At 62.8% G+C, this 55,453-nt stretch carries 55 protein-coding genes and 5 tRNA genes (2 of these 60 only partly in view); 43 read left to right on the forward strand and 17 right to left on the reverse strand.

All coding sequences use genetic code 11. The features are described from left to right. The 5 genes from tgt to ACX1DW_RS00285 form a co-directional block, all read left to right on the forward strand. Positions 1–643: the 3' portion of a tRNA guanosine(34) transglycosylase Tgt gene (gene tgt, locus ACX1DW_RS00265; RefSeq protein WP_458993429.1), read on the forward strand. Its footprint begins 473 nt before the window's first position; only the last 643 of its 1,116 coding nucleotides appear in the window; its start codon lies beyond the left edge, outside the window; it ends in the stop codon at positions 641–643. Between the two features lie 42 nt (positions 644–685). Further along, entirely contained in the window at positions 686–1,015 is a 330-nt protein-coding gene (gene yajC / locus ACX1DW_RS00270) for a preprotein translocase subunit YajC (protein WP_014597404.1), read from the forward strand. A 64-nt stretch (positions 1,016–1,079) separates the two neighbouring features. After that, positions 1,080–2,948, forward strand: coding sequence for a protein translocase subunit SecD (gene secD / locus ACX1DW_RS00275; protein WP_458992480.1), 1,869 nt, complete (start codon positions 1,080–1,082; stop codon positions 2,946–2,948). Positions 2,949–2,960: 12 nt separating this feature from the next. Next, complete coding sequence (secF, locus tag ACX1DW_RS00280; RefSeq protein WP_133456399.1) at positions 2,961–3,872, forward strand: protein translocase subunit SecF; 912 nt, start codon at positions 2,961–2,963, stop codon at positions 3,870–3,872. Between the two features lie 77 nt (positions 3,873–3,949). Beyond that, positions 3,950–4,483 (forward strand): glycine zipper 2TM domain-containing protein, encoded by a 534-nt coding sequence (locus ACX1DW_RS00285; RefSeq protein WP_063542726.1) that lies wholly within the window; start codon positions 3,950–3,952, stop codon positions 4,481–4,483. Positions 4,484–4,548: 65 nt separating this feature from the next. Here the strand turns inward: ACX1DW_RS00285 and suhB are convergent, their stop codons facing one another. Further along, a complete protein-coding gene (gene suhB, locus ACX1DW_RS00290) occupies positions 4,549–5,364 on the reverse strand; it encodes a type III secretion system regulator SuhB (protein ID WP_063542433.1) in 816 nt (271 codons plus the stop codon). A 95-nt stretch (positions 5,365–5,459) separates the two neighbouring features. Here suhB and trmJ point away from each other — a divergent pair, with 95 nt between their 5' ends. The 19 genes from trmJ (at position 5,460) to der (ending at position 22,134) form a co-directional block, all read left to right on the forward strand. After that, a complete protein-coding gene (gene trmJ, locus ACX1DW_RS00295; RefSeq protein ID WP_156244690.1) occupies positions 5,460–6,296 on the forward strand; it encodes a tRNA (cytosine(32)/uridine(32)-2'-O)-methyltransferase TrmJ in 837 nt (278 codons plus the stop codon). Then, positions 6,296–7,072 (forward strand): serine O-acetyltransferase, encoded by a 777-nt coding sequence (gene cysE / locus ACX1DW_RS00300; protein WP_063542437.1) that lies wholly within the window; start codon positions 6,296–6,298, stop codon positions 7,070–7,072. The genes trmJ and cysE (ACX1DW_RS00300) overlap by 1 nt, the downstream gene beginning before the upstream one ends. A gap of 161 nt (positions 7,073–7,233) precedes the next feature. Beyond that, complete coding sequence (gene iscR / locus ACX1DW_RS00305; RefSeq protein WP_063542439.1) at positions 7,234–7,725, forward strand: Fe-S cluster assembly transcriptional regulator IscR; 492 nt, start codon at positions 7,234–7,236, stop codon at positions 7,723–7,725. 31 nt (positions 7,726–7,756) lie between these two features. Next, the gene (locus ACX1DW_RS00310; protein WP_063542441.1) at positions 7,757–8,971 is read left to right on the forward strand and encodes an IscS subfamily cysteine desulfurase; all 1,215 of its coding nucleotides are present in this window, start codon (positions 7,757–7,759) and stop codon (positions 8,969–8,971) included. Positions 8,972–9,015: 44 nt separating this feature from the next. Continuing rightward, entirely contained in the window at positions 9,016–9,402 is a 387-nt protein-coding gene (gene iscU / locus ACX1DW_RS00315; protein WP_003284664.1) for a Fe-S cluster assembly scaffold IscU, read from the forward strand. 11 nt (positions 9,403–9,413) lie between these two features. Beyond that, a complete protein-coding gene (gene iscA / locus ACX1DW_RS00320) occupies positions 9,414–9,737 on the forward strand; it encodes an iron-sulfur cluster assembly protein IscA (RefSeq protein ID WP_133456400.1) in 324 nt (107 codons plus the stop codon). 7 nt (positions 9,738–9,744) lie between these two features. Next, positions 9,745–10,266, forward strand: coding sequence for a co-chaperone HscB (gene hscB / locus ACX1DW_RS00325; protein ID WP_063542443.1), 522 nt, complete (start codon positions 9,745–9,747; stop codon positions 10,264–10,266). Between the two features lie 41 nt (positions 10,267–10,307). Next, complete coding sequence (gene hscA / locus ACX1DW_RS00330) at positions 10,308–12,170, forward strand: Fe-S protein assembly chaperone HscA (protein WP_063542445.1); 1,863 nt, start codon at positions 10,308–10,310, stop codon at positions 12,168–12,170. 5 nt (positions 12,171–12,175) lie between these two features. After that, entirely contained in the window at positions 12,176–12,514 is a 339-nt protein-coding gene (gene fdx / locus ACX1DW_RS00335; protein WP_102839838.1) for an ISC system 2Fe-2S type ferredoxin, read from the forward strand. A gap of 11 nt (positions 12,515–12,525) precedes the next feature. Further along, on the forward strand, positions 12,526–12,726 hold the full coding sequence (gene iscX / locus ACX1DW_RS00340) for a Fe-S cluster assembly protein IscX (RefSeq protein ID WP_102839839.1): 201 nt from the start codon (positions 12,526–12,528) through the stop codon (positions 12,724–12,726). Between the two features lie 165 nt (positions 12,727–12,891). After that, on the forward strand, positions 12,892–13,323 hold the full coding sequence (gene ndk, locus ACX1DW_RS00345) for a nucleoside-diphosphate kinase (RefSeq protein ID WP_102839840.1): 432 nt from the start codon (positions 12,892–12,894) through the stop codon (positions 13,321–13,323). 19 nt (positions 13,324–13,342) lie between these two features. Continuing rightward, positions 13,343–14,491, forward strand: a complete 1,149-nt coding sequence (rlmN, locus tag ACX1DW_RS00350; RefSeq protein WP_133456403.1) for a dual-specificity RNA methyltransferase RlmN — start codon at positions 13,343–13,345, stop codon at positions 14,489–14,491. Between the two features lie 11 nt (positions 14,492–14,502). Next, complete coding sequence (gene pilW / locus ACX1DW_RS00355) at positions 14,503–15,261, forward strand: type IV pilus biogenesis/stability protein PilW (protein ID WP_125869118.1); 759 nt, start codon at positions 14,503–14,505, stop codon at positions 15,259–15,261. Further along, positions 15,258–16,289, forward strand: coding sequence for a RodZ domain-containing protein (locus ACX1DW_RS00360; RefSeq protein WP_458992481.1), 1,032 nt, complete (start codon positions 15,258–15,260; stop codon positions 16,287–16,289). The genes pilW and ACX1DW_RS00360 overlap by 4 nt, the downstream gene beginning before the upstream one ends. Positions 16,290–16,291: 2 nt before the next feature. Further along, positions 16,292–17,404, forward strand: coding sequence for a flavodoxin-dependent (E)-4-hydroxy-3-methylbut-2-enyl-diphosphate synthase (ispG, locus tag ACX1DW_RS00365; protein WP_063542457.1), 1,113 nt, complete (start codon positions 16,292–16,294; stop codon positions 17,402–17,404). 16 nt (positions 17,405–17,420) lie between these two features. After that, on the forward strand, positions 17,421–18,710 hold the full coding sequence (gene hisS, locus ACX1DW_RS00370) for a histidine--tRNA ligase (protein ID WP_458992482.1): 1,290 nt from the start codon (positions 17,421–17,423) through the stop codon (positions 18,708–18,710). A 28-nt stretch (positions 18,711–18,738) separates the two neighbouring features. Beyond that, positions 18,739–19,380 carry a YfgM family protein gene (locus ACX1DW_RS00375; protein ID WP_458992483.1) on the forward strand — a complete coding sequence of 214 codons (642 nt, stop codon included), beginning with the start codon at positions 18,739–18,741 and terminating at the stop codon, positions 19,378–19,380. A gap of 3 nt (positions 19,381–19,383) precedes the next feature. Next, the gene (gene bamB / locus ACX1DW_RS00380) at positions 19,384–20,532 is read left to right on the forward strand and encodes an outer membrane protein assembly factor BamB (protein ID WP_133456408.1); all 1,149 of its coding nucleotides are present in this window, start codon (positions 19,384–19,386) and stop codon (positions 20,530–20,532) included. 102 nt (positions 20,533–20,634) lie between these two features. Then, positions 20,635–22,134: a ribosome biogenesis GTPase Der gene (gene der, locus ACX1DW_RS00385; RefSeq protein ID WP_063542465.1), complete on the forward strand. Its 1,500-nt coding sequence runs from the start codon at positions 20,635–20,637 to the stop codon at positions 22,132–22,134. Positions 22,135–22,138: 4 nt separating this feature from the next. Here the strand turns inward: der and cysE (ACX1DW_RS00390) are convergent, their stop codons facing one another. Further along, the gene (gene cysE, locus ACX1DW_RS00390) at positions 22,139–22,933 is read right to left on the reverse strand and encodes a serine O-acetyltransferase (RefSeq protein WP_458992484.1); all 795 of its coding nucleotides are present in this window, start codon (positions 22,931–22,933) and stop codon (positions 22,139–22,141) included. A gap of 156 nt (positions 22,934–23,089) precedes the next feature. On the opposite strand from cysE (ACX1DW_RS00390), the gene ACX1DW_RS00395 reads away from it, so the two are divergent. Together ACX1DW_RS00395 and ACX1DW_RS00400 are read left to right on the forward strand one after the other, a co-directional pair. Further along, positions 23,090–24,238 (forward strand): pyridoxal phosphate-dependent aminotransferase, encoded by a 1,149-nt coding sequence (locus ACX1DW_RS00395; protein ID WP_458992485.1) that lies wholly within the window; start codon positions 23,090–23,092, stop codon positions 24,236–24,238. Then, entirely contained in the window at positions 24,226–25,020 is a 795-nt protein-coding gene (locus ACX1DW_RS00400; RefSeq protein WP_063542471.1) for an amidohydrolase, read from the forward strand. The genes ACX1DW_RS00395 and ACX1DW_RS00400 overlap by 13 nt, the downstream gene beginning before the upstream one ends. Before the next feature lie 13 nt (positions 25,021–25,033). On the opposite strand, the gene ACX1DW_RS00405 is transcribed toward ACX1DW_RS00400, so the two are convergent. From ACX1DW_RS00405 to leuA, 6 genes are all read right to left on the reverse strand, one after another. Beyond that, positions 25,034–25,414 carry a DUF2784 domain-containing protein gene (locus ACX1DW_RS00405; protein WP_156244683.1) on the reverse strand — a complete coding sequence of 127 codons (381 nt, stop codon included), beginning with the start codon at positions 25,412–25,414 and terminating at the stop codon, positions 25,034–25,036. Further along, on the reverse strand, positions 25,411–26,046 hold the full coding sequence (locus tag ACX1DW_RS00410) for a DUF2238 domain-containing protein (RefSeq protein ID WP_208216516.1): 636 nt from the start codon (positions 26,044–26,046) through the stop codon (positions 25,411–25,413). The genes ACX1DW_RS00405 and ACX1DW_RS00410 overlap by 4 nt, the downstream gene beginning before the upstream one ends. Before the next feature lie 77 nt (positions 26,047–26,123). Next, entirely contained in the window at positions 26,124–26,840 is a 717-nt protein-coding gene (locus ACX1DW_RS00415) for an endonuclease (RefSeq protein ID WP_458992486.1), read from the reverse strand. A 102-nt stretch (positions 26,841–26,942) separates the two neighbouring features. Continuing rightward, positions 26,943–27,800: a carboxylate/amino acid/amine transporter gene (locus ACX1DW_RS00420; RefSeq protein WP_049325158.1), complete on the reverse strand. Its 858-nt coding sequence runs from the start codon at positions 27,798–27,800 to the stop codon at positions 26,943–26,945. Between the two features lie 89 nt (positions 27,801–27,889). Next, positions 27,890–28,945, reverse strand: coding sequence for an NAD(P)-dependent alcohol dehydrogenase (locus ACX1DW_RS00425; RefSeq protein ID WP_458992487.1), 1,056 nt, complete (start codon positions 28,943–28,945; stop codon positions 27,890–27,892). Positions 28,946–29,232: 287 nt separating this feature from the next. After that, the gene (leuA, locus tag ACX1DW_RS00430; RefSeq protein WP_458992488.1) at positions 29,233–30,903 is read right to left on the reverse strand and encodes a 2-isopropylmalate synthase; all 1,671 of its coding nucleotides are present in this window, start codon (positions 30,901–30,903) and stop codon (positions 29,233–29,235) included. Positions 30,904–31,220: 317 nt separating this feature from the next. On the opposite strand from leuA, the gene ACX1DW_RS00435 reads away from it, so the two are divergent. Both ACX1DW_RS00435 and ACX1DW_RS00440 read left to right on the forward strand, forming a co-directional pair. Further along, positions 31,221–31,574: a DUF2946 domain-containing protein gene (locus ACX1DW_RS00435; RefSeq protein WP_063542484.1), complete on the forward strand. Its 354-nt coding sequence runs from the start codon at positions 31,221–31,223 to the stop codon at positions 31,572–31,574. A gap of 54 nt (positions 31,575–31,628) precedes the next feature. Continuing rightward, positions 31,629–33,824 (forward strand): TonB-dependent copper receptor, encoded by a 2,196-nt coding sequence (locus tag ACX1DW_RS00440; protein WP_458992489.1) that lies wholly within the window; start codon positions 31,629–31,631, stop codon positions 33,822–33,824. Between the two features lie 165 nt (positions 33,825–33,989). Here ACX1DW_RS00440 and ACX1DW_RS00445 read toward each other — a convergent pair whose 3' ends face one another. From ACX1DW_RS00445 to xseA, 4 genes are all read right to left on the reverse strand, one after another. Beyond that, positions 33,990–35,279, reverse strand: coding sequence for a mechanosensitive ion channel family protein (locus ACX1DW_RS00445; RefSeq protein WP_458992490.1), 1,290 nt, complete (start codon positions 35,277–35,279; stop codon positions 33,990–33,992). 68 nt (positions 35,280–35,347) lie between these two features. Further along, positions 35,348–35,890 carry a hydrolase gene (locus tag ACX1DW_RS00450; protein ID WP_458992491.1) on the reverse strand — a complete coding sequence of 181 codons (543 nt, stop codon included), beginning with the start codon at positions 35,888–35,890 and terminating at the stop codon, positions 35,348–35,350. Positions 35,891–35,909: 19 nt separating this feature from the next. Beyond that, positions 35,910–36,734, reverse strand: coding sequence for a peptidoglycan DD-metalloendopeptidase family protein (locus tag ACX1DW_RS00455; protein ID WP_133456421.1), 825 nt, complete (start codon positions 36,732–36,734; stop codon positions 35,910–35,912). 94 nt (positions 36,735–36,828) lie between these two features. After that, the gene (xseA, locus tag ACX1DW_RS00460) at positions 36,829–38,205 is read right to left on the reverse strand and encodes an exodeoxyribonuclease VII large subunit (RefSeq protein ID WP_458992492.1); all 1,377 of its coding nucleotides are present in this window, start codon (positions 38,203–38,205) and stop codon (positions 36,829–36,831) included. A 130-nt stretch (positions 38,206–38,335) separates the two neighbouring features. Between xseA and ACX1DW_RS00465 the strand changes: the two genes are divergently transcribed. The 5 genes from ACX1DW_RS00465 to tadA all read left to right on the forward strand — a co-directional run bounded on the left by ACX1DW_RS00465 (position 38,336) and on the right by tadA (position 44,175). Beyond that, a complete protein-coding gene (locus ACX1DW_RS00465; protein WP_458993430.1) occupies positions 38,336–38,887 on the forward strand; it encodes a sugar ABC transporter ATPase in 552 nt (183 codons plus the stop codon). A 126-nt stretch (positions 38,888–39,013) separates the two neighbouring features. After that, a complete protein-coding gene (guaB, locus tag ACX1DW_RS00470; protein WP_020307003.1) occupies positions 39,014–40,483 on the forward strand; it encodes an IMP dehydrogenase in 1,470 nt (489 codons plus the stop codon). Positions 40,484–40,600: 117 nt separating this feature from the next. After that, positions 40,601–42,181: a glutamine-hydrolyzing GMP synthase gene (gene guaA / locus ACX1DW_RS00475; protein WP_020307002.1), complete on the forward strand. Its 1,581-nt coding sequence runs from the start codon at positions 40,601–40,603 to the stop codon at positions 42,179–42,181. 109 nt (positions 42,182–42,290) lie between these two features. Next, entirely contained in the window at positions 42,291–43,661 is a 1,371-nt protein-coding gene (locus ACX1DW_RS00480) for a multicopper oxidase family protein (RefSeq protein ID WP_458992493.1), read from the forward strand. A 19-nt stretch (positions 43,662–43,680) separates the two neighbouring features. Beyond that, the gene (tadA, locus tag ACX1DW_RS00485; protein ID WP_208216508.1) at positions 43,681–44,175 is read left to right on the forward strand and encodes a tRNA adenosine(34) deaminase TadA; all 495 of its coding nucleotides are present in this window, start codon (positions 43,681–43,683) and stop codon (positions 44,173–44,175) included. Between the two features lie 43 nt (positions 44,176–44,218). Here the strand turns inward: tadA and ACX1DW_RS00490 are convergent, their stop codons facing one another. Then, on the reverse strand, positions 44,219–45,316 hold the full coding sequence (locus ACX1DW_RS00490; RefSeq protein WP_208216507.1) for an ABC transporter ATP-binding protein: 1,098 nt from the start codon (positions 45,314–45,316) through the stop codon (positions 44,219–44,221). Beyond that, positions 45,313–46,233 (reverse strand): ornithine carbamoyltransferase, encoded by a 921-nt coding sequence (gene argF, locus ACX1DW_RS00495; RefSeq protein ID WP_208216506.1) that lies wholly within the window; start codon positions 46,231–46,233, stop codon positions 45,313–45,315. Before argF ends, ACX1DW_RS00490 begins: the two co-directional genes overlap by 4 nt. Positions 46,234–46,506: 273 nt before the next feature. Here argF and grxD point away from each other — a divergent pair, with 273 nt between their 5' ends. Both grxD and ACX1DW_RS00505 read left to right on the forward strand, forming a co-directional pair. Beyond that, positions 46,507–46,833, forward strand: coding sequence for a Grx4 family monothiol glutaredoxin (gene grxD, locus ACX1DW_RS00500; RefSeq protein ID WP_015276168.1), 327 nt, complete (start codon positions 46,507–46,509; stop codon positions 46,831–46,833). Between the two features lie 190 nt (positions 46,834–47,023). After that, complete coding sequence (locus tag ACX1DW_RS00505) at positions 47,024–47,386, forward strand: VanZ family protein (RefSeq protein WP_133456427.1); 363 nt, start codon at positions 47,024–47,026, stop codon at positions 47,384–47,386. A 147-nt stretch (positions 47,387–47,533) separates the two neighbouring features. Here the strand turns inward: ACX1DW_RS00505 and ACX1DW_RS00510 are convergent. Both ACX1DW_RS00510 and ACX1DW_RS00515 read right to left on the reverse strand, forming a co-directional pair. Continuing rightward, positions 47,534–47,609: transfer RNA gene (locus ACX1DW_RS00510), tRNA-Asn, on the reverse strand. Positions 47,610–47,708: 99 nt separating this feature from the next. Continuing rightward, positions 47,709–48,905, reverse strand: coding sequence for an amino acid aminotransferase (locus ACX1DW_RS00515; RefSeq protein WP_208216505.1), 1,197 nt, complete (start codon positions 48,903–48,905; stop codon positions 47,709–47,711). 295 nt (positions 48,906–49,200) lie between these two features. Between ACX1DW_RS00515 and uvrB the strand changes: the two genes are divergently transcribed. From uvrB to ACX1DW_RS00550, 7 genes are all read left to right on the forward strand, one after another. Then, positions 49,201–51,216: an excinuclease ABC subunit UvrB gene (gene uvrB, locus ACX1DW_RS00520; RefSeq protein ID WP_200599369.1), complete on the forward strand. Its 2,016-nt coding sequence runs from the start codon at positions 49,201–49,203 to the stop codon at positions 51,214–51,216. Positions 51,217–51,348: 132 nt separating this feature from the next. Then, entirely contained in the window at positions 51,349–52,830 is a 1,482-nt protein-coding gene (gltX, locus tag ACX1DW_RS00525; RefSeq protein ID WP_458992494.1) for a glutamate--tRNA ligase, read from the forward strand. A gap of 177 nt (positions 52,831–53,007) precedes the next feature. Next, positions 53,008–53,083 (forward strand) — tRNA-Ala (locus tag ACX1DW_RS00530). Between the two features lie 67 nt (positions 53,084–53,150). Beyond that, positions 53,151–53,226 (forward strand) — tRNA-Glu (locus tag ACX1DW_RS00535). Positions 53,227–53,270: 44 nt separating this feature from the next. Then, a tRNA-Ala gene (locus ACX1DW_RS00540) sits at positions 53,271–53,346 on the forward strand. 42 nt (positions 53,347–53,388) lie between these two features. Then, positions 53,389–53,464: transfer RNA gene (locus tag ACX1DW_RS00545), tRNA-Glu, on the forward strand. Between the two features lie 183 nt (positions 53,465–53,647). Further along, positions 53,648–54,097, forward strand: coding sequence for an acyl-CoA thioesterase (locus tag ACX1DW_RS00550; protein ID WP_208216502.1), 450 nt, complete (start codon positions 53,648–53,650; stop codon positions 54,095–54,097). Between the two features lie 8 nt (positions 54,098–54,105). On the opposite strand, the gene ACX1DW_RS00555 is transcribed toward ACX1DW_RS00550, so the two are convergent. Further along, a complete protein-coding gene (locus ACX1DW_RS00555) occupies positions 54,106–54,357 on the reverse strand; it encodes a hypothetical protein (protein ID WP_102839879.1) in 252 nt (83 codons plus the stop codon). Between the two features lie 94 nt (positions 54,358–54,451). Here ACX1DW_RS00555 and dinB point away from each other — a divergent pair, with 94 nt between their 5' ends. After that, positions 54,452–55,453 carry the 5' portion of a DNA polymerase IV gene (gene dinB, locus ACX1DW_RS00560; RefSeq protein ID WP_125868177.1) on the forward strand. It continues 63 nt past the right edge of the window, so only the first 1,002 of its 1,065 coding nucleotides appear in the window; it begins with the start codon at positions 54,452–54,454; its stop codon lies beyond the right edge, outside the window.

Consider the following 55,453-nt stretch of genomic DNA (forward strand, 5'->3'; position numbering starts at 1 on the left):
GATGGAGCTGTCGCTGCGCTGGGCCAAGCGCTCCAAGATCGCTCATGGCGACAGCCCGTCGGCACTGTTTGGCATCGTCCAGGGCGGCATGCACGAGTCGCTGCGCATGCGTTCGCTGGAAGGGCTTTGCGAGATCGGCTTCGACGGGCTGGCAATTGGCGGCCTCTCGGTGGGCGAACCGAAGGAAGAGATGATCCGTGTGCTGGACTTCCTGCCGCCGCAGATGCCGGCCGACAAGCCGCGCTATTTGATGGGCGTGGGCAAACCGGAGGATCTGGTCGAGGGTGTGCGACGCGGCGTGGACATGTTCGACTGCGTGATGCCGACGCGTAACGCGCGCAACGGCCATCTGTTCACCGACACCGGCGTTATCAAGATTCGCAACGCAGTGCACAGGCACGACGATTCGCCGCTGGATCCGGGCTGCGATTGTTACACCTGCAAACACTTCTCCCGCGCCTATCTGCATCACCTGGATAAATGCGGCGAAATGCTGGGTAGCATGTTGAATACCATCCACAACCTGCGGCATTACCAGCGGGTGATGGCTGGTTTACGCGACGCCATTCAACAGGGTACATTGGCGGCCTTTGTCGACGCCTTTTATGCCAAGCGCGGCCTGCCAACGCCGCCGCTTGCGTGACGTGCCAGAACAACACAATCCTTTCTGCAACAGGAGTGGTACATGAGCTTTCTGATTCCCGCCGCCTATGCTCAGGAGGCTGCCGCAGGTCCTGCCGGCACCGGTTTCGAGTGGGTATTCTTGGTCGGTTTTCTGGTCATCTTCTATCTGATGATCTGGCGTCCCCAGGCCAAGCGTGCGAAGGAGCACAAAAATCTGATCGCCGGGCTGCAGAAAGGCGATGAGGTAGTCACCTCCGGCGGTATCGCTGGAAAGGTCACCAAGGTCGCTGACGATTTCGTGGTGATCGAGGTTTCCGACAACGTTGAGTTGAAGTTCCAGAAGGTGGCGATCGCCGCCACCCTGCCCAAGGGCACTCTGAAAGCCATCTGAGCTGACTTCATTCAATATCGACGGGGCGCGCAAGGCGCCCCTCGTTCATTAAACGGGCTGCGTCATGCTCAATAGATTCCCTCTCTGGAAATACCTGCTGATTCTGGCAGTGCTCGCGATTGCCTTCGTTTACTCGGCACCCAACCTTTATCCGGACGACCCGGCGATCCAAGTCACTGGCGCCAGCACGGCGCAGGAGATCGGTTCGGCAGATCTCGAACGCATCAGCAAGGCGCTCGAAGATGGCGGTATCGCCGTCAAGTCGGCGTCGCTCGATGAACAGGGTCGCGGCGGTCTCGTGCGTCTGGAGCGCCAGGACGACCAGTTGCCTGCAAAGGATATCGTTCGTCGTGCTCTGGGCGACGCTTACGTCGTAGCGCTCAATCTTGCTCCGACCACGCCGGAGTGGCTGCGCAACCTTGGCGCGAGCCCGATGAAGCTTGGTTTGGACCTCTCTGGTGGTGTGCACTTCCTGTTGGAAGTCGACATGGAGAAGGCGATCGAGACGCGCCTGAACGTTTCGGAAGGCGAGGTCAAGAGCTTGCTGCGCAAGGAGCGAGTACGTTACCGCAGTCTGCCGAATCTGAAGAATGCCGTGCAGCTGGGCTTCGCTGACGAGGAGACACTCGCTGCCGCGCAGGCGCTGATTCGCAAGAACTTCACCGATTTCGAGCTTGCGACCAGTGAGCGTAACGGCCAGCAGGTGCTGCGGTTGACGCTGACCGAGGCCAAGCTGGCGGAAATCCGCGAATATTCGATCAAGCAGAACCTGACCACCGTGCGCAATCGGGTCAATGAGCTTGGTGTGGCTGAGCCTCTGGTGCAGCGCCAGGGCGCCAACCGAATCGTGGTCGAGCTGCCGGGTGTGCAGGATACGGCCGAGGCCAAGCGCATCCTTGGCAAGACGGCGAACCTGGAATTCCGTCTCGCCGCTGAGCCTGATGCCTCACGGGCTTCGACCGAGACATTCGAGTTCCGTGAAGAAGGTCGCCCGCCCGTGCAGCTTGAGCGCACTCTGATCATCACCGGTGATCAGGTAACCGATGCTCAGGCCAGCTACGATGAGAACGGTCGTCCGCAGGTGAACATTCGTCTCGACGGCCATGGCGGCGATCTGATGAATCGCGCCACGCGCAGCAATGTCGGGCGCAGCATGGCCGTGATCTTCATCGAGCAGCGGCCGATGACCCGCTACGTGCGGCAAATGGTCGACGGTGTCGAACAGGAAGTTCGGGTTGAAACCTTCCAGGAAGAGAAGAAGATCATCAGCCTGGCGACGATCCAGTCGCCGCTCGGCAGTCAGTTCCGCATTACCGGTCTCGATGGCCAGGGTGAATCGTCCGAGCTCGCCCTGCTGCTGCGTGCCGGCGGTCTGGCCGCGCCGATGTACTTCGCCGAGGAACGTACCATCGGCCCGAGCCTCGGCGCCGAGAACATCAAGCTGGGTGTGCGGGCCGCCATGTGGGGCTTCCTCTTTGTCGCGATTTTCATGGTGCTGATCTACAAGTTCTTCGGTCTGCTTGCCACCATCGCGCTGCTGTTCAACATGGTGGTGCTCACGGCGCTGATGTCGATGCTCAACGCCACGCTGACGCTGCCAGGTATCGCCGGTATCGTGCTGACCATGGGTATGGCGGTTGACGCCAACGTGCTCATCTTCTCGCGTATTCGGGAGGAGATCGCCAATGGCATGTCGATTCAGCGGGCCATTCACGAGGGCTTCGACCGGGCATTCTCGGCGATTCTCGACGGCAACCTGACCACCTTGCTGGTCGGCGGCATTCTGTTCGCCATGGGAACCGGTCCGATCAAGGGCTTTGCGGTGACCCTGTCGATCGGCATCCTGACGTCGATGTTCACTGCAATCATCGTGACGCGCGGCATGGTCAACCTGATCTACGGTGGCCGCGATCTCAAGAAGCTGTGGATTTAAGGGGCTAGCACGATGAAACGCGTAATCAATTTCATGGGCGTCCGCCATCTGGCATTCGCCCTCACCGTGCTGCTGACCATCGCCTCGCTAGGGAGCCTGGTGGTCAAGGGCTTGAATTTCGGTCTGGATTTCACCGGTGGCACGTTGATCGAGCTGGGCTATGAGCGGCCGGTGGGGCTCGAGCAGGTGCGCGGCCAGTTGGTGCAGGCCGGCTTCACCGATGCGGTAGTGCAGAGCTTCGGTGCCACCACCGATGTGCTGGTGCGTATGCCGGGCGACGATCCTCAGTTGGGTGAGCGTATCGCCAGCGCCTTGCGTAACGCCGATGGCGGCAACTCTGTCAGCGTCAAGCGTGTGGAGTTCGTCGGGCCGGCAGTTGGTGAGGAGCTACGCGACCAGGGTGGCCTGGGTATGCTGCTGGCGCTGGGAGGAATCCTGGTTTACGTGGCATTCCGCTTCCAATGGAAGTTCGGCCTGGGTGCGGTCCTCTCGCTGTTCCATGACGTAATCGTGGTGCTGGGCGTATTCTCCTTCTTCCAGATCTCCTTCGACTTGACGGTGCTGGCGGCGGTGCTCGCGGTGATCGGCTACTCGTTGAACGACACCATTGTCATCTTCGATCGGATCCGCGAGAACTTCCGCATGCTGCGCAAGGCCGAGCTGCTGGAGAACATCAACATCTCCACCACCCAGACGCTCCTGCGCACCATGGCCACTTCGGTCTCCACGTTGCTGGCAGTTGGGGCACTGATGGTCTTCGGAGGCGAGAACCTGTGGGGGTTCTCGCTGGCGCTGCTGATCGGCGTCGGCGTTGGTACCTACTCCTCGGTCTACGTTGCGGGTACGCTGCTGGTCTGGCTCAAACTCACGCGTGACGATCTGATTCCGCCAGTGGTGGAAGAAGAAGCTGACGAGCGCCCCTGATCCTCTTTCGAACTTCCGCAGCCTTGCGTGGTCCAAGGCAGCGGAACGGGCGTAGCCCGAAGGAAGAGGATGTCACAGTGAACAAGTCCATGTTGGTCGGTACGGCACTTGGAGTGGTCGTCGCCACGGCTGGTGGAGCTTTCGCTACTTATAGCCTGGTCGATCGCGGTCCGAAGTTCGCCGAGGTGCTGGCGGTCGAACCTATCAAGGAAACCATCCGAACGCCGCGTGAAGTCTGCAAGGACGTCGCGGTGACACGGCAGAAGCCCGTGCAAGATGAGCACCGTATTGCGGGCACCGCGGTCGGCGCCGTTGTCGGTGGGCTGCTGGGCAATCAAATCGGTGGCGGCACCGGCAAGAAGATCGCCACTGTCGCGGGTGCGGTCGGCGGTGGTTACGCCGGCAATCAGGTGCAGGGGCGCATGCAGGCCAACAGCACCTACACCACTACCGAGACCCGCTGCAGCACGGTGACCGATACACACGACAAGATCGTCGGCTATGACGTCAAGTACGATCTGGCTGGCAAGGTTGGCCGCGTACGAATGGATCGTGATCCGGGCAGCCAGATACCGGTGCAGGATGGACAGTTGATGTTGTCTCAGCAATAAGCAAACCAGCAGCATAAAAAAACGCCCCGACGGGGCGTTTTTTTATGCGTGACGCTCAGCTTGGCTCAGCGCTTGAGCGATGGCGTGAGGTGAGGCTGGATGGTGGTCAGTACCGCCTTGAAGCACTTGGTGTTGCCGGCCACGATCTGGCCCTTCTCGAGGAATTCATGGCCGCCGCTGAAATCGCTCACCAAGCCGCCTGCCTCCTGGATAAGGAGTGCGCCGGCTGCCATGTCCCACTCGGAAAGACCGAACTCCCAGAACGCATCGAAACGACCCGCTGCGACGTAGGCCAGGTCGAGGCTCGCCGCGCCGGCGCGGCGCAGCCCTGAGGTCTGGCCGACCAGGCTGCGGAACATGTTCAGGTAGCTGTCCAGGTTGTCCAGCTGGCCGTCCTTGAATGGAAAGCCTGTGCCGAGCAGGGCGCCTTCCAGGCTCTTGCGCGAACTGACGCGCAGGCGGCGCCCATTCAGGGCTGCCCCTCGGCCGCGGCTCGCGGTGAACTCTTCCTGGCGGACCGGATCCAGAACAACAGCGTGTTCAAGGCGACCACGGTACTTGCAGGCGATGCTGACGGCGTAGTGCGGAATGCCGCGAACGAAGTTGGTGGTGCCGTCCAGTGGATCGATGATCCAGAGGTAATCAGCGCCATCGCCGCTGCCTTCGAGCAGTCCGCCTTCCTCGCCGAGGATGCCGTGATTCGGGTAGGCCTTGCGCAGCGCATTGATGATGCATTGCTCGGCGGCCTTGTCGATTTCGGTGACGTAATCCTTCGCCTCTTTCTCGTTGACCGAAATTGCATCCAGGCGATCGGTGGAACGGACAATCAGTTCGCCGGCGCTGCGGGCGGCGCGCAGCGCGATATTCAGCATGGGCTGCATGGATCAATTACCTGGGTCGTTAAAGAAAGCGCGAAATTCTATCAGGAAAGCGTTGCCGCATGTAGCGTGACCGGTGCTGCTGCGGCCTTTGGCGGATGGCGAATGAAGAGCGGCTTCCTGTAAGCTTTCCGCTGGTTTCCAAGCTGAGAAGAATTGTGTCGCTGCAGAACATTCGTGTGGTGCTGGTCAACACCAGTCATGCCGGCAACATCGGTGGCGCAGCTCGGGCCATGAAGAACATGGGCCTGTCGCGGCTGGTGCTGGTCGAGCCGGAAGATTTTCCGAGCTCCGACGCTATCGCCCGGGCGTCCGGGGCGACCGATATTCTCGATGCCGCGCTGGTCGTCGACACGCTGGAGGAGGCGCTGGTTGGTTGTAGCCTTGTGCTTGGTACCAGTGCCCGCGATCGTCGCATTCCGTGGCCTTTGCTCGATCCGCGCGAGTGCGCGGCGGTATCGGTGGAGCAGGCTGCTGCTGGTAGCGACGTGGCGCTGGTGTTCGGTCGTGAGTACGCAGGGCTGACCAATGAAGAGCTGCAGCGGTGCCAGTACCACGTGCATATTCCTTCCGATCCTCAGTTCAGCTCGTTGAACCTTGCTGCGGCCGTGCAGGTGTTGACCTATGAGGTGCGCATGGCCTGGTTGGCTGCTGAGGGCCGGCCAACGAAGGTCGAGAAGCTGGAAACCACCGCAATGCTGGATGCGCAGCCGGTCACGGTCGATGAGTTGGAGAACTACTTCGGTCATCTGGAACAGACGCTGATTGACATCGGCTTCCTCGATCCGGCAAAGCCCCGTCATTTGATGCCGCGCTTGCGCAGGCTCTACGGGCGCAGCGGCATCAGCAAGCTGGAGATGAACATCTTGCGCGGTATTCTCACAGAGACACAGAAGGCCGCCCGTGGCGAGCCCCACAAGCGGAGAAATGACTGATGTTCGAACGCATGCGCGAAGATATCCAGAGCGTGTTCCATCGCGATCCGGCGGCACGCAATGCGTTCGAGGTATTAACCTGTTATCCGGGGCTGCATGCCGTATGGATTCACCGTCTATCTCACTGGCTTTGGGCGCATGAATGGAAATGGCTGGCACGCATGTCGTCGAATCTTGGGCGCTGGCTGACCGGAGTCGAGATACATCCGGGTGCCCGGATCGGTCGTCGTTTCTTCATCGACCATGGGATGGGCATTGTCATTGGTGAGACCGCCGAGATCGGTGATGACGTGACGCTTTATCATGGCGTGACGCTGGGCGGGACCAGTTGGAACAAGGGCAAGCGCCACCCGACGCTCGAGGATGGTGTGATCGTCGGGGCGGGCGCGAAGATTCTCGGCCCCTTCACTGTGGGGGCGGGCGCGAAGATCGGTTCGAATGCGGTCGTGACGCGCGAGGTTCCGCCAGGCGCCACGGCCGTCGGCATACCGGGGCGCATCATCGTGAAGTCCAGCGACGAGCAGGAGGCAAGACGTAAGGCCATCGCCGAGAAGATCGGATTCGATGCTTATGGGGTCAGCGAGGACATGCCCGATCCGGTAGCGCGAGCGATTGGGCAGTTGCTGGATCACGTGCAGGCGGTTGAAGAGCGTCTGGAGGGCATGTGCGGGGCGCTCAAGGCGCTCGGGAGTGACTATTGCGCCAAGGAGTTGCCCGAACTGCGCGAGGAGGATTTCGTGGAGGTGAAATCCGAAGGCGGCGAGCCGCGTGCATGAAGTGCGGGTGCTGGCAGCAGCTGGTATCATGCGGCGGTTTCCGATCGGGTGGTCTTCACCTGCAGGCAAATAAAGCCCGACTAAATCAATAGGTCTTATAGTTGACTTAAATACTCGGGAATAGCATACTTGCGCCAAACCGTAATGCTTGGTGCAGACCGATGCGATTGACCACCAAAGGCCGTTATGCCGTGACCGCCATGCTTGATCTGGCGCTCCATGCCCAGCATGGTCCGGTCTCTTTGGCCGATATTTCCGAACGTCAGGGGATCTCGCTTTCCTATCTTGAGCAGCTGTTTGCCAAGCTCCGCCGCAGCGCTTTGGTGACCAGTGTGCGTGGCCCGGGGGGCGGTTATCAGCTCTCGCGCGACATGGCCGGTATTCAGGTCGCTCAGGTAATCGATGCGGTCAACGAATCCGTCGATGCGACACGTTGTCAAGGCTTAGGAGGCTGTCACTCCGGCGATACCTGCCTGACCCATCACCTGTGGTGCGATCTCAGTGATCGAATCCATGAATTCCTCAGTGGCATCAGTCTGGCCGACCTGGTCAATCGCCAGGACGTGCAGCAGGTCGCTCTGCGCCAGGATATGCGCAAGGCCGGGGGCTCGTTGCCGCAAATGGACAAGATAGAAGCGTCCGCCATCGAATGAGCAGGGCGACCGCCTGATAGGAGATATCTGAATGAAATTGCCGATTTACCTCGACTATTCCGCCACTACCCCGGTGGATCCTCGTGTCGCTGCCAAGATGATCGAATGCCTTACCAATGAAGGCAATTTTGGTAACCCGGCTTCTCGCTCCCACGCCTTCGGCTGGAAAGCCGAAGAGGCGGTGGAAAATGCGCGCCGTCAGGTTGCCGAGCTGGTCAACGCCGACCCGCGGGAGATCGTCTGGACATCCGGTGCGACCGAGTCGGACAACCTGGCCATCAAGGGCGTCGCACATTTCTATGCGTCCAAGGGCAAGCACATCGTCACCACCAAGATCGAGCACAAGGCGGTACTGGATACCACGCGCCAGCTCGAGCGCGAAGGCTTCGAGGTGACCTACATCGAGCCGGGCGAGGATGGCATCGTCACGCCGGCGATGGTTGAAGCTGCGTTGCGCGACGACACGATCCTTGTGTCGGTCATGCACGTGAACAACGAGATCGGCACCATCAATGACATCACCGCCATTGGCGAATTGACGCGCTCTCGCGGCATTCTTTTCCACGTCGATGCGGCGCAGTCGACCGGCAAGGTCGAGATCGATCTGGAGAAGATGAAGGTCGATCTGATGTCCTTTTCTGCTCATAAGACCTACGGCCCCAAGGGGGTCGGTGCGCTCTATGTTCGCCGTAAGCCGCGCGTGCGCCTCGAGGCGCAGATGCATGGCGGTGGCCACGAGCGGGGCATGCGCTCCGGTACCCTGGCTACTCATCAGCTGGTCGGAATGGGCGAGGCCTTTCATCTGGCCAAGCTGGAGATGGCTCAGGAAAACGAGCGTATTCGCGCTCTGCGGGATCGCTTCTACAAGCAGGTCGAGCACCTGGAAGAGCTGTACGTCAATGGCAGCATGACTGCGCGTGTCCCGCACAACCTCAACCTCAGCTTCAATTATGTCGAGGGTGAGTCGCTGATCATGGCCCTCAAGGATCTGGCGGTATCTTCTGGGTCCGCCTGTACATCTGCTTCGTTGGAGCCTTCCTATGTGCTGCGTGCATTGGGGCGCAACGATGAGCTGGCGCACAGCTCCATTCGCTTCAGTTTTGGTCGATTCACCACCGAAGAGGAAATCGACTACGCAGCGCAGAAGGTTTGCGAAGCCGTGACCAAGCTGCGAGAGCTTTCGCCCCTGTGGGACATGTTCAAAGATGGCGTCGACATTTCCAAGGTCGAGTGGCAAGCCCACTGACTGGCGTCTAACGCCGCATCGCCTGATATAGAGAGGATTTCACCATGGCATACAGTGACAAGGTCATCGACCACTACGAAAACCCGCGCAACGTCGGCAAGTTCGACGCTGAAGACCCGAGCATCGGTACCGGCATGGTAGGCGCGCCGGCATGTGGCGACGTGATGCGTTTGCAGATCAAGGTCAACGAGCAGGGTGTCATTGAAGATGCCAAGTTCAAGACCTATGGTTGCGGCTCCGCCATCGCCTCCAGCTCGCTTGCTACCGAGTGGATGAAGGGCAAAACCCTGGAAGAAGCGGAGACAATCAAGAACACGCAGCTGGCCGAAGAGCTGGCGCTGCCGCCGGTCAAGATTCACTGCTCGGTGCTCGCCGAAGACGCGATCAAGGCGGCAGTGCGTGACTACCGTGAAAAGAAAGGTCTGCTTTAAGGAGCGTTGCGATGGCTATCACCATGACGCCCGCTGCCGCGCAGCATGTCCGCCGCTCCCTTGAGGGGCGCGGCAAAGGCGTGGGCGTGAGGCTGGGAGTTCGCACCACCGGCTGCTCTGGTCTGGCTTACGTGCTGGAGTTTGTCGACGAGACCGCCGCCGAGGACTCGGTGTTCGAAAGCTACGGGGTCAAGGTGATCATCGACCCCAAGAGTCTCGTCTATCTCGACGGAACCGAACTCGATTTCGTTCGTGAAGGCCTTAACGAGGGCTTCAAGTTCAACAACCCGAACGTTCGTGGCGAGTGCGGCTGCGGCGAGAGCTTCAATATCTGAGGACGCTGTGGGTACTCCTTGTCATTTCGCATTGTTCGAGCTGAAGCCGGATTTCGATCTGGATCTTGAGCGACTAGCCGATCGTTACCGCGAGCTCGCTCGTCAGACTCATCCCGACCGTTTTGCGGATGCCAGCGAGAGCGAGCAGCGTCAAGCGCTCGAGCGGTCTGCCAATCTCAATGAGGCATACCAGACGCTGCGGATTCCGAGTCGGCGGGCGCGCTATCTGCTAGCCCTCGAAGGGCATGACGTGCCGCTGGAGGCCACGGTTCAGGATCCTGATTTCCTGATGCAGCAGATGCATTGGCGCGAGGAGCTCGAAGAGCTCCATGAACAGGCGGATTTGGACGGCGTCGCTGCCTTCAAGTCGCGGCTCAAGCAGGCCCAGCAAAAGCTGAACGACGACTTTGCGCAGGTCTGGCAACTTCCGGCGCGTCGCGCCGATGCCGAGCGGCTGGTGCGGCGAATGCAGTTTCTCGACAAGCTGACCCAGGAAGTGCGCCAACTCGAAGAGCGCCTCGACGATTAACCCCGCGCAGTGCCAGACGCTGCGCCCGATATCAGACAGACATGGCCTTACTTCAGATTGCCGAGCCAGGACAGAGCCCACAGCCTCATCAACGCCGCCTGGCTGTAGGAATAGACCTGGGCACCACCAATTCCCTCGTGGCTGCGCTGCGCAGTGGTATCACCGCGCCGCTGCCCGACGCCGAAGGACAGGTGATTCTGCCTTCTGTCGTGCGTTATCACCCTGATTATGTTGAGGTGGGTGCGCAAGCCAAGCTTGCCGCGGCGAGCGATCCCTTCAATACCATCAGTTCGATCAAGCGCCTGATGGGGCGTGGGTTAGCCGACGTCAAGCAGCTGGGGGAGCAGTTGCCCTATCGTTTCCGCGAAGGCGAATCGCAAATGCCTTTCATCGAGACGGTGCAGGGGGCCAGGAGTCCGGTTGAGGTGTCCGCTGAGATACTTCGAACGTTGCGTCAGCGGGCAGAGGCCAGTCTGGGGGGCGAGCTTGTCGGTGCAGTAATCACCGTGCCGGCGTATTTCGACGATGCTCAGCGCCAGGCAACCAAGGATGCCGCACGTATTGCCGGGCTCAACGTGCTGCGGCTGCTCAACGAGCCGACCGCTGCGGCTGTGGCCTATGGCCTAGATCGGCAAGCAGAGGGCGTCGTCGCGATCTACGATCTGGGCGGTGGCACGTTCGACATCTCGATTCTGAGGTTGACCAAGGGGGTGTTCGAAGTATTGGCGACCGGCGGCGATACCGCGCTGGGCGGTGATGACTTCGATCATGCCGTGGCTGACTGGATCGTCGTGCAGGCTGGTGTCTCCGGCGACCTGACTCCGGGTAGCCAGCGCGAGTTGCTGAAGCTCGCCTGTGATGCGAAGGAGCGCCTCAGTTCGGCTGATGCGGTCACGATCAATTACGCTGGTTGGTCGGGCGAGCTGCGCCGGGAAACTTTCGATTCCCTGATCGAGCCCTTGGTTGCGCGTAGCCTGAAGTCCTGCCGACGCGCCGTGCGTGATTCCGGCGTGGAGCTTGAAGAAATCACGGCCGTGGTCATGGTGGGCGGCTCGACGCGGGTGCCCAGGGTGCGCTCCGCGGTCGGGCAGCTGTTTGGTCGTGAGCCGCTGACCGATATCGATCCTGATGAAGTCGTGGCGATCGGCGCCGCGATCCAGGCCGAAACGCTGGCTGGCAACAATCGTGATGGCGAAGAGTTGCTGCTGCTCGATGTGATCCCGCTGTCGTTGGGGCTGGAAACCATGGGCGGATTGATGGAGAAGATCATTCCGCGCAACACGACGATACCGGTGGCTCGCGCCCAGGACTTCACTACCTACAAAGATGGCCAGACGGCCATGATGATTCACGTGCTGCAGGGCGAGCGCGAGCTGATCGCTGACTGCCGGTCGTTGGCGCGGTTCGAGCTGCGCGGCATTCCGCCGATGGTTGCCGGTGCTGCCAAGATTCGCGTGACATTCCAGGTCGACGCCGACGGCCTGCTCAGTGTTTCTGCTCGAGAGCTCGCATCAGGGGTCGAGGCCAACATTCAGGTCAAGCCGTCTTATGGGCTGACCGATGGCGAAATAGCCCGAATGTTGGAGGATTCGTTCCGCAAGGCGGACGACGATCGTCATGCGCGCGCCTTGCGTGAGCAGCTGGTTGAGGCTCAGCGTCTGCTGGAGGCCGTCGAGGCAGCATTGGAAGCCGATGGCGAGCGTCTGCTTGCTGCTGAGGAGCGCGCTGCCATCGAAGCGCAGATGGAAGAGTTGCGTACGCTGCTCGACAGTCAGGACGTTTCCGCCATCGAGCGCCAGACCAAACGCCTGAGCCAGATCACCGACGCCTTTGCTGCGCGTCGTCTGGACTCCACCGTCAAGGCCGCGCTGGCCGGGCGGCGGCTCAACGATATCGAGGATTAACCCGAATGCCGCAAATCATTTTCCTGCCTAACGTTGATCATTGCCCCGAAGGGGCTGTCATCGAGGCTCAGGCTGGCGAGACTGTGCTGGACGCCGCGCTGCGCAATGGCATCGATATCGAGCATGCCTGCGAGAAGTCCTGCGCGTGCACGACCTGTCATGTGGTGATTCGCGAGGGTTTCCAGTCGCTCGAGGCGTCAGACGAACTCGAAGATGACATGCTCGACAAGGCCTGGGGGCTGGAGCCGAATTCGCGGCTCTCCTGTCAGGCGGTTGTGGCGGATACCGACTTGGTCGTGGAAATACCCAAGTACACGATCAATCAGGTGTCGGAAGGGCATTGAGGAAGCGGACCATGCAACTGAAGTGGACGGATGTACAAGAGATCGCCATCGAGCTGGCCGAGAGCAAGACCGATGTCGACCCGCGCTTCGTGAATTTTGTCGATCTGCATCGCTGGGTGATGGAGCTGCCGAACTTTACCGATGAGCCAGGGCGAGGCGGCGAGAAGGTGCTCGAAGCGATCCAGTCTGCCTGGATTGAAGAGGCCGAGTAGGTCGTCGCGTTTTTTTCGCTCCTGCCTGGAATGCGGCCGATGCAGCCGTTCGGCGGCCGGTCGGCTCGTCCAGGTACTGCCCTCTACCCTTATGTTTTGCCAGCGACCCGCGTATAATCCGCGGGTTTACTCGTTCGCTTTAACCCATCAGTTTTGGAGTCCTACATGGCCCTGCAACGCACCTTCTCCATCATCAAGCCTGACGCTGTCGCCAAGAACGTGATCGGCGAAATCACCACCCGTTTCGAGAAGGCCGGCCTGCGCGTCGTCGCTTCCAAGATGGTTCAGCTGTCCGAGCGCGAAGCCGCTGGTTTCTACGCCGAGCACAGCGAGCGTGGCTTCTTCAAGGATCTGGTTGCCTTCATGACTTCCGGTCCGGTCATCGTTCAGGTGCTCGAAGGCGAGAACGCCATTGCCAAGAACCGTGAGCTGATGGGCGCTACCAACCCGAAGGAAGCTGCTCCGGGTACCATCCGCGCTGACTTCGCTGTCTCCATCGACGAGAACGCCGTTCACGGTTCCGATTCGGAAGCCTCGGCCGCCCGCGAAATCGCCTACTTCTTCGCTGCCACCGAAGTGTGCGCACGCATTCGCTGAGTGAGCGAAGGTGAATCCAATGATTGCCACGACCGGTAAGGTGAATCTGCTGGGTCTGACCCAGTCGCAACTGGAAAGCTTCTTCGAGTCCATCGGAGAGAAGCGTTTTCGCGCCGGTCAGGTGATGAAATGGATTCACCACTTTGGCGTCGATGATTTCGATGCCATGAGCAATCTCGGCAAGGCCCTGCGCGAAAAGCTCAAGGCCTGTGCCGAGATTCGCGGCCCGGAGATCGTCAGCGAAGACATCTCCAGCGACGGTACCCGTAAATGGGTCGTACGTGTCGCTTCGGGCAGCTGTGTGGAAACGGTTTACATCCCGCAAGGTGGCCGCGGCACGCTGTGCGTTTCCTCCCAGGCCGGCTGCGCGCTGGATTGCAGCTTCTGTTCCACCGGCAAACAAGGTTTCAACAGCAATCTCACGGCGGCCGAGGTGATCGGTCAGGTCTGGATTGCCAACAAATCATTCGGCACCGTCCCGGCGAAGATCGATCGCGCCATCACCAATGTGGTGATGATGGGGATGGGCGAGCCGTTGCTGAATTTCGACAATGTCGTCGCCGCTATGCAGATCATGATGGATGATCTCGGCTACGGCATATCCAAGCGCAAGGTGACTCTATCAACCTCCGGCGTCGTGCCGATGATCGATGAGCTGGCGAAGGTCATCGATGTATCGCTGGCGCTGTCGCTGCATGCTCCGAACGATGCGCTGCGTGATCAGCTGGTGCCGATCAACAAGAAGTATCCGCTGGATGTCCTGCTCGAGGCGTGCAAGCGTTATGTCTCGAGGCTTGGCGAGAAGCGTGTGCTGACCGTTGAGTACACCTTGCTCAAAGGTGTCAACGATCAGCCCGAGCACGCCGAGCAGATGATCGCCTTGCTGGCGGATATCCCGTGCAAGATCAATCTGATTCCATTCAATCCGTTCCCTCATTCCGGATATGAGCGGCCGAGCAACAATGCCATCCGCCGTTTTCAGGACATCCTGCACAAAGGCGGGCACAATGTGACGGTGCGTACCACCCGCGGCGAAGACATCGACGCGGCCTGCGGTCAGCTGGTCGGCCAGGTTCTGGACCGGACGCGTCGAAGCGAGCGTTACATCGCTGTGCGCGAGCTGCAGAGCGAGCCGGGTGCGGCGCACATGGCTTCGAACCGATCCTGAGGGGGATGCTGATGACTCTGCGCGCTGCGCTGCTGCTTGTACTGACCGGCCTGTTGGCCGGTTGTGTGTCTTCTGGCACCGTTGATCCGCTGAAGACCGACCAGGGGCGGCGTGAGGCGCGTGACGCCTACATCCAGCTGGGTATCGGCTATCTGCAGCAAGGCGCTGCCGGCCGCGCCAAGACCCCTTTACGCAAGGCGCTGGAGATCGACCCACGCAGCGCCGACGCCCATGCCGCGCTGGCGCTGGTGTTCCAGACCGAAATGGAGAACGATCTGGCCGACAAGCACTACCGCGAGGCGCTCTCCGCTCGCAAGGACGCGCGTATCCTCAACAACTACGGCAGCTTTCTGTTCGAGCAGAAACGGTATGCCGAAGCGATGGAGCGTTTCAGCCAGGCCGCCGAGGACAACCTGTATCCGGAGCGTGCGCGGGTCTTTCAGAACCTCGGTATGACTGCGCTGCAGATGGGGCAGCGGGACGAGGCCGAACGATATTTCACCCGCTCTCTGCGTCTCGACGGCCGGCAACCGCGAGCCCTGCTTGAGCTCGCGCTCATGGCCTATGAAGACAAGCAGTACGTTCCTGCGAAACGTTATTACGACAGCTTCAGCCAGTTGGCCGAGCAGAATGCGCGTAGCCTGTTGCTTGGCATTCGCCTGGCCAACATCCATCAGGACCGCGACACGGCTGCGAGCCTCGGACTGCAGTTGAGAAGGTTGTATCCCGGCACGGATGAGTACAAGCAATATCTTTCGGAGCAACGATGACCGCGCCGCACCAAGAATCCGCTGTACCAATGGGCAACAACCCGGGCGAGACGCTGCGATCTGCGCGTGAAGAAAAGGGCTGGACCCTCGCGGCGGTAGCGCAGCAACTGAATCTCACCGAGCGGGCGCTGGCCCGTATCGAAGCCGGCGACTTCAGCCAGTTGCCGGGACACACCTTTGCCCGTGGTTATGTGCGGGCTTATGCCAAGCTGCTCGGGCTTGATCAGACCCGTCTTGTGCAGGAGTTCGATCTGCACACGGGTACCAATGCTTCTGGCAGTAACGTCAACAGTCTCGGTCGTATCGAGGAGCCGGGCCGGCTGTCGCGTAGTTTCATGCGCCTGTTCGGCTTCGTGCTGCTCCTCGTTCTTGCTGCGGCAGCCTGGTATTGGTGGCAGGAGCGCTCAACCCGTGAGGCCCTGACTCCGACAGTTTCCGCCCTGGAGCGGATCGAAGTGGAGGGTGCGGACGGGACGACCGAAATCCATCTTCTCGATCGGGCGGATGAGGATACCGCGGTCGAGCTGGCGGAGCCGACGGAACAAGGAACAGCCTTGTCGCCTGGGGAAATGTCTACGCCTGTCGAGAGCTCGCAGGCCCCGACCGATGCCGATGCCGATGCCGATTCCGGCGAGGCGGGCGTAGAGTCGGCTCAATCGCTGCCCTTGAGCGAGTCTGAGTCCGGCGCCGCGTCCTCGCCGGCAGAATCTACGCCGGTCGAGCTGCCTTCTGACAATGCAGCCGCGCCAGTGGAGACCTCGGAAAGCGCCAGCGCGACGGCACCCGGTGAGGCGGTTCTCGAACTGCGTTTCACTGCTGACTGCTGGACGCGGGTAGCGGATGCGGAAGGACGTGTGCTCTACAGCGCGCTGGCCAAGGCCGGAACTAGCCGGACGGTCAGCGGCAAGGCGCCGCTGGATGTGCATCTGGGATATGCCCGTGGTGCTCAGCTCAGTTACAACGGTGAGGCCGTGAGCCTCGCCTCTCATATGCGCGGCGAGACAGCGCGCCTCAAGCTCGGACAGTGATCATGCATTCCGAATCTCCTATCAAGCGTCGCCAATCCCGCAAGATCTGGGTGGGTGGCGTTGCGGTCGGTGGCGATGCGCCGATTTCCGTACAGAGCATGACCAACACCGAAACCTGTGATGTCGACGCAACGGTCGGGCAAATCCAGCGCCTGGCCAATGCCGGTGCCGATATCGTCAGAGTCTCGGTGCCGTCTATGGAAGCCGCGGAAGCCTTTGGCCGGATCAAGCAGCGTGTGACGCTACCGTTGGTTGCCGACATTCACTTCGACTATCAGATCGCCCTGCGCGTGGCCGAACTCGGCGTCGATTGCCTGCGTATCAATCCAGGCAATATCGGCCGCGAAGATCGTGTCCGTGCCGTGGTCGATGCTGCCCGTGACAAAGGCATCCCGATCCGTATCGGCGTCAACGCCGGTTCGCTGGAAAAGGATCTGCAGAAGAAGTACGGCGAGCCGACACCGCAGGCGCTGGTGGAATCTGCGCTGCGTCACGTGGACCATCTCGACCGTCTGGACTTTCAGGACTTCAAGGTCAGCGTCAAGGCCTCCGATGTGTTCATGGCGGTGGAAGCCTATCGGCTGCTGGCCGGGCAGATCGAGCAGCCGCTGCATCTGGGCATCACCGAAGCGGGCGGGTTGCGCTCCGGCACGGTGAAATCCGCGGTGGGCCTGGGCATGCTGCTCGCCGAAGGTATTGGCGACACCATTCGCGTGTCGCTGGCGGCCGATCCCGTCGAGGAAATCAAGGTTGGCTTCGATATTCTCAAGTCCCTGCGTCTGCGTTCGCGCGGCATCAACTTCATCGCCTGCCCGAGCTGTTCGCGGCAGAACTTCGATGTGGTCAAGACCATGAATGAGCTGGAAAACCGCGTCGAGGACCTGCTGGTGCCGATGGACGTCGCGGTGATCGGCTGCGTGGTAAACGGGCCGGGCGAGGCCAAGGAAGCCCATGTCGGCCTGACCGGTGGCAGCCCGAACAACCTGGTCTACATCGATGGCAAGCCGGCGCAGAAACTGAACAACGAAAACCTCGTCGATGAGCTGGAGCAGCTTATCCGGCGCAAGGCCGCCGAGAAGCTTGCGTCCGACGCGGCGGTTATCGCGCGCAGCTGATCTTTAAGGAATCCCATTGAGCAAGTCCCTGCAAGCCATTCGTGGCATGAATGACATCCTGCCTGCGCAGACACCGATCTGGCGCTACCTCGAAGGCACCTTCGCGCAGCTGCTGGACAGCTACGGCTACAGCGAGATCCGTCTGCCGATCCTGGAGTTCACCGACCTGTTCGCCCGCGGCATCGGCGAAGGCACCGATGTGGTCGACAAGGAAATGTATACCTTCCTCGATCGCAACGAAGAGTCCCTGACCCTGCGTCCCGAGGGCACCGCCGGCTGCGTGCGCGCCGTGCTCGAGCATGGCATGACCGGTGGCGGGCAAGTGCAAAAGCTCTGGTACACCGGACCGATGTTCCGCTACGAGAAACCGCAGAAGGGTCGCTACCGGCAGTTCCACCAGATCGGTGTGGAAGTGTTCAACCAGCCGGGACCTGATATTGATGCCGAGCTGATCGTACTGACCGCGCGCCTGTGGAAGCAGCTCGGCCTCGCTGATGCAGTGACGCTGCAGCTCAACAGCCTGGGTTCCAGTGAAGCACGTGCGCGTTATCGCGATGCCCTGGTGGTATACCTGCAGCAGCGTTTCGAGCAGCTCGACGAGGACAGTCAGCGTCGCCTGACGACCAATCCTTTGCGCATTCTCGACAGCAAGAATGCCCAGACTCAGGCGCTGCTGGCCGATGCGCCGATGTTGCATGACTACCTCGACGAAGAGTCGCGCGTGCATTTCGAAGGCCTGAAAGCGCGTCTCGATGCAGTCGGCATCGCTTACGAGATCAACCCCAAGCTGGTTCGCGGCCTGGACTACTACGGCCGCACCGTTTTCGAGTGGGTCACCGACAAGCTGGGTGCGCAGGGCACTGTCTGTGCAGGGGGGCGTTACGATGGCCTGGTCAGTCAGTTCGGCGGCAAGCCGACGCCGGGTGTCGGCTTCGCCATGGGCGTCGAGCGTCTGGTGCTGCTGCTGGAGACCCTCGGGTTGGTGCCAGACGCTTTGAACCCAACGCCGCATGCCTATATCTGTGCGTTCGGCGAGGCCGCCGAGCTGGCCGCACTGGCCCTGGCCGAGTGCCTGCGCGACGAGCTGCCGGGGCTGCGCCTGCTGGTCAATGCCGGCGGCGGTAGCTTCAAGAGCCAGTTCAAGAAGGCCGACAAGAGCGGTGCGCGCTATGCGCTGATTCTGGGTGACGACGAACTGGCCGGGCGCGTGGTAGGTTGCAAGCCGCTGCGCGACGACAGCGAGCAACAAAGCATTGCCTGGGATGCTCTGCCCGAGCGTCTGGCTGCCTGCCTCGAGCAGGTCTGAGACTTAGCGAATAAAAAGGAGTGACAGCGTGACCTCGGGTACTGAAGAAGAGCAACTGGCGCAGATCAAAGAGTGGTGGCAGCGCAACGGCAAGCCGTTGATGCTCGGCGCCGTGATTGCCCTGGTATTGGTGTTCGGTTGGCAATTCTGGCAGAAGCACCAGATCAATCAGGCGCAGAGTGCCTCGGTCCTCTACCAGCAGCTGCTGACTGCCGCGCTGGAGGCGGGTGAAGTCGATGCCGCCGAAGTTTCGCGTCTGGGCAATCTGCTCAAGAAGGATTTCGCAGGGACGCATTATGCGCAGTACGGCAGCCTGTTCATCGCCAAGGTAGCGGTCGAGGCCGGTCGTCTCGATGAGGCCGCAAGCGAACTGCGTGCGATCCTCGACAAGCCAGCCGACAAGACGCTGGACGAGCTCGCCCGTCAACGCCTGGCGCGGGTACTGGCGGCGCAGGACAAGGCGGATGAAGCGCTAAAGCTGCTGGACGGCGAGGCTGACAAAGCCTTCGCTGCCAGCCGTGAGGAACTCAAGGGTGACCTGTTGGTGCAACTCGGTCGCGATGACGAGGCGCATGCCGCTTACAGCAAGGCCAAGGAGTCGCTGTCTCAGGATGCGGCTATCGGCGGCCTGCAAATGAAACTGGATGATCTGGCCCGAGGGGAGGCGTAATCGATGCGTTGGAAGACTGCCGCGTTGCTGACCCTGGCCGTACTGGCCACCGGTTGCAGCAGCAACAACACCAAAGAGCCGGAGCCGGCCGAGCTGACCAAGTTCGAGGCAGAAATCTCCTTGAAGAAGGAGTGGAGCCGCTCGATTGGTGAAGGTCAGGGTGAGACTTACAACCTGCTGACGCCGGTCGTTTATGGCGACCAGATCTACGCCGCCGATGTCGAGGGGCTGGTGGTGTCGATGGATCGCTTGACCGGCAAGGTCAACTGGAAGAAGAAGCTCGATACGCCGGTGTCGGGTGCGGTAGGTGCCGGCTACGGTCTGGTGCTGATCGGCACCCTGCGTGGCGAGGTGCTGGCGCTGGATGTGAGCTCCGGCGAAGAGCGCTGGCGCAGCCAGGTCAGCAGCGAAGTGCTGGCTGCACCGGCCGTCAACGGCGATATCGTACTGGTGCAGACCCAGGACGATCGGCTGATCGCCCTGGAAATCGACACAGGCGCGCAGCGCTGGAGCTACGAGAGCTCGCCCGCGGTACTCACCCTGCGCGGTACCGGAGCGCCTTTGCTGACCAATCAGCTGGCGATCGCCGGCCTTTCCAGTGGCAAGGTCATTGCGTTGGATACCCGCCGCGGCTTGCCGGTCTGGGAGCAGCGAGTGGCGATACCGCAAGGTCGCTCTGAGCTGGAGCGGGTGGTGGACATCGATGGTGGCCTGCTGCTGTCTGGCGGCACGCTTTACGTCGCGACTTACCAGGGCCGCGCTGCAGCGCTGGAGCTGGAAAGCGGCCGAGTGCTCTGGCAGCGTGACGCATCCAGCTACTCCGGAGTGGCGCTCGGCTATGGCAGTGTCTACCTGAGCCTGGCCGATGGTACCGTCGAGGGCATCGACGAGCGCTCGACCACCGCGTTGTGGCGCAATGATTCGTTGGCCCGTCGTCAGCTTTCGGCCCCTGCGGTGCTGTCCAGCTATGTGGTGGTCGGTGACCGGGAGGGCTATCTGCATTTCCTGAGTCAGGTCGATGGCCGCTTTGTCGCTCGCGAGCGGATCGACAGCTCTGGGGTACGGGCACGCCCAGTGGTGGAGGGTGACTGGCTGTATGCCTTCGCCAATGACGGCAAGCTGGTGGCGCTGACGATCCGTCAGGCTGACTGACCACCCGCTGAGCCGCCGGCTCCGCCTGGCGGAGCCATGAATATTCGGCCGCTGCCTTGCAGCGGCCTTCGTGTTTTCTGAAATATCGCAGTGGAGAGCCGTATGGTTCCCGTAATCGCCCTGGTGGGTCGTCCGAACGTCGGCAAATCCACCCTGTTCAATCGCCTGACCAAGAGCCGCGACGCCATTGTCGCCGAGTACGCCGGGCTGACCCGTGATCGCCAATATGGCGAGGCCAAGTGGCAGGGGCGCACCTACATCGTGATCGACACCGGTGGTATTTCCGGTGACGAGGAAGGCATCGATGCGAAGATGGCCGAGCAATCGCTGCAGGCCATCGAAGAAGCCGATGCCGTGCTGTTCATGGTCGACTCGCGCGCCGGACTGACCGCCGCGGACCAGATGATCGGCGAACACCTGCGCAAGCGGAACAAGCGCTGCTTCCTGGTCGCGAACAAGGTCGACAGCGTCGATCCGGACATCGCCCGTGCCGAGTTCAGCCCGTTGGGCCTGGGCGACGCGCTACCGATTGCCGCCGCCCATGGGCGTGGCATCAGTCATATGCTCGAGCAGGCACTCGGCATCTTCCCCCGCGATGATGCCGAGCAGACCGAGGAAGGCGAGGAGGGCAGCGAGCCCGCGGACGGCGAGGAAGTCGTCGCCGAAGGCCAGGAGCCCAAGCGCATCCCGGGTCCGAGCGAGAAGGAAGGCATCAAGATCGCCATTATTGGGCGGCCCAATGTCGGCAAGTCGACACTGGTCAATCGCATGCTCGGTGAGGAGCGGGTCATCGTCTACGATCAGGCCGGCACCACGCGCGACAGCATCTACATCCCCTTCGAGCGCGACGAGGAAAAGTACACCCTGATCGACACCGCCGGCGTGCGCCGCCGCGGCAAGATCTTCGAGGCGGTGGAAAAGTTCTCGGTGGTCAAGACGCTGCAGGCGATCCAGGACGCCAACGTCGTGATCTTCGTCATGGATGCCCGTGAAGGTGTCGTCGAGCATGACCTCAACCTGCTGGGCTTCGTGCTGGAGACCGGCCGCGCCCTGGTCATCGCGCTGAACAAGTGGGACGGCATGGAGCAGGGCGAGAAGGACTACGTGAAGACCGAGCTGGAGCGCCGGTTGTTCTTCGTCGACTACGCCGACATCCATTTCATTTCAGCCAAGCACGGCACCGGGGTAGGGCACCTGTACAAGTCGGTACAGGCCGCGTTCAAGTCGGCGATCACCCGCTGGCCGACCAGCCGCCTGACGCAAATCCTCGAGGATGCCGTGCGCGAGCACCAGCCGCCCATGGTCAACGGCCGGCGCATCAAGCTGCGCTATGCCCACCTGGGCGGCGCCAACCCGCCGTTGATCGTGATCCACGGCAATCAGGTCGAGGCGGTGCCCAAGTCCTATACGCGCTATCTAGAGAACACCTATCGGCGTGTGCTGAAGCTGGTCGGTACGCCGATCCGCATCGAGTACAAGGGCGGTGACAATCCCTACGAGGGCAGGAAGAACACGCTCACCGACCGCCAGGTCAACAAGAAGCGCCGCCTCATGTCGCACCACAAGAAGGCCGAGAAGAAGCGCCGCGACAAGAAGCGCTGATCGCTCAGCCATCTCCGTCGAACGACTGGTCCATGTCCAGGGCTGGTCGTGCATGGCGCGGCTTGCCGACCTGGCGGGCCGGATTGCCGACCACCGTGGTATGTGGCGCGACGGGATGCAGGACGATACTGCCGGCGCCTACCTTGGCGCCTTCGCCGATCTCGATGTTGCCGAGGATCTTCGCTCCGGCGCCGATCATCACGCCGCTGCGCACCTTGGGGTGACGGTCGCCGCCTTCCTTGCCGGTCCCGCCCAGCGTCACGCCCTGCAGGATCGATACATCGTCGCCGACCACCGCCGTCTCGCCGATGACGATCCCGGTGCCATGGTCGAGCATGATCCCGCTGCCGATATGGCTGGCCGGATTGATGTCGATGCCCAGCCGTTCGTTGCAGCGCGCCTGGATGAACATGGCCAGCAAGCGCTCGCCGCGACCATGCAGCTGGTGTCCGATGCGATACGCCTGCAGTGCCAGAAAGCCTTTGGAGAACAGGAAAACTTCCAGTGCACTGTCGAATGCCGGATCGCGGCTGACGATCGCCTGCAGGTCGCAGCAGGCCGTCTCGGCGAGCACAGGAAGCTGGTGGTGCAGGCCGGCGAAACGATCGGTCAGGGTATGGCTCTGCTCGGCGCCGTCCGCCAGGGCATGGCCGATACGGTGGGCGAGCGCACCACCGAAGTCCGGCTGATTGAGGACGCTCTGACTGACGATCGTGGCCAGGGTCGGCTCGCTGTCCAAGGCGCGTTGCGCCTGTGCTTGCAGGTCACTCCAGAGGTCGCTGACGGAAAGGTTCGGCATTGAGGTTCCTTACGGTCGGTGGGGTTGGCCATTGCCTGAACTGTAGCAGCCCGAGCAGGCTGTCGGCCGCCGCGTCTCGTATCGGGTCGCGCTCATCGGCTATCCTGTCCGCCTTCGCTGCCGAGTCCCAAACGGCAGGCCTGTCGGACGATCGTCATGCTCACCAGTAAATTGCCCAATGTCGGCACGACCATCTTCACCACCATGTCGCAGCTCGCGGCCGATACCGGTGCCTTGAATCTTTCCCAGGGCTTTCCCGACTTCGATGGTCCCGAGGCGCTGCGCGAGGCCGTCGCTCGCCACGTCATGAGCGGCCACAACCAGTACCCGCCGATGACCGGTCTGCCGGCGCTGCGCGAGCAGGTGGTGGCCAAGGTGGCCGGCCTGTACGGACGGCAGGTGGACGTTGCAAGCGAAGTCACCATCACCCCTGGCGCCACCCAGGCAATCTTCTGCGCGATCCAGGCGGTGATCCGCCCCGGCGACGAGGTGATCGTGTTCGATCCCTGCTACGACAGTTACGAGCCTTCCGTGCAACTGGCCGGAGGCACCTGTATCCACCAGCAGCTGAGCCTGCCGGACTTCCGGATCGACTGGCAGCGCCTGGCCGATGCCATAACCGCGCGCACGCGGATGATCGTGCTCAACACCCCGCACAATCCCAGCGGTGCGTTGATTGATGGCAGCGATCTGGAACGGCTGGCGGCACTGATCCGCGAGCGCGACATCTACCTGCTCAGCGACGAGGTCTACGAGCACCTCGTATTCGACGGCCGGGAGCACGCCAGCGTGCTGCGTCACGAGGAGCTGTATCAGCGTGCCTTCGTCATCAGCTCGTTCGGCAAGACCTATCACGTCACCGGCTGGAAGACCGGTTACGTGGTGGCGCCGGCGTCGCTCAGCAGCGAACTGCGCAAGGTGCACCAGTACGTCAGTTTCACCGGTGTCACGCCTCTGCAATGGGCCCTGGCCGACTTCATGGCGGCGCATCCGGAACACGTCCGCGAGCTGCCGGCGTTCTATCAGGCCAAGCGCGACCTGTTCTGCGACCTGCTGGCTGGCTCGCGCTTCCGCTTCACCCGCGCCGCTGGCACCTACTTCCAGCTGGCCGATTACTCGGCGATCCGCCCCGACCTCGACGACGTCGCCATGGCTGAATGGCTGACCCGCGAGCACGGTGTGGCGAGCATCCCGATCTCGGTGTTCTACCAGGATGCGCCGGCCGATCTCAGGCTGGTGCGCTTCTGCTTTGCCAAACGAGAGGAGACGCTGCGTCAGGCGGCGGAACGACTATGCGCGATCTGAACAACCTGCCCGATCTCGAACTGGCCCTGATTCAGACCACGCTGGTCTGGCAGGATGCCGATGCCAACCGTGAGCGTTTCGCCGGGCTGCTCGAGCAGGCCCGCGGTGCCGATCTGATCGTCCTGCCGGAGATGTTCACCACCGGCTTTTCCATGGACTCGGCGGCCCTGGCCGAGCCGGAGGAGGGGCCGACCTATGCCTGGCTGCGCAGTCAGGCCGCGCGGCTGGAGGCAGTGGTCACTGGCAGCGTGATCATCGAGGCCGCCGACGGCAGCCATCGCAACCGCCTACTCTGGGCCCGGCCGGACGGCGAGGTGCTGCATTACGACAAGCGCCACCTGTTCCGCATGGCTGGCGAGCACAAGCACTACACGCCAGGCCTGCAACAGGCGCTGTTCGAGGTGAACGGCTGGCGGGTGCGCCCGCTGATCTGCTACGACCTGCGCTTCCCGGTCTGGAGCCGCGATCCGCACGGCACCGACCTGCTGCTCTACACGGCCAATTGGCCAGCGGCGCGCCGCGACGCCTGGAATCGTCTGCTGCCGGCGCGGGCCATCGAAAACCTCTGCTACGTGGCGGCGGTCAATCGGGTCGGCGAGGATGGCAAGGGCTATCCCTACAGTGGCGACAGCCAGGTGCTCGATTTCAAGGGCGACACCTTGCTTAACGGCGGCGACAGCGACGCGGTGCTTCGCTGCACGCTGCGGGCGCGCGATCTGGCCGCGTTCCGCGAGCGCTTCCCGGCCTACCATGACGGTGACGCGTTCGAGCTCAAGCCCTGACCGGCCGGTGCCTTCAGGGCGCTTCGGCGGCGTTCCGGCGCCGCTGAAACCAAACCCAGCCGTACACCGCGAGATTGAAGAGCACGACCACCCCTGCCAGCACGTATTGCACCGGCAGCGTGAGCCAGTCGGGATACAGCAGCGGTAGCAGATAATGCTCGATGAATCCTTCGCTGTATCCGGCATCGCCGGCGCGCGCTCGCAGTAACTGCTCCCAGCGGGTCAACGGGCAGCCGCGATCGGCCAGCTCGACGAATATCGCCCATCCTGCTGCCGGCAGATGCAAGAGCATCGCCCGCGGACGCCAGAGTGCGAGCAGGCCTCCCAGCAGGGCGAAGAGAATGAACCCTAGGTGAAGAAGCAGCAGGGCGTCGGCACCGATGCGATGGATCATGGCCGGGTTGCCGCAGCTTCGGCTCCCGGCAGCGCCGCGAGCTGACGGTCATGCAACCTGGCGAACAGCAGCAGTGCACTCAGGGCTCCGATCAGGGCGAGAAACATGTCCGACTGGGTGTCCCAGGGATCGCCCTGCGTGCCGAGGAACTCGATCGCCCCCTGTCCGGCCGCGAGGGCCACCCACCACTCGATCAACTCATAGAACGCGCTGATGGCAAGGGCCACGCAGACCACTAGCAGATCGAGCATCCAGCCATGGGCAAGGTACCGTCCGCGCAGCAGGATTTCCCGCGCCAGCAACGCCGGAACCAGACCCTGCATGAAGTGCCCCAGCTTGTCGTAGGGGTTGCGGCTCAGCTCGAACAGCTCCTGCACCCAGAAGCCGAGCGGCACACGCGCATAGGTGTAGGCCCCACCCAGAATCAGCACCAGCGCGTGAGCTGCGATAAGCACATAGAGCAATTGCGTGAGTGGGTGGCGGCGGTAGGTGGAAAGCAGAATCGGCGCGGCGATCAGCACCGGTGCCACTTCCAGCAACCAGGTCGCGCGATCGTATGGGTCTATTCCAGAAGCAATCAGGGCCAGCAGAACCGCCAGCCCGAGCGCAAGGTTAAGGTTGGTTGTTGGCATCTTGTCCGGTCCTGACCGAGTGCTGGCAAGCATGGCGCTATGTGCGGGACACGGCAAGCAGGCGATCGGTCGGCGGTTCAGCGTGCGGCGACTGCTTTCTTGCCTCGGTGGCAGTTGCGCGGATCAGCCGGGCCCACGAAGGGATTGGCATTGCCCTGCACGCAGGCGATGCGCTGGTTGCGCGTGCGCTCCCATTCGCTGATCGGATGCTGGCGGTTCCAGATGTCGTACAGGCGCCGGTCCTGTTTCGACAGGCGCAGCTTGTAGCGCTCGCTCATGTACAGATAGGTGCGGGCGATGGCACCGCGGCTGTACTCGGGTGGCATGGCCGTGCGCTGCTTGAAGTTGACCACGAAAGGGCAGGCACCGTACTGGCTGGGCTTTTCGCTGAGCATGCCGAAGCCGAAGTTGCTGCGGTCGCCGTTCACCTCGCCGACCACCGGGACCAGGTTGTGCAGGTCGGCCTCGGCTCGGCTGAACACCGGATCGTTGGCGGTGCAGTGCTTGCGTCCGCCCTGTTGCCAGCATTGCCGCTGATGGCCGATGACCCAGGCCGGCACGATGTGCTCCCACTCCACCCGTTGAGCGCGCTTGGGCTGCTTGCGCGGGACGTAGCCGCAGCTGCGCAGGTCGATGCGATTGCCCTTGAAGCTGCAGCCGCAGTAGAAGTCCACCGGTCGGTCGGCATAGAGGGTCCAGGCCACCTTCTTCGCTTCGCGGAAGGTGCGAGGCGCGTCGGCGCAGGCGCTGGAGGAAAACAGCAGGACGAGCAGGAGAAAGCTGAAGCGGCGCATGGAAATCTCGACAACTGAACGAGTTCCCCGCATCCATGCGAAGGGCCGGCATTCTACCGCTGCGGCTATGAAAAGCCATATAAAACAACAACTTGTGTGATGTCACCTGGCCTTCATCTGTCCCAGGCGATTGATCCGCAGCGAGGCGAGGATGATTGTCCCGCCCACCGCGAGCAGCACGAGGTTGGTGCTGGTGCCCCAGATCAGCAGGTTGAGCAGCAGGCCTACCGGCACCGACATGTTGTTCATCACCGCCAGCGTGCCGGCATCCACCAGCGTGGCGCCCTTGTTCCAGCAGAACTGGCCCAGGGCGGTGGCCAGCACGCCCATCCAGATCAGTACCGACCATTGTGTCGTCGTGGTCGGCAGCTTCTGCGCATCGCCGAACAGCAGCCACGCGGGCAGCACGATTACCAGCGCGCCAAGGAAGAAGTAGCCGAAGCGACGATGCAACGGCACGTCGGAGGGGTAACGCTGCGCCAGATGCTTGTAGGCCACCTGGCCGGCGGCAAAGGTGAAGTTGGCCAGCTGCATGAGCAGGAAGCCGCCGAGAAAATCGCCGGAAACGCCGTCGTAACGGATAAGTCCGGCGCCGAACACTGCGACGGCCGCGGCGACCAGTGCCCAGGGGTTGAAGCGGCGGTTGAGCGCGTCATCGATCAGCGTCACGTGCAGCGGCGTGAGCACGGTGAACAGCAGCACCTCGGCCACCGTCAGCACGTTGAAGCTCAGGTACAGGCACAGGTAGGTGACGCCGAACTGCAGCGCACCGACCAGGGTCACGCCGACGATGAAGCCGGGGGCGACACCGCGCCAGCGGGTAAATGGCAGGAACACCAGCCCGGCGAGAACTACCCGCGTTAGCACGGCGAAATAGCTGTCTACCTGGCCGGCCAGGTAGACGCCGATCAGGTTGAAGGAAAAGGCCCAGAGCAGGGTGACGAAGATCAGATAGCGCATGCCGCCTCCACGACGAAGGCGGGCGACCTTAGCGGCTGCGCTTGAAAGAGGGAAGGGCTGGCGCGCCTGCGGGCTCGCCAGCCGAACGATCAGGCCGCCTTCAGGGTGGCCATGTCGATGACGAAGCGGTACTTCACGTCGCTCTTGAGCATGCGCTCGTAGGCTTCGTTGATGTCCTGCATGCGGATCATCTCGATGTCCGAGACGATGCCGTGCTCGGCGCAGAAGTCGAGCATCTCCTGGGTCTCGGCGATGCCGCCAATCAACGAGCCGGCGATGCGGCGGCGCTTGAAGATCAGGCCGAACACGCTGGGCGACGGATGCGGCGCGGCCGGTGCGCCGACCAGCGTCATGGTGGCGTCGCGCTTGAGCAGGTTCACGAACGCGTCGAGGTTGTGCGGCGCGGCAACGGTGTTGAGGATGAAGTCGAAACTGTTGACGTGCGCCGCCATCTCCTCCTTGTTCTTCGATACCACCACTTCGGCGGCGCCGAGGCGCAGGGCATCTTCCCGCTTGTCCGGCGAGGTGGTGAACAGCACGACCTTCGCGCCCATGGCATTGGCGATCTTCACCGCCATGTGGCCGAGTCCGCCAAGGCCGACCACGCCGACCTTCTGTCCCGGGCCGACCTTCCACTGGCGCAGCGGCGAGTAGGTGGTGATGCCGGCACAGAGCAGCGGCGCGACGGCGGCGAGATTGTCGGTATGGTTGATGCGCAGCACGTACTTTTCATCCACCACGATATTGTCCGAATAGCCGCCGAGGGTGTTCTCGCCACCGCCGAACGCCGGACCGTTGTAGGTGCCGACGAAACCGTTCTCGCAATACTGCTCCAGCCCTTCGCCACAGGACGAGCACGTACGGCAGCTGTCGACCAGACAGCCGACACCGGCGATATCGCCCGCCTTGAACTTGCTGACGTTCGCGCCGACCGCGCTCACGCGGCCGACGATCTCGTGGCCGGGCACGGATGGGTAGAGCGTGTTGTTCCACTCGTTACGTGCGGTATGCAGGTCCGAATGGCAGACGCCGCAGTAGAGGATGTCGATCTTCACATCATTCGGGCCCACCTCGCGGCGCGAAAACGAATAGGGTGCGAGCGGGCTGTTCGGGTCGAGGGCGGCGTATGCGGTGGTATTGCTCATGACGGCTCCTTGGTTGATCGGTATGTGGGACCAAGCCTAACGGCGACGGGCGCAGGGCCGTTTGCACAATCCTGCCGATGATTGACGTGTTTCTGTCGGAAAGGGACTGTGGGTGGTCCGGCTTAGTGACCGAATTGGGAGGGCGTTGGGAGGTGAACAGTTCAGTTGTTCGCAGCTGCTGTGCGACGAGCGCTGTCGGCGGAAAACGAAAACGGGCGCCATCGCGGATGGCGCCCGTCGTTACGCTGGATCTACAAGGGCAGGGTAAGCGACCTGCCTGATCAGCCTCAGGCCGCTGCCACCTGCGCTTCGCGCAGCGCCCGGTTCATGGCGCTGAACAGGGCGCGGATGCTGGCGGTGGTGATGTTTTCGTCGATGCCGATGCCGTGCAGCGGGCGCTCGCCATCCAGGCGAACCTCGATATAGGCCGCGGCCTTGGCGTTGCTGCCGGCGCCAATGGAGTGCTCGTGGTAGTCCATGATCTCCAGCTTGACCGGCAACGCCGCTACCAGCGCCTCCAGCGGGCCCTTGCCGATGCCGCGCCAGTGGGCGACTTCGCCATCGGCCGCGACTTCCACGTCCACCGCGCTGGTGCCGTTCTCTTCCTGCAGGCGATGGCCCTTGAGCGTGTACGGCGCGGTCGCCTGCAGGTACTCGGCTTCCAGCAGCGCGTAGATCTGCTTGGCGCTCATCTCCAGGCCGAGGCGATCGGTTTCCTTCTGCACCACCTGGCTGAACTCGATCTGCATGCGTCGCGGCAGGCTGATGCCGTATTCCTGCTCGAGCAGGAAGGTGATGCCGCCCTTGCCGGACTGACTGTTGACGCGAATCACCGCCTCATAGCTGCGACCGATGTCGGCCGGGTCGATCGGCAGATACGGCACCTCCCAGACGCCTTCCGCATCCTGCTGGGAAAAGCCCTTGCGAATCGCATCCTGGTGCGAGCCGGAGAACGCGGTATGCACCAGGTCACCGACATAGGGATGGCGCGGGTGCACCGGCAGCTGGTTGCATTCCTCGACCACCTTGCGCACGGCGTCGATGTCGGAGAAGTCCAGCTGCGGGTCGACGCCCTGGGTGTACATGTTCAGCGCCACGGTGACCAGGTCGACGTTGCCGGTGCGCTCGCCATTGCCGAACAGGCAGCCCTCGACGCGATCGGCGCCGGCCATCAGGCCCAGCTCGGTGGCGGCCACGCCGGTGCCGCGGTCGTTGTGGGTGTGCAGGCTGACAAGCACGCTGTCACGTCGGTCGATGTGACGGCAGAACCACTCGATCTGGTCGGCGTAGATGTTCGGGGTGGCGGCCTCGACCGTGGCCGGCAGGTTGAGAATCAGCTTCTGCTCGGGCGTCGGCTGGAACACCTCGATCACCGCGTTGCACACCTCGACCGCGAATTCCGGCTCGGTGGAGCTGAAGATTTCCGGCGAATACTCGAAGCGCCAGTTGGTCTCCGGATTCTGCTCGGCCAGGCGCTTGATGACCTTGCCGGCGTTCACGGCGATCTGAACCACGCCGGCCTTGTCCTGGTTGAAGACGATGCGGCGGAAGCTCGGCGCGGTGGCGTTGTAGTAGTGGACGATGGCCTTCTTCGCCCCCTTGAGCGACTCGAAGGTGCGGGTGATCAGATCCTCGCGCGCCTGGGTCAGCACCTGGATGGTGACGTCATCGGGGATGTGGCCGCCTTCGATCAGCTCGCGGACGAAGTCGAAATCGGTCTGCGACGCGGAGGGGAAGCCCACCTCGATTTCCTTGAGGCCGACCTGCACCAGGGTCTTGAAGAAACGCATCTTCTTCGCGGCATCCATCGGTTCGATCAGCGACTGGTTGCCGTCGCGCAGATCGGAGCTCAGCCAGATAGGCGCCTGGGTGATGGACTTCGACGGCCAGGTGCGGTCCGGAATGTCGATGGCCGGGAAGGCGCGGTATTTAGTCGATGGATTCTTGAGCATGGTCATGGCGTTTCCCCAGGTGAAGCTCGAGCTAAGCAACTTGTCTGCCCGGTGCGGGCACCGGTTTATGGTGCAAAGCTATTGCTTCGTATGCACGCATTGCAATACATCGAAAAAAATTGGTGATTTATTTCGATTATTGAGCTTTGTGAGTGTTTTATTTCTATCGCAGGGGGAATCTTCGTGTTCAATTGCTCGCTCGGCTTGCGGCCTCATGTCGCAGCGGACGAGGCATGGCGGACATGCGATCATCCGCGCACCTCCCGCGGGCTTGGCTCGGGTCAACCAAGGACATGCCGGTGACACGCAAACGGCTATCGACAATGAGTATCTGGCTTGGCCTGTTCGCCATGCTGATGATTCATGTCGGCCCGTTGTACTCCGCCGTCCAGGCTGCCCAAGCTAGCGCACAGCATCACCATCATGCCGAGCATGAGCCCGCAGCCCACGGTCATCATGGCCAGGCGCGTGCAGGGGAACCGGCATGGTTGGCCGCGCTGGAACTCTGCGGCTACTGCGAACTGCTGACGCTCAATCCACCGCTCAGCCTATCCGTCGACCTAGTCCTGCCGCGGCATGAGCCAGGCACTCTGCAACCGCTTCCCGAGCAACCGCTGCCGCCGGCCACGCGCCGTAGCAGTGGCCATCCCCGTGCGCCCCCGCTTCTGCATTGCTGAGGTTCATCAGCCGCCTCCCTGGCGGCTCAATCACACGCAGAAGTGGAAGTATCTATGTCCAGCATTACTCATGGCCGTGCGGCGCGTGCGCGCCTGTCCGAATCATTTTCAGTCCAGCCGTCCCGTTTGCGCTGGCAGGTTGCCCATGCTGCACTCCTGGCGCTGCTCGCCGGTGGCGCGCTGGCGGCCGAGCATGATCATGCCGCCCACGGCGAGCAGGCCGACAGCGTCGAACTGGCACCGATGGTCATTACCGGTGTCAGCCAGCAGTCGCCACTCACCGTCGTTACCGACCCGAAGATTCCCCGCCAGCCGATGCCGGCCAGCGACGGCGCGGACTATCTGAAGACCATTCCCGGCTTCTCCGCCGTGCGCAACGGCGGGGTTAACGGCGATCCGGTATTCCGCGGCATGTTCGGCTCGCGCCTCAAGCTGCTCTCCAACGGCGGCGAGATGCTCGGCGCCTGCCCGAACCGCATGGATTCGCCCAGTTCCTATATCAGCCCGGATACGTTCGACAAGCTGACCGTCATCAAGGGGCCGCAGACCGTGCTCTGGGGCCCCGGTGCGTCGGCAGCCACAGTGCTGTTCGAGCGTGAGCCTGAGCAGTTCAGCGAGCCCGACTACCGCATCAACGGCAGCCTGCTGACCGGCTCCAATGGGCGCTTCGACCGCAACCTAGATGCCGCGGCGGGTAACGCCCAGGGCTACGCGCGGCTGATGGCCAACAGCTCTCAGGCCGACGATTACGACGACGGCAACGGCGACACCATGCCGTCGCGCTACGACAAGTGGAACACCGATGTCGCACTGGGCTGGACGCCGGATGCGGACACGCTCGTCGAACTGACCGCAGGTCGCGGCGATGGCTATGCGCGTTACGCAGGTCGCGGCATGGACGGCAGCCAGTTCCAGCGCGAAAGCCTCGGCCTGCGTTTCGAGAAGACCAACATCGGTGAGACCTTCTATGGCCTCGAGGCGCAGGTCTACTACAACTACGCCGATCACATCATGGACAACTACAGCCTGCGCGACTTCGTGCCGACGATGATGATGCCCAACCCGACGCTGTCGCGCGTCGACCGTCGTACCCTGGGAGGCCGGCTGGTCGGCACCTGGCAGTGGACCGACGTCGAGCTCAAGGCCGGGGTCGACGCCCAGCGCAGTGAGCATCGCAAGGTGATGAACCCGGCTGGCGCCGCCAATCAGATGGTCAACGCCGCCGGCAGCGACGCCTTGCCCTGGGTGCCGGATGCGATGCTGCACAGCTACGGCGTGTTCGGTGAGCTGAGCTGGCAGCTCGGCGAGCGCGAGAAGCTGATCAGCGGGCTGCGCCTGGACCTGCACGAGGCGACCGACGAGCGCGCCTTTTTCCGTAGCCACGATCCTTCAAGCATGCCCATCGTCTCGCGCAACTGGGACAACCCCACTGCCGGCGAGACCCGTCGCGACACGCTGTACAGCGGGTTCGTACGCTATGAGGAAGAGTTGGTCAGCGTGCCGGCGACCTGGTATGCCGGCCTCGGCCATGCTGAACGCTTCCCCGACTACTGGGAGCTGTTCGTCTCCAACCCCGGCCCGGTGGGCACCGTACAGCCGTTCGACTCGGTACGCCCGGAAAAGACCACGCAGCTGGACGTCGGCCTGCAGTACGCCAAGGGGCCGCTGGAGGCCTGGGTTTCCGCCTATGCCGGGGTGGTCGAAGACTACATCCTGTTCAGCTATGTGCCAGGCGTGATGCCCGGCATGGTCCGCGCCGAAGTCAGCAATATCGACGCCACCATCGCCGGTGCCGAGATGGGGGCGAGCTACCGTTTCACCAGCAACTGGAAGGGTGACGCGAGCCTGGCCTACGCCTGGGGCAAGAACCGCAGCGATGACCGCGCAATGCCGCAGATTCCGCCATTGGAAGGGCGTCTTGGCCTGACCTACGAGCGCGACAACTGGAGCACCAGCGGCCTCTGGCGCCTGGTCGCCTCGCAGGGGCGGGTCGCCGAGAACCAGGGCACCGTGGTCGGCAAGGACTTCGACGAGTCCGCCGGCTTCGGCGTGCTGGCGGTCAATGGCGCGTATCGCGTGAACCAGCACTTCAAGCTCAGCGCGGGCATCGACAACCTGCTGGACAAGAACTACAGCGAGCATCTCAACCTCGCCGGTAGCGCCGGCTTCGCCGACTACGGGCTCGAGCCCACCAGTCGGGTGAACGAGCCTGGGCGCACGTACTGGGCGCGGGTCGACATGAGTTTCTGAATGCAACGCTAGCGGTAAAGGAGCGGGGTGTCCCCGCTCCGGACGTAGGTTGGCGCTGAGGCGCGGGGCGCGATGGTGCCGCCGGCGGCGCTGGCGTCAGGGATGACGCAATGGGCAGTGCCCAAGGTGATGCCACACGCTTCGTGCCTCAGCGCCAACCTACGATTAGCTTTTCTCCCCGGTCGGGTGCTCATTCGGCTGCTGCAGCGCGGCATTACCGCGCGGTATCAGTGAATCACGCCAGTCCCGCATATCCCCACCGCTCGGGTGCTGGAATACCCGCAGGCCGAACTCCGGCAGGATCGCCAGCAAATGGTCGAAGATGTCCGACTGGATCGCTTCGTACTGTGTCCAGGCCACCGTGTTGGTGAAGCAGTAGATCTCCAGCGGCAGGCCATCGGCGGTCGGGCTCAGCTGGCGCACCATCAGCGTCATGTTCTGATGCACGCCGGGGTGGGCGCGCAGATAGCGCTCGATATAGGCGCGAAACGTCCCGAGATTGGTCACCCTGCGGGTGTTGACCGGATCCTGCCCACGCTCGGCGAGCTTGGCGTTCCACTCGTCGATTTCCTTGCGCTTGTTGACCAGGTAATCCTCCAGCAGGCTGAAGCGATACAGCCGCTTGCGCTCGTCGGCGTCGAGAAAATGCACGCTCTGCTGATCCAGATACAGGCTGCGCTTGATGCGCCGACCGCCACTTTCCTGCATGCCGCGCCAGTTCTTGAACGAGTCGGAAATGAAGCGTTTGGTCGGGATGCTGGTGATGGTCTTGTCCCAGTTCTGCACCTTGACCGTATGCAGGGCGATGTCGATCACGTCGCCGTCGGCGTTGAGCTGCGGCATCTCCACCCAGTCGCCGACGCGGATCAGGTCGTTGGAGGTGATCTGCACGCTGGCCACCAGCGACAGCAGGGTATCCTGGAAGATCAGCATCAATACCGCTGCCATGGCACCCAGACCGGAGAGCAGGATCAGTGGCGAGCGGTCGATCAGCGTGGCGATGATGAGGATGGTGGCGATCGCGTAGATGACGATCTTCACCACCTGCAGATAACCCTTGATCGGGTGCAGGCGGGCGTCCGGCCGGCGCTGGTAGACCACATTGATGATGTCGAGCACCGCGCCGAGGGCCAGTGCGATGGTCAGCACGATGAAGCCGCCGCAGACATTCTGCACCACGGTCACCGCAGCGTCCGGCAGGCCGGGGACCGTCCTTACGCCGATCGACAGCACCAGTGCCGGGACGATGTTCGACAGCCGCTTGATGACGCCGAAATCCTGCAGTTCGCCATCGCGCGTGTGCCTTAACAGGCGGTAGAGGCCGCGCACCAGGATGCGTTTTACGATCCAGTTGGACAGCCAGGCGGCGAAGATCAGCGTGGCGCTGGCAAGTAGGGTCTGCAGTTCGGCATGGGCTCTGAGCCAGTCCAGCCAGGTGGCCAGATCGTCAGACATGTGTTTCTCCATCGAAGGGTGGGCGGGCGGCCCAGCGGTGTGCCCGGGCTGCGATTGGCGGCGCTGGTTTAACGGATGAACTCGCGGCTGATCGTCTTGAACAACTCGGTGCCGGCGCGCTCCATCCACTCGAAGGCAACCATCTCGCGCGAGACGATCTGCGCGCCGGCCTGGCGCATGCGCTGCAGTGCCAGCGCCTTGTCGCTGTCGCGCCGCGAGCTGACGGCTTCCTCGATGACGAACACTTCGTTGCCGCGGGCGCGCAGGTCCAGCACCGTTTGCAGCACGCAGACGTGGGTCTCGCAGCCGCAGACGATGAACTGCCGGCGTTCACCACCGGGGCGCTGGAACAGCTCGCCGTCGCCCGCTGCGGAGAAATGCAGCTTCTCGACAATGGCGGCCTCGTCGACGCCGTCACGCAGCTCGGCGATCGTCCGGCCGAGGCCCTTGCTGTACTGCTCGGTCAGCAGCACCGGCACACCGACCCGCTGCGCCACCTGCTGCAACCAGGCGGTGTGCTCGGCCATGGCGGCATTGTCGAGGATCACCGGAAACAGGCGTTCCTGGATATCGATGATCAGCAGGGTGGAATCCGTTGCCTTGATGCGCATCGCTGTGCTTCCTCGTGGTTCAGGGTTTGTAGGCACCGATGAAGATCGCCGGATCGACGCGGGCATCGTTCAGGCTGACATTCCAGTGCAGGTGTGGGCCGGTGGCGCGGCCGGTCGCGCCAACCTTGCCGAGCACCTGGCCGCGCGCCAGCTGATCGCCGACCTTCACGCCGATCTCGGAAAGGTGACAGAACATGCTGATCAGCCCCTGCCCGTGGTCGACGAACACGGTCTTGCCGTTGAAGAAATAGTCACCGGTGAGTATGACCTGGCCGGCCGCCGGCGCCTTGATCGGCGTGCCGCTCTTGGCGGCGAAATCCAGGCCCGAGTGCGGGTTGCGTTCCTCGCCGTTGAAGAAGCGACGCAGGCCGAACGGCGAGGACAAAGGTCCGTCCACCGGACGATCGAACAGCAGATTGCTTGGCTGGTTGGCACTGAACTGCCGGTAGGCACGGGTCTGTTCGTCCAGCTCGCGCTCGATGCGCTTGAGGTCTGCCGGATTCGGGTTGACCTGGCGCTGGTTCTTCAGGGTGATGTGCTGCGCGCGATAGTCGCGGCTGCCAACCTGAAAACCCGTGCTGCGGCCATCGACCTCCAGTTGCTGGGTACCTGCCTTGACCGACAGCGGGATGCCGACGATGGCAATCCAGCGTTTGCCGTCCTCGCGTATCACCAGCGTCGGTTTGCCCTGGTAGCGTACCTGCGGTGCGCGCGGGCCATTGCCGAGTTCGATCACGGCGACGCCGCCGGGCACCGGCTTGTTCAGTAGACGGGTGATGAAGCCTTCGGCATGCGCAGGCAGTGCAAGGGCGAGGGAGAACAGCAGGGCGAAGACACGAAGCATGGGCGGGTCCGTTGCGGAAAATGGCCCAATCCTCGCGTAAACCTCGGGCAAGAGAAAGGGCCAGGGATGTCAGGAAATTTCTGGCGCGGCTTGCTTAGAGCAGTGGCAGGGTGACCGGTTGCAGATGATTGTCTTCCACCCGAACGTCCAGCTCGCCGTCGCTGAGCCTGGCCTTGAGGCGCTGGCCAGGCTCGGTCTGGCTGGCGCTGCGGATCGCCCGTCCCCGGTCGTCGAGCAGGATGCTGTAGCCGCGGCTGAGTGTGGCCAGCGGGCTGACCACATTGAGTGTCTGGGCCAGGCCCTGCAGTTGCTGGCGGCGGCCTTTCAGATTGGCCTGCATCGCCCGCGGCAATCGCGAGGAAAGGTGGTCGAGGCGCTGGCGCAACAGATTCAGTGAACGCCCCGGATGTTGCGCGGCCAGTCGCGTTTCCAGCCGGGCCAGACGCTCCTGACCACTGCACAACCGACGGTCGACGGCACGCAGCAGCCGCTGCTCGAGGTCGTCGATGCGCTGGGCCTGCTGTTGCAGCCGTTCGCCGGGGTGGCGCAGGCGGCGGGCCAGGCCTTCCAGGCGCATGGCATCGCGGTGCAGGCGGTCGCGCATGCGCAGCACCAGGCGCTGCTGCAGGCCGCTCAGCCGGTGTTGCAGGTCGGCGCTGCTGGGGGCCAGCAGCTCGGCAGCCGCGGATGGCGTTGGCGCGCGGACGTCGGCGACGAAGTCGGCAATCGATACATCGGTTTCGTGGCCAACGGCGCTGACGATCGGTGTGATACAGGCATCCACCGCGCGCGCCACGGCTTCCTCGTTGAAGCACCAGAGGTCCTCCAGCGAACCGCCACCGCGGGCCAGGATCAGCGCATCGAAACCCTGGGCGTCGGCCAGCTGCAACGCGCGAACGATCTGCCCGGTGGCTTCGCGGCCCTGGACGGCGGTGGGGATCAGGGTCAGCTCGACCTGCGGCGCGCGGCGCTTGAACACCGAGATGATGTCGCGGATCACCGCGCCGGTCGGTGAGCTGACGATGCCGATGCGCCGCGGGTGCACGGGCAGGGCGGCCTTGCGTTCGGCTGCGAACAGGCCTTCGGCGCTGAGCTTTTCCTTGAGCGCCTCGAAGGCCAGGCGCAAAGCGCCGTCGCCCGCCGGCTCCAGCATGTCGAGGATCAGCTGATAGTCGCCACGGCCTTCGAACAGCGAGACCTTGCCACGCACCCGCACCGCCAGGCCGTCGCGCAGTGCCTGACGTACCCGCGCGGCATTCTGGCGGAACAGGGCGCAGCGCACCTGGGCGTTCCTGTCCTTGAGGGTGAAATAGACGTGGCCGGAGGCGGGACGGGCGAGGTTGGAAATCTCGCCTTCGACCCAGACCTGGGCGAACACGTCCTCGAGCAACAGGCGGGCGCGACCGTTGAGCTGACTGACGGTCAGCACTTCGCGATCGAGATTGAGGCGCTGGAAGGGATCTTTGAGCATGGCGGCGATGATAAGCCGCGCGCGGCCAAGCGGAAACCGAATCTGCTTGGCGTCCGTCCAGCGGGCCTTGACCAGCCAACGGGCGGCGCTAAGCTGCGCGGCCTTTCCCCATCTCCGGTTCCGAGCCGTCATGAGCCACAGTCAAGCCATCATCGTGCCGCGCATTTCCACGTTCCCAGCGCACGAAGCCAAGGCGCGGATGATTCTGCGTTGGCTGGCCGAGCGGCGCATCGTCGAGTCGCTGCCGACCACCTGTGGCCGCGGTGTTGGCGGTATGGGCTACGCCATCGCTTCCGGTGCGCGCAGTGTCGCGCAGCATCCGGAGCGCTTGCCCTTTGGCGCGGCCATCAACGGCCTTGAAGTTGTGACCAGGCGCTGCATCTACACGCCGACACGGGATTTCGCCGAGGAAGCAGGCTGCCCCGAGTGCCGCCGCGAGATTGGCGAGGCGTTGTTTGAAAGCCTTGACGAGTGGATGCCTAAGCAGACCGACAATTTCACCTGTCCGGAATGTGGCTTCGAGGACGATATCAACGGCTTCCTGTTCATTCCGGCCTGCGCATTTTCCAACCTGGGCTTCATTTTCAACGGATGGGGTGAGGCCGGCTTGCGTCAGTCGTTTCTCGACGAGTTCGCCGAGCGCCTGGGGTTTGCTGTGGCGCTGGTGATCGATCGGCCGTGACCAGTCGGTCACTCCGGCGAGGCTGTGCCTGTCGTCGTTCGTGCCGTCGCTCACATCCGCATTGAGCGCGATGGGGTGCGTGGGTATAATGCCGCGCTTCCTTTTTCCCGCCTGGGAGCCCCCGCCATGCTGCGTATCAGCCAAGAAGCCCTGACTTTCGATGATGTTCTCCTAATCCCGGGATATTCCGAGGTTCTGCCGAAGGATGTCAGCCTCAAGACCCGCCTGACCCGCGAAATCGAGCTGAACATTCCGCTGGTTTCCGCTGCCATGGACACCGTCACCGAAGCCCGCCTGGCCATCGCCATGGCGCAGGAAGGCGGCATCGGCATCATCCACAAGAACATGAGCATCGAGCAGCAGGCTGCCGAGGTGCGCAAGGTCAAGCGTCACGAGACCGCCATCGTCCACGATCCGGTCACCGTCACCCCGGAAACCAAGATCAGCGACTTGCTGCGCAAGGCTTACGAGCTGGGTTTCTCCGGTTTCCCGGTGGTGTCCGGCAAGGAGCTGGTGGGCATCGTTACCGGCCGCGACCTGCGCTTCACGCCGAATGCCGGCGATTCCGTCGCGGCGATCATGACGCCCAAGGACAAGCTGGTCACCGTGCTCGAGGGCACTGGTCTGGAAGAGATCAAGACCAAACTCTACGAACACCGCATCGAGAAGATGCTGGTGGTCGACGCCAACTTCCATCTGCGCGGCCTGGTGACCTTCCGCGACATCGAGAAAGCCAAGACCTACCCGCTGGCCTCCAAGGACAGCCAGGGCCGTCTGCGTGTTGGTGCGGCGGTCGGTACCGGTGCCGACACCGGGGACCGCGTCGAGGCGCTGGCCGCTGCCGGTGTCGATGTGGTGGTGGTGGACACCGCCCATGGCCATTCCCGTGGCGTGATCGATCGCGTGCGCTGGGTGAAGGAGAACTTCCCGCAGGTGCAGGTGATCGGCGGCAACATCGCCACCGCCGAAGCCGCGCTGGACCTGGTCAAGGCGGGCGCCGATGCGGTCAAGGTCGGTATCGGCCCGGGCTCGATCTGCACCACCCGCATCGTCGCCGGTGTCGGCGTACCGCAGATCTCCGCCATTGCCAACGTCTCCGCGGCGCTCGAAGGCACCGGCGTGCCGATGATCGCCGACGGCGGCATTCGCTTCTCCGGTGACCTGTCCAAAGCCATTGTCGCCGGTGCCAACGCCGTGATGATGGGCTCGATGTTCGCCGGCACCGAAGAAGCGCCGGGTGAGATCGAACTGTTCCAGGGTCGCTCCTACAAAGCCTACCGCGGCATGGGCTCCCTGGGCGCCATGTCCCAGGCGCAGGGCTCCTCGGATCGTTACTTCCAGGACTCGTCCGCTGGTGCCGAGAAGCTGGTCCCCGAAGGCATCGAAGGCCGTGTGCCGTACAAGGGTTCGCTGTCGGCGATCATCCATCAGCTGATGGGTGGCCTGCGCGCTTCCATGGGCTACACCGGCAGCGCCACCATCGACGAGATGCGCACCCGTCCGCAGTTCGTGCGTATCACCGGTGCCGGCATGGCCGAGTCGCACGTGCATGACGTGCAGATCACCAAGGAAGCCCCGAATTACCGAGTGGGTTGATCCGCTCAGCGCTCAGCTAGACAGGCGTCGGAAGCTGGCAGCGGGGGCCGGGAGAAATCCTGGTTTCGGCTTCCAGCTTCCGGCTTTCAGCTTCAGGCTCTTTCCGAAGGAAAGCTCATGGCTCACCAAGACATTCACGCCCACCGCATCCTGATCCTCGACTTCGGTTCCCAGTACACCCAGCTGATCGCTCGCCGCGTGCGCGAGATCGGCGTGTATTGCGAGCTGCATCCGTGGGACATGAGCGAGGACGACATCCGTGCCTTCGCGCCACGCGGCATCATCCTCGCCGGCGGCCCGGAGTCGGTTCACGAGGAAGGCAGTCCGCGCGCGCCGCAGGCGGTGTTCGATCTGGGCGTGCCGCTGTTCGGCATCTGCTACGGCATGCAGACCATGTCCGAGCAGCTGGGTGGCAAGGTGCAGGGCTCCGATGTTCGCGAGTTCGGCTATGCCCGCGTCGATCTGGTCGGCAAGTCGAAGCTGTTCGACGGCATCGAAGACCATATGGATGACGACGGCGTGTTCGGCCTCGATGTGTGGATGAGCCACGGCGACAAGGTCACCGAGATTCCTACCGGCTTCCACATCCTGGCCAGCACCCCGAGCTGTCCGATCGCCGCCATGGGCGACGATGCCCGTGGCTATTACGGCGTGCAATTCCACCCGGAAGTGACCCACACCCGCCAGGGCGGTCGCATCCTGTCGCGCTTTATCCTGGAGATCTGCGGCTGCGAAGCGCTGTGGACGCCGTCGAATATCGTCGAGGACGCCATCGCCCAGGTGCGTGCTCAGGTCGGTGATGCCAACGTTCTGCTCGGCCTCTCCGGTGGTGTCGATTCGTCGGTGGTCGCGGCGCTGCTGCACAAGGCGATCGGCGACCAGCTGACCTGCGTCTTCGTCGACAACGGCCTGCTGCGCCTGCACGAGGGTGACCAGGTGATGGCCATGTTCGCCGAGAACATGGGGGTCAAGGTGATCCGTGCCGACGCCGAGGCGCAGTTCCTGGCCAACCTCGAAGGCGAGGCGGATCCGGAGAAGAAGCGCAAGATCATCGGTCGCACCTTCATCGACGTGTTCGATGCCGAGGCCAGCAAGCTGGACAACATCCAGTTCCTCGCCCAGGGCACCATCTACCCCGACGTCATCGAGTCTGCCGGCGCCAAGAGCGGCAAGGCCCATGTGATCAAGTCGCACCACAACGTCGGTGGTCTGCCGGAAGAGATGAACCTCAAGCTGGTCGAGCCCCTGCGTGAACTGTTCAAGGACGAGGTGCGCAAGATCGGCCTGGAACTCGGTCTGCCCTACGACATGGTCTACCGCCATCCCTTCCCGGGTCCGGGCCTGGGTGTGCGCATCCTGGGCGAAGTGAAGAAGGAGTACGCCGACCTGCTGCGTCGCGCCGACCATATCTTCATCGAAGAGCTGCGCAACTTCGACTGGTACCACAAGACCAGCCAGGCCTTCGTGGTGTTCCAGCCGGTGAAATCGGTCGGTGTGGTGGGTGATGGCCGCCGTTACGCCTGGGTCGTCGCGCTGCGCGCGGTGGAGACCATCGACTTCATGACCGCGCGCTGGGCGCACCTGCCATACGAGTTGCTGGAGAAGGTGTCCAACCGCATCATCAACGAAATCGAAGGCATCTCCCGCGTGACCTACGATGTGTCGAGCAAGCCGCCGGCGACCATCGAGTGGGAGTGATCTGAAGCAATGAGGGCAGCCCAGGCTGCCCTCATGCTATGCGCAGCCTCCGCAGAGAGGCGCGTCGAGCCTGATGGGCCCATGAATTCGGACTGGCTGGAGCCCATGCATGTCCTTTACCCGTAGACAGATTCTCGCCGGCCTGGCCGGCCTCGGTGTGGTCGGCCTGGCCTGTAGCGGTGCGCGCTACTGGCTCGGTCGCCCGGCCGATATCACCACCCACGACTATGAACTGATCGCCGCGCCGCTGGATGTCGAGCTGGTGCCCGGCCACGTAACACCAGCGTGGGCCTATGGCGGGCAGGCGCCTGGTCTCGAGCTGCGTGGTCGCCAGGGTGACTGGCTGCGCGTGCGTTTCATCAACCAGCTGCCGGAGCCCACCACCATTCACTGGCACGGCATCCGTCTGCCGTTGGAAATGGATGGCGTGCCCTATGTGTCGCAGCTGCCGGTCCTGCCCGGGGAGTTTTTCGACTACCGCTTCCAGCTGCACGATGCCGGCAGCTTCTGGTATCACCCGCACACCAGCAGCGCCGCGCAGCTGGGTCGCGGGCTGGTCGGTCCGCTGATCGTCGAGGAGCGCGAACCGAGCGGCTTCCGCCACGAGCGCACACTCAATCTGAAGAGCTGGCACATCGACAAGCAGGGCGCCTTCACCGAATTCAGCGTGCCGCGCGAGGCGGCCCGCGGTGGCACGCCGGGAGTGCTGTCGACGATCAACGGCAAGCATGCTCCGGTGCTGGATCTGCCGGCCGGGCAGGTCGTACGGCTGCGCGTGCTGAACCTCGACAATACGCTGACCTATCGGCTGAACCTGCCGGATGGCGAGGCGCGCGTCTATGCGCTCGACGGCCACCCGATCGCGCCGCGTCCGCTGGGCAAGGAGTACTGGCTCGGCCCGGGCATGCGCATCGACCTGGCGCTCAAGGTGCCGCGGGCAGGCACCGAGCTGTCCTTGCGCAACGGTCCGTTGCGGCTGGCGACGCTGCGCTCGGTAGCGCATGACGAAGTCACTGGCGACTGGCCGCCGGCACTGCCGGCCAACCCGGTCACGGTGCCGGACCTGCAGCAGGCCGAGGTGCTGCGCTTCAATTTCGAGTGGGCCGGCCATCTTTCAGCGGATGTCGAGCAGGGGGCGGCCTACACGTTCTGGCAGATCAACGGCCAGGCCTGGGACATCAACGACAAGAGCTGCGCCGAGCGGCCGATTGCGACGCTGAAGAAGGATGGCCATTACATCTTCGAGCTGCGCAATCTCAGTCAGTATCAGCATCCCATCCACCTGCACGGCATGACCTTTCAGGTGATCTCGTCCAATCGACGCAAGATCGACCCCTGGTTCACCGACACCTACCTGCTGGGCAAGAACGAGACGGCTCGCATCGCGCTGGTCGCCGATAATCCGGGCACCTGGATGTTCCATTGCCATGTCATCGACCATATGGAGACCGGCCTGATGGCCGCGATCGAGGTGGTATGAAACAGGGCAGGGCACAGTCGTGAGGAAGCCGCAGATCATCGACCGCAGCCAGGATGAGCGGTTCATGCGCGAAGCCCTGGCGCTGGCAGCGCAGGGTGCCGCGTTGGGTGAGGTGCCGGTGGGCGCTGTGCTGGTGCAGGATGGGCGGATCATTGGGCGCGGCTTCAACTGCCCGATCTCGCAGCACGACCCCAGTGCCCATGCGGAAATGGTTGCGGTGCGTGACGCGGCGCAGGCGCTGCAGAACTATCGGCTACCCGGCGTGACGCTCTACGTCACGCTGGAGCCGTGCAGCATGTGCGCCGGTCTGATCGTGCATTCGCGCATCCAGCGGGTGGTCTACGGCGCCACCGAGCCGAAGGCGGGTGTGGTGGTCAGCCGCGGTCAGTTCTTCGAGCAGGCCTTTCTCAACCATCGTGTCTTGGTCGAGGGCGGCGTGCTGGCGGAGGAGTGTGGTGCGGTACTCAGCGAGTTTTTCCGCCAGCGCCGGCAGAAGGGGCGAGCGGACGGCTGATGCCGGTACGCCGTCAGCAGGGCAATGTCCTGAGCTGCGCGGTTCAGCGGCCTGCCGCGGCAGTCGGTAGTATGTCGCGGGCAGCGACGCTGCCCTGGGCCGGAAACACTACCAGATGATCGGCGGCGATGGCGATGCCGACGTCCTGCCCGGTCGGGTAGTCCGCGTGGCTGGGGAAGATGGCCACCAGCTGGTTGCCGGTGGGTAGCTGCAGTCGGTACAAGGTGGACGCGCCGAGGAAGGTCTTGCCAACGATCAGTGCCCGCAACGGACTTTCCGGTCGGTAGACGATATCGTCCGGGCGCAGCAGCACGTCTACCGAGCTACCTGCGGGCCAGTTGTAGGCGCGGTTGCCGCGAATCGGGCCTAGCTCGGTCTGTACCGTTTCAGGGTCCAGCAGCTGGCCGCGGATGAAATACCCCTGCCCGATGAAGCTGGCGACAAAGGGCGTCAGCGGCTCGTGATAGAGATTGAAAGGGGTGTCCCACTGCTCCAGCCGGCCATCCTTGAACACGCCGACCTGATCGCTAACGGCGAAGGCCTCTTCCTGGTCATGGGTCACCAGAATCGCGCTTGTGTTGCGCGCCTTGAGGATTTCGCGCACCTCGTGGCTGAGGCGTCGGCGCAGTTCCACGTCGAGGTTGGAGAAGGGCTCGTCGAGCAGCAGCAAGGCCGGTTCCGGCGCCAGCGCCCGGGCCAACGCCACGCGCTGCTGCTGACCGCCGGAAAGCTCATGAGGATAGCGTTTGCCGAGCGCGCTCAGGTGCACCAGTTCGAGCATCTCGCCAACGATTCGCGAGCAGTCAGGCTGCTTTCGGATGCCGAAGGCGATGTTTTCCGCCACGGTGAGGTGGGGAAAAAGCGCGTAGTCCTGAAACACCATGCCGATGCGGCGTTTCTCCGGCGCGAGGGTAAAGCCCGAGCGGGAGATGACCGACTCCGCCAGGTGAATCTCGCCCTGGTGCACCGGCTCGAAGCCGGCGATGGCGCGCAGCGTGGTGGTCTTGCCGCAGCCGGACGGACCCAGCAGGCAGCCGATGTCACCGCGGTTCAGATGCAGGTTCAGGTGCTGGACGATGCTCTGCTCGCCGTAGCCGCAGGCCAGGTCACGCAGTTGCAGCAGCGGCGGCTCGTGTTTCATGCGTGGTGATAGGCCGGCTCGACGAGAAACTCCAGCAGCGCCTTCTGCACATGCAGGCGGTTCTCGGCCTGATCCCAGGCGACCGAGCGCGGATCATCCAGCAGGTCGTGACTGATTTCCTCGCCACGGTGGGCTGGCAGGCAGTGCATGAACAACACGTCTTCGGCGGCGCAATCGAGCAGGGCGCGGTCCACCTGATAAGGGCGGAACGTGGCCAGGCGTGCAGCGGCTTCGTCTTCCTGGCCCATGGAGGCCCAGACGTCGGTGCTGACCAGGTGTGCCCCTGCAGCCGCTTCGCGCGGATCACGCATCACCTGCACGCGATCACCGGCGCGTGCCATCAGCTCGGCGTCGGGCTCGTAGCCCTCGGGACAGGCGACCTTCAGCTGGAAGTCGAACTGGATGGCGGCTTCTATATAGGTATTGCACATGTTGTTGCCGTCGCCGATCCAGGCCACCGTCTTGCCGGCGATGCTGCCGCGGTGCTCATGGAAGGTCTGCATGTCGGCCATCAGCTGGCAAGGGTGCAGGTCATCGGAAAGACCGTTGATGACCGGCACGCTCGAGTTGGCGGCGAATTCGGTGAGGGTCGAGTGGGCGAAGGTGCGGATCATCACCGCATCGAGCATGCGCGACATGACGATGGCCGAATCGCTGATCGGCTCGCCGCGCCCGAGCTGGGTGTCGCGCGGCGAGAGGAAGATCGCCTGGCCGCCGAGCTGGATCATGCCGGCTTCGAAGGACAGGCGGGTGCGGGTCGAGGCTTTCTCGAAGATCATGCCCAGCACGCGATTCTTCAGGGGTTCGAACAGGACGCCGCGCTCGCGCAGATCCTTCAGCTCGATGCCGCGGCGGACCAGGCTGTTCAGCTCCTGGGGCGTGCAGTCCATCAGTGAGAGAAAATGCCTTGCGCTCATATCAACTACCTTTATTGCCGCAGCGCGATCCAGTGCTTTTCGACAGAAAAAGGGGACCGACGACTGGGGGTCGCACGGGGAGCGACGAAACGGGAAAGGCGCGATCTTATCCAGAAAGCGAGCACAGGCGCAAATCCTCGACCCACCGGCCTTCGGCCGGCTGAATCGCAGTATTGGCGGCCTTTGCGCGACAACATAGCCGAGTCCTACGCTCGGCTTTCCCGCGCGTTTTCCGTTACAATGCGCGGCAACCGTGTCTAGCCGAGGTACTCCATGGATATCATCGAAACCATCAAAGAACAGATCGCCAACAACCCGGTCCTGCTTTATATGAAGGGCTCGCCCAACGCCCCGCAGTGCGGCTTCTCCGCTCGTGCGACCCAGGCCGTGATGGGCTGTGGCGAGAAGTTCGCTTATGTCGACATCCTGCAGAACCCGGAGATTCGCGCCAACCTGCCGACCTACGCCAACTGGCCGACCTTCCCGCAGCTGTGGGTGAACGGTGAGCTGGTCGGTGGCAGCGACATCATCCTCGAGATGTTCGAGAAGGGTGAGCTGCAGACCCTGATCAAATCCGCTGTCGGCAAGACCGAGGCGTAAGCACGGTCTGACCGTGTAGGCATTGCCTGATGCCCGCATCGAAGGATGCGGGCATTTTTGTTTGTGCGGTTCTGTTGAATAACGCCGCTCGGCTGACGCGTTGATCTTTATGGTCTTTTCCCGGTCAGAGTTCGCGGTGAGGGCGTTTCCCTCTGTTCTGTTGATCCCTTGAAGTGAGAGACGCCACCTGATGCCCTATATGCGAGTGCTGCCCTTTCTGATCGTGTTGGCGGTCGTCCTGTTCAATGGTTTGAAGCCGGAGCCGGTACCCCAGTTGTTCGATCAGCAAGACAAGCTGCATCATTTGCTGGGGTTCGCCGCGCTGGCGTTCACCCTTCGTCTGGGCTTCCCGCGAGTGCCATTCCTGTGGGGGCTGGGCCTGACTGTTATTGCGGCGTTGTCGATCGAGATCGGTCAGGGCTTGCTGCCTTATCGGACGGCTTCGCGCTGGGACATGCTGGCCAATGTGCTAGGGGTGCTGCTGGGCTGGGGCTGCTCGGTTGTGGCGCAGGGCTGGTGGCGTCAGCGGCTGGGCGAGCCGCTGACCGAGTAGGGTTCGGCAATCTGGGATCGATGCGCTAGTGGAAATGCGGGCTGCGCGGCCCCGAAGGGTGAGCGAAGCGAATAACCTGGGACATGGTCCCTGGTGAGAGGCCGGCGGCAATAAAAAAGCCCCGGTATTAACCGAGGCTTTCGAATTTGGCTCCGCGACCTGGACTCGAACCAGGGACCCAATGATTAACAGTCATTTGCTCTACCGACTGAGCTATCGCGGAACAACGGTGCGTATCCTACTGTTTGGAAAGGAGAAGTCAACCCCTCCCACAGTGCGTCGGGGCCGGGCGCGTGGTACGCCATGGCCCCGGCGCGTCAGCTCAGAGCACCTGGACGATGGCGTCGGTGACGTGGCCGATATTGCTGCGATTCAGTGCCGCGGCGCAGATCCGGCCGGTGCTGATGGCGTAGACGCCGAACTCGACCCGCAGCCGCTCGACCTGTTCGGCGGTGAGCCCCGAATAGGAGAACATGCCGCGCTGCGCAGCGACGAAACTGAAGTCCGTCTTCGCGCCCTTGGATGCCAGCAGCTCGACCATGCTCAGGCGCATCTCACGGATGCGGCTGCGCATCTCGCCCAGTTCGGCTTCCCACATGGCGCGCAGTTCTGGGCTATTGAGTACAGCGGAGACGATCATGGCGCCATGGGTCGGCGGGTTGGAATAGTTGGTGCGGATCACGCGCTTGACCTGCGACAGCACGCGAGCTGACTCATCGCGGCTCTGGGTGACCATCGACAGCGCGCCGACACGTTCGCCGTACAGCGAGAAGGACTTGGAGAACGAGCTGGACACGAAGAAGTTCATGCCCGACTCGGCGAACAGGCGTACCGCCGCGGCGTCCTCTTCGATGCTGTCGCCGAAGCCCTGGTAAGCGATGTCGATGAACGGTACGTGATCCTGGGCGCGTAGCACGTCGAGAATCTGCTTCCAATCGTCCAGGTTCAGATCGACACCGGTCGGGTTGTGGCAGCAGGCGTGCAGCACGACGATGGAGCGGGGCGGCAGGTTCTTCAGGTCCTGCAGCAGACCGGCGCGGTCGATGCCATGAGTGCTGGCGTTGTAGTAGCTGTAGTTCTGCACCGGGAAGCCGGCCGACTCGAACAGCGCGCGATGGTTCTCCCAGCTCGGGTTGCTGATGGCAACCACGGCGTCCGGCAGCAGGCGCTTGAGGAAGTCTGCGCCAACCTTGAGTGCGCCGGTACCGCCGAGCGCCTGGGTAGTCACCACCCGGCCTTCGGCGATCAGCGGAGAATCGTTGCCGAACAGCAGCTTCTGTACGGCAGCATCGTAAGCGGCGATGCCTTCGATCGGCAGGTAGCCGCGCGGCGCGTGGGCGGCGATGCGGGCATGCTCTGCCTCGACCACGGCGCGCAGCAGCGGAATACGACCTTCTTCGTTGTAGTAGACACCGACACCGAGGTTGACCTTGTTCGGCCGCGTGTCGGCGTTGAAGGCTTCATTGAGGCCGAGGATAGGATCGCGCGGCGCCATTTCGACAGCAGAGAACAAACTCATGGTGAGGGGGCTCGAAAGAGAAGAGTGACTAGATTCACCACCCTCGCGTCGGCGCGCAGGGTGATGCGCAAACGGGGCGGTAGTATAGCGGTCAAGCCTGTTGCCTGCGATATGCTACCGAGGTTTTCTGATCACTTTCGGTGCGTTTTGCGTACTGGAAAGATGGGCGGTTTCTCAGCCCTGCGCGCCAATCGCAGGCGGCGGATTTCAGGAGCCGCTGGCTGTCGCGCCAAACCGGTGGAAGGCTGTCGAAAGTCCGGCTGCCAAGCTCGCACACGTTACCTAGAGAGGCGAAATGTCCAAGTTCGAACTGGTCACCCGTTTCAAGCCGGCCGGCGATCAGCCGGAGGCCATTCGGCAGATGATCGAAGGCATCGAGGCGGGGCTGTCGCACCAGACGCTGCTGGGCGTTACCGGCTCGGGCAAGACCTTCAGCATCGCCAACGTCATCGCCCATGTGCAGCGACCCACGCTCGTGCTGGCGCCGAACAAGACGCTCGCCGCGCAGCTCTATGGCGAGTTCAAGGCGTTCTTTCCGAACAACGCAGTGGAGTATTTCGTTTCCTACTACGACTACTACCAGCCGGAAGCCTATGTGCCGTCGTCGGACACCTTCATCGAGAAGGACGCCTCGATCAACGATCACATCGAGCAGATGCGCCTGTCGGCAACCAAGGCGCTGCTGGAGCGGCCGGATGCGATCATCGTCACCACGGTGTCGTGCATCTATGGCCTGGGTGATCCGCAGTCCTATCTGAAGATGGTGCTGCACGTCGATCGTGGTGATCGGCTCGACCAGCGCGAGCTGCTGCGCCGGCTGACCGGGCTGCAGTACACGCGCAACGACATGGATTTCGCCCGCGCCACCTTCCGTGTGCGCGGCGATGTGATCGACATCTTTCCGGCGGAATCGGACCTAGAAGCGGTGCGCATCGAACTGTTCGATGACGAGGTGGAGAGCCTGTCGGCCTTCGATCCGCTGACCGGCGAAGTGATCCGCAAGCTGCCGCGCTTCACCTTCTACCCCAAGAGTCATTACGTGACGCCGCGCGAGACGCTGCTCGATGCCATCGAGAAGATCAAGGATGAACTGCGCGAACGCCTCGACTACCTGCGCAGCCAGAGCAAGCTGGTGGAGGCGCAGCGTCTGGAGCAGCGCACGCGTTTCGATCTGGAAATGATCATGGAGCTGGGTTACTGCAACGGCATCGAAAACTACTCGCGCTATCTGTCCGGGCGTGATGCTGGCGAGCCGCCACCGACGCTGTTCGACTACCTGCCGGCCGATGCCCTGCTGGTGATCGACGAATCCCACGTTTCGGTGCCGCAGGTCGGTGCGATGTACAAGGGCGACCGCTCGCGCAAGGAAACCCTGGTGGAGTACGGCTTCCGCCTGCCATCGGCGCTGGACAACCGGCCGATGCGCTTCGACGAGTGGGAAGCGATCTGTCCGCAGACCATCTTTGTCTCCGCGACACCCGGACCTTACGAGGCCGAACATGCAGGCCGCGTGGTGGAGCAGGTTGTGCGTCCGACGGGGCTGGTCGATCCGCAGATCGAGGTGCGTCCGGCGCTGACGCAGGTCGACGACCTGCTGTCGGAGATCCGCAAGTGCGTGGCCAAGGAGGAGCGGGTGTTGGTCACCACGCTGACCAAGCGCATGGCCGAAGACCTGACCGACTACCTCGGCGATCACGATGTGCGGGTGCGCTACCTGCATTCGGACATCGATACCGTGGAGCGGGTCGAGATCATCCGTGACCTGCGCCTGGGCACGTTCGATGTGCTGGTGGGCATCAACCTGCTGCGCGAAGGCCTGGACATGCCTGAGGTGTCGCTGGTGGCGATTCTCGACGCGGACAAGGAAGGCTTCCTCCGCTCGGAGCGTTCGCTGATCCAGACCATCGGCCGCGCCGCGCGCAACCTCAATGGCCGGGCGATTCTCTACGCCGACAATGTCACCGGTTCCATGCAGCGCGCCATCGACGAGACCGAGCGCCGTCGCGCCAAGCAGATCGCCTTCAACGAGGCTCATGGCATCGTGCCCAAGGGCGTCAAGAAGGATGTGCAGGACATTCTCGAGGGCGCCACGGTCCCCGGCTCGCGCAGCAAGAAGCGGCGTGGCGAGGCCAAAGCGGCGGAGGAGAGCGCGCGCTACGAGAAGGAGCTGCGTTCGCCGAGCGAGATCACCAAGCGGATTCGCCAGCTGGAAGAGAAAATGCTGAGCCTGGCGCGCGATCTGGAATTCGAGGCGGCCGCCGAGGCGCGCGACGAGATTCACAAGCTGCGCGAGCTGTTGCTGCAGGTCTGAATACCTGCAGCGGTATGAGCCAGGTGCGCAATGGCGCGTGCTGCTCCGGTGTTCGGCTGGAGCCCAGCGCGGCGTGCCTGCTAACATTCGCCCCTTCGATTTTCGTCCGTCCTTTTCCGTCCGAGAGCTTCCATGACCACGGTTCGCACCCGCATTGCGCCTTCCCCGACAGGCGATCCTCACGTCGGCACCGCCTACATTGCGCTGTTCAACCTGTGCTTCGCCCGTCAGCACGGCGGCCAGTTCATCCTGCGCATCGAGGATACCGATCAGCTGCGCTCGACCCGTGAGTCCGAACAGCAGATCTACGATGCGTTGCGCTGGCTGGGTATCGAGTGGGACGAGGGTCCGGACGTCGGTGGCCCGCATGGCCCGTACCGGCAGAGCGAGCGCGGCGAGATCTACAAGAAGTATTCGGATGAGCTGGTCGCCAACGGCCACGCCTTTCCCTGCTTCTGTAGCGCCGAGCGCCTGGATCAGGTGCGTGCCGAGCAGATGGCCAACAAGGAGACACCGCGCTACGACGGCCATTGCATGCGCCTCGACCCGGCCGAGGCCGAGCGCCGCATCGCCGCCGGTGAGTCCCACGTGATCCGCATGAAGGTGCCGAGCGAAGGCGTGTGTCAGGTCAACGACATGCTGCGCGGCACCGTCGAGATCGGCTGGGATCGCATGGACATGCAGGTGCTGATGAAGGCCGACGGCCTGCCGACCTACTTCCTCGCCAACGTGGTCGACGACCACCTGATGGGCATCACTCATGTGCTGCGTGGCGAGGAGTGGCTGCCGTCGGCACCCAAGCTGATCAAGCTCTACGAATACTTCGGGTGGGAGCAGCCGCAGCTGTGCTACATGCCGCTGCTGCGCAATCCGGACAAGAGCAAGCTGTCGAAGCGCAAGAACCCGACCTCGGTGACCTTCTACGAGCGCATGGGCTTCCTGCCGCAGGCGATGCTCAACTACCTCGGCCGTATGGGCTGGTCGATGCCGGATGAGCGCGAGAAGTTCACCCTCGACGAGATGATCGAGCACTTCGACATCAACCGGGTATCGCTCGGTGGGCCGATCTTCGATCTGGAGAAGCTCTCCTGGCTCAACGGCCAGTGGCTGCGCGAGCTGCCGGTCGAGCAGTTCGCTGCTGAAGTGCAGAAGTGGGCGTTCAATCCCGAGTACATGATGCAGATCGCGCCGCACGTACAGCAGCGCGTGGAAACCTTCAGTCAGATTGCGCCGCTGGCCGGTTTCTTCTTTTCCGGTGCATTGCCGCTCGACCCCGCATTGTTCGCTCACAAGAAGCTCGATGCGACGCAGGTGCGCCAGGTCATGCAGCTGATTCTTTGGAAGCTCGAGGCACTGCGCCAGTGGGAGAAGGAACGCATCACCGCCTGCATCACTCAGGTGGCTGAACACCTCGGCTTCAAGCTGCGTGATGTGATGCCGCTGATGTTCGCGGCGATTACCGGTCAGGCCAGTTCTGTCTCCGTGCTCGATGCAATGGAGATTCTCGGCCCGGATCTGACGCGCTTCCGCCTGCGCAACGCGCTGGAGCTGCTTGGCGGGGCGTCGAAGAAGGAAGTCAAGGAGTGGGAGAAACTGCTGGCCAGCCTCGACTGAGCCGAGGCGGTGCCGACTCAGGCACCGCCATGCTGCTTGGTGGTTCGGCAGCATCGTGTGGCGACCGTTGGTCGGCGGTAAGTAATTGTTCCTGCTGCCAAAAAAACTGCCGTCGTGCCGAAATTTGTTGTTGACACTGCCCGGGGGCGCCCCTAATATGCGCCCCGTCCTCGAGATGGGGCTATAGCTCAGCTGGGAGAGCGCTTGCATGGCATGCAAGAGGTCGACGGTTCGATCCCGTCTAGCTCCACCAATCTCGAAGAGCAGAATTGCCACCAGCCTGTAGCCATCGAAGTACAGGTTGCGCTTGAAGGGATTGCGTCCCCTTCGTCTAGTGGCCTAGGACACCGCCCTTTCACGGCGGTAACAGGGGTTCGAGTCCCCTAGGGGACGCCACTATTCAGCGATGTTCACATCGCGCGTCGAGAGACGATAAATCCGGGGCTATAGCTCAGCTGGGAGAGCGCTTGCATGGCATGCAAGAGGTCGACGGTTCGATCCCGTCTAGCTCCACCAAATTGCCAGCGATTCCAAAATTTCGGAATCGTCGAAGGTTTCGTCCCCTTCGTCTAGTGGCCTAGGACACCGCCCTTTCACGGCGGTAACAGGGGTTCGAGTCCCCTAGGGGACGCCATTTTTATTGCCCGTTTTGGGCTTCAAGGGGTCATCTTTCATGAGATGGCCCTTTTTGTTTTGCGCGACGAAAATGCGTTGCGTTGGCTGAATGGCTCGTCATAGCCGTCGGCAGCGGGCGTGACTTGCCGGCTCAGCTGCGCTTTCATAGGCCATCGCATCGGTCATCAAGGGTATCTGACGAATGAGCTGGGACCAGCCACAGGCGTTCATCATTGACCTGCAAGTCGAGGTGGAACATATCGACGAGCTTGGGCATGCCAATAACGCGGTCTATGTGACATGGCTGGAGCAGTGCGCCTGGCAGCACTCGCAGAGCTTGGGGCTGGGAATAGCCGACTATCGGCGGCTCGACCGGGCCATGGCGGTGCTGCGCCATGAAATCGATTACCTCGCCGCGGCCTATGAAGGCGATGAGCTACAGCTCGGCACCTGGATTTCGGAGTCCGATCAGCGCCTGAAGATGAAGCGCAGTTTTCAGCTGATCAGGCCCGCCGACGGCGCGACGCTGCTGCGCGCGCAGACCACCTTCGTCTGCATCGAGCTTTCCAGCGGCAGGCCCAAGCGCATGCCGCCGGAGTTCATTGAGGGCTATGGCAATGCGTTGATACAGCCCTATCCGCTAGAGCTCTGATGGGTGGCTTAGCCGCGTTGCTCCGGTTTCATCACGTCGCTTTCGCGGCGCTTCTCGGCGTCGTCGCGCCAGTCGTCCTGGACTTCTTCTTTCATCCGCTGTTTATCGCCATCCTTGTTGTCGTGCATCTGGTCGTCGCCATGCTTCTGTTGCTGGATGTTGGTACCTTGCGGCTGCGTGTTCATCATGTCCTGATCGGCGATCGCCATCGCGGAGAACAAGCTGCCTAGCGTGATGATGCCTGCGTACAAGATTTTCATCTGAGCCTCCGACTATCGGGTGGTAAGGGGCTTGCCCTTTCATTAACGACCCGTCGTGCTGAAGTTTCGTTCATTCCATTCCGGTAGCGGTTCCGTGAGTCAGGCCAGTTCCCGCAAGATCATCCATATCGATTGCGATTGCTTCTACGCCGCGATCGAAATGCGCGACGATCCGAGCCTGGCGCGCCGGCCGATTGCGGTCGGCGGCGCAGCGGACAGGCGTGGCGTCATCGCCACCTGCAACTACGAGGCGCGCGCGTACGGGGTCCGCTCGGCCATGGCGTCCGGCCACGCCCTCAAGCTCTGCCCAGACCTGCTGATCCTGCGTCCTCGGATGGATGCCTACCGTGAAGCCTCGCGTGAGATCCATAACATCTTTCGGACCTATACCGAGCAGATCGAGCCGCTGTCGCTGGATGAGGCCTACCTGGACGTCACCGCCTGCGAGCACTTTTCCGGTAGCGCCACTCGCATAGCGGAGGACATCCGCCGGCGCGTCTGGCAGCAGTTGCGCATCACCGTGTCGGCAGGCGTGGCGCCCAACAAGTTCCTGGCCAAGATTGCCAGCGAATGGAACAAGCCCGACGGTCTGTTCGTGATCACCCCGACGCAGGTCGAGGAGTTCGTGCAGATGCTGGAGGTCAAGCGGTTGCATGGTGTCGGTCGGGTGACCGCCGAGAAGCTGGGCCGGCTCGGCATCCGCACCTGTAGAGACTTGCGCGAGTGGCGCAGATTGGACCTGGTTCGCGAGTTTGGCGCCTTTGGTGAGCGCCTCTGGGGGCTGGCGCGCGGCATCGATGAGCGTCCGGTACAGGTGGAAAGCCGGCGCCAGTCGGTGAGTGTCGAGCAGACCTACGACCGCGATCTGCCGGACCTGGCGGCGTGCCTTGAGCGTCTGCCGGAGCTGCTGCAGCAGCTGGCTACGCGCATGGCGCGCCTGGACAGCGGCTATCGGCCCGGCAAGCCGTTCGTCAAGCTGAAGTTCCATGACTTTACCCAGACCACGCTGGAACAGGCCGGTGCCGGGCTTGAGCTTAGCGACTACGCGGAGCTGCTTGCCGGCGCTTTCGCGCGTGGCGCCCGCCCGGTGCGGTTG

It is taken from the genome of Stutzerimonas sp. KH-1 (assembly GCF_054483855.1).

What these genes read in the sequence shown, in the direction of transcription:
- ACX1DW_RS00435 (WP_063542484.1), top strand. Translation starts at nt 31,221, where the DNA reads ATGAGTATCTGGCTTGGCCTGTTCGCCATGCTGATGATTCATGTCGGC.
- xseA (WP_458992492.1), bottom strand. Translation starts at nt 38,205, where the DNA reads ATGCTCAAAGATCCCTTCCAGCGCCTCAATCTCGATCGCGAAGTGCTG.
- gltX (WP_458992494.1), top strand. Translation starts at nt 51,349, where the DNA reads ATGACCACGGTTCGCACCCGCATTGCGCCTTCCCCGACAGGCGATCCT.
- bamB (WP_133456408.1), top strand. Translation starts at nt 19,384, where the DNA reads ATGCGTTGGAAGACTGCCGCGTTGCTGACCCTGGCCGTACTGGCCACC.
- pilW (WP_125869118.1), top strand. Translation starts at nt 14,503, where the DNA reads ATGACTCTGCGCGCTGCGCTGCTGCTTGTACTGACCGGCCTGTTGGCC.
- ACX1DW_RS00425 (WP_458992487.1), bottom strand. Translation starts at nt 28,945, where the DNA reads ATGAGCAATACCACCGCATACGCCGCCCTCGACCCGAACAGCCCGCTC.
- ndk (WP_102839840.1), top strand. Translation starts at nt 12,892, where the DNA reads ATGGCCCTGCAACGCACCTTCTCCATCATCAAGCCTGACGCTGTCGCC.
- ACX1DW_RS00515 (WP_208216505.1), bottom strand. Translation starts at nt 48,905, where the DNA reads ATGAGTTTGTTCTCTGCTGTCGAAATGGCGCCGCGCGATCCTATCCTC.
- rlmN (WP_133456403.1), top strand. Translation starts at nt 13,343, where the DNA reads ATGATTGCCACGACCGGTAAGGTGAATCTGCTGGGTCTGACCCAGTCG.
- argF (WP_208216506.1), bottom strand. Translation starts at nt 46,233, where the DNA reads ATGAGCGCAAGGCATTTTCTCTCACTGATGGACTGCACGCCCCAGGAG.
- ACX1DW_RS00415 (WP_458992486.1), bottom strand. Translation starts at nt 26,840, where the DNA reads ATGCGCCGCTTCAGCTTTCTCCTGCTCGTCCTGCTGTTTTCCTCCAGC.
- ispG (WP_063542457.1), top strand. Translation starts at nt 16,292, where the DNA reads ATGCATTCCGAATCTCCTATCAAGCGTCGCCAATCCCGCAAGATCTGG.
- ACX1DW_RS00465 (WP_458993430.1), top strand. Translation starts at nt 38,336, where the DNA reads ATGAGCCACAGTCAAGCCATCATCGTGCCGCGCATTTCCACGTTCCCA.
- ACX1DW_RS00410 (WP_208216516.1), bottom strand. Translation starts at nt 26,046, where the DNA reads ATGCCAACAACCAACCTTAACCTTGCGCTCGGGCTGGCGGTTCTGCTG.
- guaA (WP_020307002.1), top strand. Translation starts at nt 40,601, where the DNA reads ATGGCTCACCAAGACATTCACGCCCACCGCATCCTGATCCTCGACTTC.
- ACX1DW_RS00310 (WP_063542441.1), top strand. Translation starts at nt 7,757, where the DNA reads ATGAAATTGCCGATTTACCTCGACTATTCCGCCACTACCCCGGTGGAT.
- ACX1DW_RS00395 (WP_458992485.1), top strand. Translation starts at nt 23,090, where the DNA reads ATGCTCACCAGTAAATTGCCCAATGTCGGCACGACCATCTTCACCACC.
- der (WP_063542465.1), top strand. Translation starts at nt 20,635, where the DNA reads ATGGTTCCCGTAATCGCCCTGGTGGGTCGTCCGAACGTCGGCAAATCC.
- iscA (WP_133456400.1), top strand. Translation starts at nt 9,414, where the DNA reads ATGGCTATCACCATGACGCCCGCTGCCGCGCAGCATGTCCGCCGCTCC.
- ACX1DW_RS00360 (WP_458992481.1), top strand. Translation starts at nt 15,258, where the DNA reads ATGACCGCGCCGCACCAAGAATCCGCTGTACCAATGGGCAACAACCCG.
- iscR (WP_063542439.1), top strand. Translation starts at nt 7,234, where the DNA reads ATGCGATTGACCACCAAAGGCCGTTATGCCGTGACCGCCATGCTTGAT.
- guaB (WP_020307003.1), top strand. Translation starts at nt 39,014, where the DNA reads ATGCTGCGTATCAGCCAAGAAGCCCTGACTTTCGATGATGTTCTCCTA.
- ACX1DW_RS00450 (WP_458992491.1), bottom strand. Translation starts at nt 35,890, where the DNA reads ATGCGCATCAAGGCAACGGATTCCACCCTGCTGATCATCGATATCCAG.
- ACX1DW_RS00555 (WP_102839879.1), bottom strand. Translation starts at nt 54,357, where the DNA reads ATGAAAATCTTGTACGCAGGCATCATCACGCTAGGCAGCTTGTTCTCC.
- ACX1DW_RS00550 (WP_208216502.1), top strand. Translation starts at nt 53,648, where the DNA reads ATGAGCTGGGACCAGCCACAGGCGTTCATCATTGACCTGCAAGTCGAG.
- trmJ (WP_156244690.1), top strand. Translation starts at nt 5,460, where the DNA reads ATGGCGAATGAAGAGCGGCTTCCTGTAAGCTTTCCGCTGGTTTCCAAG.
- ACX1DW_RS00405 (WP_156244683.1), bottom strand. Translation starts at nt 25,414, where the DNA reads ATGATCCATCGCATCGGTGCCGACGCCCTGCTGCTTCTTCACCTAGGG.
- iscU (WP_003284664.1), top strand. Translation starts at nt 9,016, where the DNA reads ATGGCATACAGTGACAAGGTCATCGACCACTACGAAAACCCGCGCAAC.
- leuA (WP_458992488.1), bottom strand. Translation starts at nt 30,903, where the DNA reads ATGACCATGCTCAAGAATCCATCGACTAAATACCGCGCCTTCCCGGCC.
- ACX1DW_RS00440 (WP_458992489.1), top strand. Translation starts at nt 31,629, where the DNA reads ATGTCCAGCATTACTCATGGCCGTGCGGCGCGTGCGCGCCTGTCCGAA.
- ACX1DW_RS00420 (WP_049325158.1), bottom strand. Translation starts at nt 27,800, where the DNA reads ATGCGCTATCTGATCTTCGTCACCCTGCTCTGGGCCTTTTCCTTCAAC.
- grxD (WP_015276168.1), top strand. Translation starts at nt 46,507, where the DNA reads ATGGATATCATCGAAACCATCAAAGAACAGATCGCCAACAACCCGGTC.
- uvrB (WP_200599369.1), top strand. Translation starts at nt 49,201, where the DNA reads ATGTCCAAGTTCGAACTGGTCACCCGTTTCAAGCCGGCCGGCGATCAG.
- iscX (WP_102839839.1), top strand. Translation starts at nt 12,526, where the DNA reads ATGCAACTGAAGTGGACGGATGTACAAGAGATCGCCATCGAGCTGGCC.
- ACX1DW_RS00445 (WP_458992490.1), bottom strand. Translation starts at nt 35,279, where the DNA reads ATGTCTGACGATCTGGCCACCTGGCTGGACTGGCTCAGAGCCCATGCC.
- cysE (WP_458992484.1), bottom strand. Translation starts at nt 22,933, where the DNA reads ATGCCGAACCTTTCCGTCAGCGACCTCTGGAGTGACCTGCAAGCACAG.
- secD (WP_458992480.1), top strand. Translation starts at nt 1,080, where the DNA reads ATGCTCAATAGATTCCCTCTCTGGAAATACCTGCTGATTCTGGCAGTG.
- ACX1DW_RS00455 (WP_133456421.1), bottom strand. Translation starts at nt 36,734, where the DNA reads ATGCTTCGTGTCTTCGCCCTGCTGTTCTCCCTCGCCCTTGCACTGCCT.
- hscA (WP_063542445.1), top strand. Translation starts at nt 10,308, where the DNA reads ATGGCCTTACTTCAGATTGCCGAGCCAGGACAGAGCCCACAGCCTCAT.
- ACX1DW_RS00505 (WP_133456427.1), top strand. Translation starts at nt 47,024, where the DNA reads ATGCCCTATATGCGAGTGCTGCCCTTTCTGATCGTGTTGGCGGTCGTC.
- ACX1DW_RS00490 (WP_208216507.1), bottom strand. Translation starts at nt 45,316, where the DNA reads ATGAAACACGAGCCGCCGCTGCTGCAACTGCGTGACCTGGCCTGCGGC.
- suhB (WP_063542433.1), bottom strand. Translation starts at nt 5,364, where the DNA reads ATGCAGCCCATGCTGAATATCGCGCTGCGCGCCGCCCGCAGCGCCGGC.
- yajC (WP_014597404.1), top strand. Translation starts at nt 686, where the DNA reads ATGAGCTTTCTGATTCCCGCCGCCTATGCTCAGGAGGCTGCCGCAGGT.
- fdx (WP_102839838.1), top strand. Translation starts at nt 12,176, where the DNA reads ATGCCGCAAATCATTTTCCTGCCTAACGTTGATCATTGCCCCGAAGGG.
- secF (WP_133456399.1), top strand. Translation starts at nt 2,961, where the DNA reads ATGAAACGCGTAATCAATTTCATGGGCGTCCGCCATCTGGCATTCGCC.
- ACX1DW_RS00400 (WP_063542471.1), top strand. Translation starts at nt 24,226, where the DNA reads ATGCGCGATCTGAACAACCTGCCCGATCTCGAACTGGCCCTGATTCAG.
- ACX1DW_RS00480 (WP_458992493.1), top strand. Translation starts at nt 42,291, where the DNA reads ATGTCCTTTACCCGTAGACAGATTCTCGCCGGCCTGGCCGGCCTCGGT.
- cysE (WP_063542437.1), top strand. Translation starts at nt 6,296, where the DNA reads ATGTTCGAACGCATGCGCGAAGATATCCAGAGCGTGTTCCATCGCGAT.